A 56498-nucleotide genomic window follows, 5' to 3' on the forward strand; every position below is an offset into this window, starting at 1 on the left:
GGTGCCGGCCCGGCCGCACCCGCCGCTGCCGCCGACAAGGCTCCGGCCCAGACCGACGCAGCCGACAAGGCCGCGCCGGCCGCCACCGACTCGAACAAGCAGTAACGGGAACCTTCCGTCATGCCTAAATTTTTCATCGAACATCCAGTCTTCGCCTGGGTGGTAGCGATCCTGATCTCGCTCAGCGGCGTGATCGCGATCCTCAACCTGGGCGTGGAGTCCTATCCCAACATCGCTCCGCCACAGGTGACCGTCTCGGCCACCTATCCGGGCGCCAGCGCGGACACCACCGAAAAATCGGTCACCCAGGTGATCGAGCAGCAGCTGACCGGTATCGATCACCTGCTGTACTTCAGCTCTTCGTCCTCGTCCAATGGCCGCGCGCAGATCACCCTCACCTTCGAGACCGGTACCGATCCGGACATCGCCCAGGTGCAGGTGCAGAACAAGGTGTCGCTGGCGACGCCACGACTGCCGTCGGAGGTGACCCAGCAGGGCGTGGTGGTGGCCAAGGCCAATGCCGGCTTCCTGATGGTCGTGGCCCTGCAGTCGGATACGGCGGCGATCAACCGTGACGCGCTGAACGACATCGTCGGTTCGCGCGTGCTCGACCAGGTCTCGCGCATTCCCGGCGTCGGCAGCACCCAGCAGTTCGGTTCCGAGTACGCCATGAACATCTGGCTGAACCCGGAGAAGATGCAGGGTTATGGTCTCTCGGCCAGCCAGGTCCTGGCTGCCGTGCGTGCCCAGAACGTGCAGTTCGCCGCCGGTGCACTGGGCTCGGACCCGTCGCCGGAAGGCCAGCACTTCACCGCCACCGTGTCGGCTGAAGGACGTTTCAGCTCGCCGCAGGAGTTCGAGAACATCATCCTGCGCGCCAACGCCGATGGCTCGCGCGTGCTGCTCAAGGACATCGCCCGCGTCGCCTTCGGTGCCAACAACTACGGCTTCGACACCCAGTACAACGGCAAGCCGACCGGTGCCTTCGCCATCCAGCTGCTGCCGGGCGCCAACGCCCTGAACGTGGCCGATGCGGTGCGCGCCAAGATGGACGAACTGCAGCCCAGCTTCCCGGCCGGCGTGACCTGGTTCTCGCCGTACGACAGCACGACCTTCGTCAAGATCTCGATCCAGGAAGTGGTCAAGACGCTGTTCGAAGCGGTGCTGCTGGTGTTCCTGGTGATGCTGATCTTCCTGCAGAACTTCCGCGCCACCCTGATCCCGACCCTGGTCATCCCGGTCGCCCTGCTGGGTACCTTCCTGGGCATGTGGATGATCGGATTCACGATCAACCAGCTGACCCTGTTCGCGATGGTGCTGGCGATCGGCATCGTGGTCGACGACGCCATCGTGGTGATCGAGAACGTCGAACGCATCATGAGCGAGGAAGGCCTGGCACCGAAGCCGGCCACGCAGAAGGCGATGACCCAGATCACCGGCGCAGTGGTGGCGATCACCGTCGTGCTGGCAGCGGTGTTCATCCCGTCCGCACTGCAGGGCGGTGCCGCCGGCGAAATCTACAAGCAGTTCGCGCTGACCATCGCCATCTCGATGGCGTTCTCGGCCTTCCTCGCGCTGGGCTTCACCCCGGCGCTGTGCGCGACCTTCCTGAAGCCGACGCACAACGACAACCCGAACATCGTCTACCGCACCTTCAACAAGTACTACGACAAGATCAGCCACACCTACGTGGGCCACATCACCTCGGCGGTGCGCCATGCCCCGCGCTGGATGATCCTGTTCGTGGTACTGACCGCGCTGTGCGGCTTCCTGTTCACGCGCATGCCGGGCAGCTTCCTGCCGGAAGAAGACCAGGGCTATGCGCTGGCGATCGTGCAGCTGCCCCCGGGCTCGACCAAGGGCCAGACCAACGAGGTGTTCGCGCAGATGCGCGGCATTCTGGAAAAGCAGGATGGCTTTGAAGGCATGCTGCAGGTGGCCGGCTTCAGCTTCGTCGGTTCCGGCGAGAACGTGGGCATGGGCTTCATCCGCCTGAAGCCGTGGGAAGAACGCGAGTTCACCGCGCCGGAGTTCATCCAGAACATGAACGGCGCGTTCTACGGCATCAAGGAAGCGCAGATCTTCGTGGTCAACCTGCCGACAGTGCAGGGCCTGGGCCAGTTCGGTGGCTTCGACATGTGGCTGCAGGACCGCAGTGGTGCCGGCTACGAGCAGCTGACGCAGGCCCGCAACATCCTGCTTGGCCAGGCGGCGCAGAAGCCTGAAGCACTGGTTGGCGTGCGTCCGAACGGCCTGGAGAACGCTCCGCAGCTGCAGCTGCACGTGGATCGCGTGCAGGCGCAGTCGATGGGCATGTCGGTGTCGGACGTGTACAGCACCATCCAGCTGATGCTGGCGCCGGTGTACGTCAACGACTTCTTCTACGAAGGCCGCATCAAGCGCGTGACCATGCAGGCCGATGGCCCGTACCGCACCGGCCAGGAGTCGCTGAGGAGCTTCTACAGCCCCTCCAGCCTGACCACCAACGCCGACGGCACCAACGCGATGATCCCGCTGAGCACCGTGGTCAAGTCCGAATGGGTGTCCGCATCGCCGTCACTGAGCCGCTACAACGGCTATTCGGCGATCAACATCGTCGGCTCGCAGGCGCCGGGCACCAGCTCGGGTGAGGCGATGCAGACCATGGAGAGCATCGTCAACAACGACCTGCCGGCCGGCTTCGGCTACGACTGGTCGGGCATGTCCTACCAGGAAATCCTGGCCGGCAACGCAGCGACGCTGCTGCTGGTGCTGTCCATCGTGGTGGTGTTCCTGTGCCTGGCGGCGCTGTATGAAAGCTGGTCGATCCCGGTAGCGGTGCTGCTGGTGGTGCCACTGGGCGTGCTCGGTGCCATCGGCCTGTCGATGATGCGTGGCCTGCCGAACGACCTGTTCTTCAAGATCGGCCTCATCACCGTTATCGGCCTGGCGGCGAAGAATGCGATCCTGATCGTGGAGTTCGCGGTGGAGCAGCGTGCAGCGGGCAAGAACCTGCGCGATGCCACCATCGAGGCGGCACGCCTGCGCTTCCGCCCGATCCTGATGACGTCCTTCGCGTTCATCATGGGCGTGATCCCGATGGCGATCTCCAGCGGCGCCGGCGCCAACTCCCGTCACGCCATCGGTACCGGCGTGATCGGCGGCATGCTGTTCGCCACCCTGCTCGGCCTGCTGATGATCCCGGTCTTCTTCGTGGTCGTGCGGCGCATGCTCGGCGACAAGCTGGACGAGCCGTCGAAGGAATTCCTCAGCCGCCAGCGTGAGGGCGAAGCAGCGCATCGTCCGGATCGCTGATCCACCCTGCGCTGCAACGAAAAGGCCCCGGAGCGATCCGGGGCCTTTTTTGTTTATCGCGGGGGGATGCCAGAGCAGATCAGCGCAGCAGCGCGACCGCCACGCACACCGCCAGCAGAACCAGCGCGGCCCATTGCATGGGTACGAAGAAGAAGTGGTGGGGCGCAGTTTCCCCTTTCTGCCGGGGAGTACGGTTGAGCCACAAGCCCAGCAGCACGTTCACGGTTGCACCAATGCCTGCCCCCAGCAGCACCTGGGGCAGCGGGATGTTGCCCCGGGGGCCATCGTGCGGGAAGAGGTAAGCCAGCAGCAGGATCGCTGCGATCGGCGTCACCAGTGTCAGGATTCCCCAACCTCGATAGATCATCTCTGCAGAACCTGTAAAAAAGGCCCTGCATTGGAACAGATCGGCATCGCCCGACCAACAGGCCCGTGCATGCAGGGCATGGATCTACCGGCTGCGCCGCTGTTGCAGCGGCGCAGCCGTTTCGACTCAGCGCAGCCCGGTCTCGTTGCGGGCGATCACCAGGCGCTGGATCTCCGAGGTGCCCTCGTAGATCTCGGTGATCTTGGCATCGCGGAAGTAGCGCTCCAGCGGCATTTCCTTGGAGTAGCCCATGCCACCATGGATCTGCACGGCCTGGTGGGTGATCCACATCGCCGCTTCCGACGCCGTCAGCTTGGCGATGGCCGCTTCATTGCTGAAACGCTTGCCCTGGCCCTTCACCCATGCCGCGCGCAGCGTCAGCAGCAGGGCTGCGTCCAGCTTGCACTTCATGTCGGCGATCTTGGCCTGGGTCATCTGGAAAGTACCGATCGGCGCGCCAAACGCCTTGCGCTCCTTCACATACTCCAGCGTCGCTTCATAAGCGGCACGGGCGATGCCGATGGCCTGCGATGCGATGCCGATGCGCCCGGCATCGAGCACGCCCATGGCGATCTTGAAGCCCTCGCCCTCCTGGCCCAGCACGTCTTCCGGCTGGGCGACGTAATCGTTGAATTCGATCTCGCAGGTCGCCGAGGCACGGATGCCCAGCTTCGGCTCGGTCTTGCCACGGCCGAAGCCGGCCTTTTCGGTGTCGACCAGGAAAGCCGTGATGCCACGCGCGCCCTTGTCCGGCTCGCTCATCGCGAACAACACGATGTACCGGGCCACCGGGCCGGAGGTGATCCAGCTCTTCTTGCCATTGATGACGTAGGTGCCGTCGGCCTGCTTGACCGCGCGGCAACGCATGGCGGTCGCATCCGAACCGGACTGCGGCTCGGTCAGGGCGAATGCACCGATGGCCTCGCCCTCCGCGATGGCGCGCACGTACTTCTGCTTCTGCTCCTCGCTGCCGTGGGTCAGGATGCCGTTGCAGAACAGCGAATTGTTGACCGACATGATGGTCGAATGGGCCGCGTCGCCAGCGGCGACCTCCACCATCGCCAGCACATACGCGATCGGATCCATGCCGGCGCCGCCGTATTCGGTCGGTACCTCGATGCCCATCAGGCCGTTCTCGCCCAGCAGGCGGATGTTCTCCAGCGGGAACTCGCCGGTACGGTCATGATGCTCCGCGCTCGGGGCGATCTTCTCCTGCGCGATGCGCCGCGCCACGTCCTGCAGCATCAACTGCTCTTCAGTAAAGCTGAAATCCACAACACCCTCCCGGGTACATGAGGTTATGGCCGCGCAGCGCGCGCCCAGGTGTGCCGATTGTACCGGGGCCCGGGGAGTTTCCATACGCCACCGACTTGACCACGGCGGCCGATCCAGCGAATATATCTCTATATCGCGATAGGTAGATATTCATGGATCTGGAAGACTGGTCAACCCGCCTGAAGGTGTTCGCCGATGCGACGCGGGTGCGCCTGCTGGCGCTGCTGGAGCAGGAAGAGCTGACCGTGGCCGAGCTTTCGGCGATCACCCGGCTGGCCCAGCCGCGCGTGTCCACTCACCTGGCGCGCCTGAAGGAAGCGGGCCTGGTCCGCGACCGCCGCGCCGGCGTGTCGGCCTACTACCGCTTCGACGAAGCGCAGCTGGATCCGGCGCAGCGCGCATTGTGGCATGCCTTGAGCAACGGAAGCGACGATCCACTGCTGCGCCAGGACGCTGAACGGGTCGCCGCCGTGCTGGCTAGCCGCGCCGCGGACCAGAACTGGGCCGACAGCGTGGCCGGCGACATGGAACGTCACTATTCTCCGGGCCGCACCTGGGAGGCGCTGGCGCGTACCGCCCTGCCCCTGCTGGAAACCGGCGACGTGCTCGATATCGCGTCCGGCGACGGCGTGCTGGCCGAACTGGTGGCACCGCATGCCAAGCGCTACATCTGCATCGACACCAGCGCGCGCGTGGTGGCCGCTGCCAGTGAACGCCTGCGCCGCCTGCCCAATGTGGAAGTGCGCGAGGGTGACATGCATGCCCTGCCCTTCAAGGACCGCAGCTTCGACCTGGTGGTGCTGATGCACGCACTGACCTACGCCAGCAAGCCGGCGCAGGCCGTCACCGAAGCCGCGCGCGTGCTGCGCCCGGGCGGCCGCCTGCTGCTGTGCAGCCTGGCGCGCCACGAACACAAGGCAGCGGTGGAAGCCTATGGTCACGTCAACCTGGGTTTCAGCGACAAGGAACTGAAGAAGTTCGTCGACAAGGCCGGCCTGCAGGTTTCCAGCCTGGAGACGGTTACCCGCGAGAAGCGGCCGCCGCACTTCGAAGTGATCTCGCTGATCGCCAACAAGCCCTGAGTCCGGAATCATCATGCCCGTCCTGCCCTGGTTGCACCCCGAACGTGCCAATGCCCTGCTGGGCGCGCTGCGCGAGCGGATCCTGATCATCGACGGAGCGATGGGCACGATGATCCAGCGCCATGGCCTGCAGGAAGGCGACTACCGCGGTGAGCGTTTCGCCGATGGCTACGATCACCTGCACGGGCCGGGCTGCGACCACGCCGCGCCGCAGGGCCACGATCTGAAGGGCAACAACGACCTGTTGCTGCTCACCCGGCCGCAGGTCATCGCCGACATCCACACCGCCTACCTGGAAGCCGGCGCGGACCTGGTGGAAACCAATACCTTCAACGCCACCTCGGTCAGCCAGGCCGACTACCACCTCGAGCATCTGGTGTACGAACTGAACAAGGCCGGCGCCGCCGTGGCCCGCGCCTGCTGTGATGCCGTTGAAGCCACCACGCCCGGCAAGCCGCGCTTCGTGATCGGCGTGCTTGGCCCCACCAGCCGCACCGCATCGATCAGTCCCGACGTCAACGATCCGGGCTTCCGCAACACCAGTTTCGATGAGCTGCGCGACACCTACCGCGAAGCCATCGATGGCCTGATCGACGGCGGCGCGGACACCCTCATGGTCGAAACCATCTTCGACACGCTCAACGCCAAGGCGGCGCTGTATGCGGTGGAGGAAGCCTTCGATGCGCGCGGTGCGCGCCTGCCGGTGATGATCTCCGGCACGATCACCGATGCCTCCGGCCGCACCCTGTCCGGCCAGACCGCCGAAGCCTTCCACGCCTCGCTGGCACACGCGCGGCCCCTGTCGATCGGCCTGAACTGCGCGCTGGGTGCCGATGCGATGCGCCCGCATGTCGAAACGCTGTCGCAGGTTGCCGACTGCCATGTCAGCGCGCATCCCAATGCCGGCCTGCCCAATGCCTTCGGCGAGTATGACGAGACCCCCGAAGAAATGGCGGCGACCCTGCGCGGTTTCGCCCGCGATGGCCTGCTCAACCTGGTCGGCGGCTGCTGCGGGTCCACCCCCGACCACATCCGTGCCATCGCCCAGGCGGTGGCCGGCCTGCCACCGCGTGTCCTGCCGGACCGCCAGGACCAGGCGGCATGAACGTCGCCGCCACCGTTCCGCACTTCCCGCCCTGCCGTTGCTGAGCCACTGCCTGCCATGACGCCTGTCCGCCCCACCCGCCTGTCCGGCCTGGAACCGCTGGTCATCACCCCGGACCTGCTGTTCGTAAACGTCGGCGAGCGCACCAACGTCACCGGCAGCGCGCAGTTCCGCAAGCTGATCAAGGAAGGCCGCTACGAGGAGGCCGTGGACGTGGCCCGGCAACAAGTGGCCAGTGGCGCGCAGATCCTCGACGTCAACATGGACGAGGGCCTGATCGACTCCGAGGCGGCGATGACCCGCTACCTCAACCTGATCATGTCCGAGCCCGACATCGCCCGCATTCCGGTGATGGTCGACTCGTCCAAATGGAGCGTGATCGAAGCCGGCCTGAAATGCCTGCAGGGCAAGAGCGTGGTCAATTCGATCTCGCTGAAGGAAGGCGAGGCCCTGTTCCGCGAACACGCGCGCAAGGTGCTGCGTTACGGCGCGGCAGCGGTGGTGATGGCGTTCGACGAAAGCGGCCAGGCCGACACCTGTGCGCGCAAGGTCGAGATCTGTACGCGTGCCTACCGCATTCTGGTCGATGAGATCGGCTTCCCGCCACAGGACATCATCTTCGACCCGAACATCTTCGCTGTCGCCACCGGCATCGAGGAGCACGACAACTACGCAGTGGACTTCATCGAAGCCACGCGCATCATCAAGCAGACCCTGCCGCACTGCCACGTCTCCGGCGGCGTCTCCAACGTGTCGTTCTCGTTCCGTGGCAACGAAACGGTGCGCCAGGCGATCCATTCGGTCTTCCTGTACCACGCCATCGCCGCCGGCATGGACATGGGCATCGTCAACGCCGGTGCCATGCCGATCTATGACGAACTGGAGCCGGACCTGCGCGAGCGCGTGGAGGACGTGATCCTCAACCGCCGCCCTGACGCCACCGAGCGCCTGCTGGAGATTGCCGAACGCTACAAGGGCAGCAAGGGCAAGGTGAAGAGCGAAGACATGGCCTGGCGCGCCAAGCCGGTCGAGCAGCGCCTGGCCCACGCCCTGGTGCACGGGCTGGATGCGTTCGTGGAAGAGGACACCGAGCTGGCACGGCAGGCCTCCAGCCGTCCACTGGACGTGATCGAAGGGCCGTTGATGGATGGCATGAACGTCGTCGGCGACCTGTTCGGTGCCGGCAAGATGTTCCTGCCGCAGGTGGTGAAGTCGGCCCGCGTGATGAAAAAGGCGGTGGCCTACCTGCTGCCCTATATCGAGGCGGAGAAGGCCCGCAGCGGTGACACCGCCAAGAGCAACGGCCGCATCATCATGGCCACCGTGAAAGGCGATGTGCACGACATCGGCAAGAACATCGTCGGCGTGGTCCTTGCCTGCAACAACTTCGAAGTGGTCGATCTGGGCGTGATGGTGCCGGCACAGAAGATTCTCGATGCGGCCCGCGAGCACAAGGCCGATCTGATCGGCCTGTCCGGGCTGATCACGCCGTCACTGGAGGAAATGAGCCATGTCGCCCGCGAGATGCAGCGCCAGGGATTCGACCTGCCATTGCTGATCGGCGGTGCCACCACCTCGCGCGCGCACACGGCGTTGAAGATCGACCCGCACTACCATGCCCCTACGGTGTGGGTGAAGGATGCCTCGCGCGCGGTGGGCGTGGCCCAGTCGCTGATCTCGCGCGACCTGCGCGAGGGCTTCGTTGCTGCCAATGAAGCCGACTACGCCGAGATCCGCGCCCGTCACCGCAACCGTGGCGATGCCAAGCGGCTGGTCTCGCTGGAGCACGCGCGCGGCCAGAAATTCCAGGGCGGCTGGGACAGTTATGTGCCCCCGGTTCCGAACCAGCCCGGACTGCATGTGTTCGAAGACTATCCCCTGTCGGAACTGGTCGATTACATCGACTGGACGCCGTTCTTCCAGGCCTGGGAACTGGCTGGCAAGTTTCCGGCCATCCTCACTGACGAGATCGTCGGCACCCAGGCCAGCGAGCTGTACCGCGACGCCCGGGCGATGCTGGCGTGCATCGTCGCGGAGAAGTGGCTGACCGCCAAGGCGGTGTTCGGCCTGTGGCCGGCCAACAGTGTCGGTGACGATGTCCGCGTGCAGCATCCACAGGGCGAGACCACCCTGCGCTTCCTTCGCCAGCAGGTCGACAAGCCGGCCGAGCGCCCCGACTTCTGCCTGGCCGATTTCATCGCACCGGCCGACAGCGGGCGACAGGACTGGATCGGTGCGTTCGCGGTCACCGCCGGTATCGGTATCGATGCCCATGTCGCGCGCTTTGAAGCCGAGCACGACGATTACAACGCGATCCTGCTCAAGGCCCTGGCCGACCGCTTCGCCGAAGCACTGGCCGAACGCCTGCACCAGCGGGTGCGCACCGAGTTCTGGGGCTATGACCGCACCGAAGCGCTGGACAACGATGCGCTGATCGACGAGAAGTATCGCGGCATCCGGCCCGCCCCCGGCTATCCAGCGTGCCCGGAGCACAGCGAGAAGCGCCGCCTGTTCGATCTGCTGCAGGCGGAAGCCAACGCGGGCATGACGCTGACCGAGAGCTTCGCGATGCTGCCCACCGCGGCCGTCTCCGGCTACTACTTCAGCCATCCACAGAGCCAGTACTTCGTGGTCGGCCGCCTCAGCCGCGAACAGGTGGGCGACTACGCGCGGCGCAAGGGCGTGGATCGCGCCCAGGCCGAGCGCTGGCTCGCATCCAACCTCGACTACGATCCCGAATAGACCGCGCAGAAACAGCAACGCCGGGCATTGCCCGGCGTTTCCGATCACTGCGGTGCAGGCTTACCAGACCAGGTCATCCGGCACCTGGTACTGCGGATCGGCGTAGGGATCATCCTCGGCCGGGGCATCCGGATCGACCTTCAGCGCCACCGAGGCCGCGAACACGGCTTCGGCCTGGTTCAGCACCTCGGCGGTGACCAGCAGATAGCGGCCATTGAGCTGCACCACGCCCAGCTCGCCGGCATTGAGCGCGGTCAGCTGTGCCGCGGTGACATAGATCCGCTTGATCTTGCCGCCATACGGGAAGTGCCGCGCGATGTCGGCCGCCTCGTCATTCAGGCCCTTGTCCTTCAGCAGTTCTTCCAGCTTCGCCTTCGCCTCGCGGCGCTGGCGCGCTTCCTCCTGCTTCAGGCGCTCGGCTTCGATGCGCTCTTCCTTCTCCTTCTGGGCACGGATGGCATAGGCCTTGGCCAGATCCATCTCCTCGGCACTGCGCGGCCTGCGCGGGCCCTGTCCACGGTGCTGCCCCGGCTTGCCCGGCGCACCACCGGGACCGCGACGCTCACCGGGCGTGTGCTCGCCCTTGCCTGCGCCCTGTGGCTTTCCATTGCCGTTGCCGCCCTTGCCCTGCGGGCGGCCATCACGGCGGGGGCCATCATTCTTGCGCTCGGGCTTGGGCGCGGGCTTGAAGCCCAGGCCCAGCAACTGGTCGCGGAGGGTATCGCTCATAGATAAGGGTATGGATCAGTAGTGCGGCGGCGGCGGTTCGCTCGCCGGATCGGAGGAATTCAGTGCGTTGCGGACCTTGCCCAGGTCTTCCAGCAGCACGCGCAGCACATCGGCGTTGCGGGTGCCCTGCATCCGGGCATCGGCCAGTGCGTCGCTCAGTTCGGCCAGCGCGTGTTCCTGGAAGGACACACGCATCTCCAGCTCGACCAGGCGCGCTTCCAGCGCCTGCTCGCGTTCGGTCGGCAGCTCAGACATGCAGTGAACGCCCCCGGCCGATGCCGTAGTACGCCAGGCCCGCCGCTTCGACCTCGGCGGGGTCGTACAGGTTGCGGCCGTCGAACACGACCGCGTCCTTCAGCCGTTCGCGCAGCATCGAAAAATCAGGGCTGCGGAACTGCTTCCATTCGGTCACCACGATCAACGCATCGGCGCCCTGCAGCGCGTCATCGGCGCTGTCACAGAACACCAGATCATCGCGCTCACCGAAGATGCGCTGCGCTTCGTGCATGGCTTCGGGGTCGAACGCACGTACGGTCGCCCCACCCTCCCACAGCTGCGCCAGCAGGCGGCGGCTGGAGGCCTCGCGCATGTCGTCGGTATTCGGCTTGAAGGCCAGCCCCCACACGGCGAACGTCCTGCCGCGCACGCCCTCGTCCTCGCCCTTGTCGTAGTGGCGCTGGACCAGGGCGAACAGGTGGCCCTTCTGCGCATCGTTGACCGCTTCCACCGCGTTCAGCAGCTTCGGCTCCAGGCCGCTCTGCTGGGCGGTGCGGGCCAGCGCCTGCACATCCTTGGGGAAACACGAGCCACCGTAACCGGCGCCCGGATAGATGAAATGCCAGCCGATGCGCGGGTCCGAGCCGATCCCCTGGCGGACCTGCTCGACGTCGGCGCCGACACGCTCGGCAATGTTGGCAATCTCGTTCATGAACGAAATCTTGGTCGCCAGCATCGCGTTGGCGGCGTACTTGGTCAGCTCGGCCGAGCGTACGTCCATCTCCACCACGCGGTCGTGGTTGCGGTTGAACGGTGCATACAGGCGACGCATCACCGCCACCGACTCGTCGCTGGTGGCACCGATGATGATGCGGTCCGGTCGCATGCAGTCGGCGACCGCGTCGCCTTCCTTCAGGAACTCCGGGTTGGAGACCACATCGAAGGCGATGTCGGCGCCGCGCGCCGCGAGTTCGTCGGTGATCGCTGCACGGACCTTGTCGGCGGTGCCGACCGGCACCGTCGACTTGTTGACCACCACGGTCGGCACGCTCATGTGCCGGCCGATGGTGCGGGCCACGGCCAGCACGTACTGCAGGTCGGCGCTGCCATCCTCGTCCGGCGGTGTGCCCACGGCGATGAACACCACCTGGCCATGCGCGATCGCCGCGGCCGCATCAGTGGTGAACGCCAGCCGCGCCGCAGCGTGGTTGGCCTTCACCATCGGCTCCAGGCCCGGCTCATAGATCGGGATGATGCCCTGGTTCAGGCCATCGACCTTGCCCTGGTCGATATCGACGCAGATCACCTGGTGGCCGACATCGGCCAGGCAGGTGCCCGTCACCAGGCCGACGTAACCGGTACCGAAAATCGCAACGCGCATGTCCGTGCAGGCTCCGTGGTGGCTTACGGCAGGACGCCCAGCAGTTCGACGTCGAAGGTCAGCGTGGCGTTCGGACCGATCGGGCCGCCCGGGGTGCCGTTCTCACCGTAGGCCAGCTCGCCCGGGATCCAGAAGCGGTACTTGGAGCCGACCGGCATCAGCGCGACGCCTTCGGTCCAGCCCTTGATCACCTGGTCCAGGCCGAACTCGGCCGGGCCACGGCTGGCGGAGCTGTCAAAGACGGTGCCGTCGAGCAGCTTGCCTTCGTAGTTCACGCGCACCTTGCTGGTCGGCAGCGGACGCTCGCCGCTGCCCGGGCGGATCACCTGGTACTGCAGCCCAGAGGCCGTGGTCACCACGCCCGGCTGGGTCTTGTTCTTGGCCAGGAATGCATTGCCTTCCTGACGGTTGGTCTGTGCAGCCTGGGCGGCCTTGGCCTGCATTTCGGCCTGCTTGGTGCCCATGAACGCCTGGATGGTGGCCGTGGCGTCAGCCTCGGTCATCTTCGGCTGGCCCTTGCTCAGGCCAGTGCTGATTGCGTCAAACAGCGACGCAACGTCAATGTCGTCCTTCAGCTGTGCCAGCGACGGACCCACCGAGTAGGAACCGATCATCTGTGCGACCTTCACCCGATCGACCTTCGGCGGCTGCGAGCCCGGCGCAACGCCCGGCACCTGCTGGCCGCTGCGGGCCATCACGACCTGGCGCAGGGCGGCATCGGTGGCCTTGGCCTGCTCCTGGGTGATCTGCGGCTGCAGGCCTTCGAACGAACGCTCCACGGCCGTGCGCAGGGCAGCGACGTCGATTTCATCGGCGATCGGGGTGAACGACTTGGCGACATCCAGGCCGATGGCGTAACCGAGCTTCTGCTTGGGGGAATTCAAGGTTGCGGTCTCCTTGGCGGCTGCGGGGGCCGCCGGTTGTTGCGACAGAGCGACACCCGAAGTGCCCATCGCCAGAATCAGAACCGACGCCGCTGCGCCGCGCATTCCCATCTTCATTCGCTGCATTCCTGGAAGTGACTGGGCGCCGACGTCGGCGCGAAAAGAAGCATTGTCGCACGCATGCCGTCGATGTCGAGGCATCCGTGCCGGATATCAACGCGTGGCGGCGGGCGCGGCCAGTGCCTTGTCGATGGCCGCGATCAGCTGCGGATCATCCGGCGTGACCTTGCTGGCGAACTGGGCGATGACCCTGCCGTCGCGGCCGACCAGGTACTTGTGGAAGTTCCAGCCCGGCGCCACGCCGGTTGCCGCGGTCAGGCGCTGGTACAGCGGGGTGGCCTGCGCGCCGACCACGTGGACCTTCTCGAACATCGGGAACTTCACGCCATAGGTCAGCGTGCAGAATTCCTGGATCTGCGCTTCGTCACCGGGTTCCTGGCCCTTGAAATCGTTGGACGGGAAGCCGAGGACCGCGAACCCGCGGCGTGCATAGCGCTGCTGCAGCGCTTCCAGGCCTTCGTACTGCGGCGTGTACCCGCACTTGCTGGCGGTATTGACCACCAGCAGCACCTGGCCGTGATAGCGCTGCTGCAGGTTGACCTGCTGCTTGCCGGCCAGGGGCCGGTAGTCCACATCCAGCAGATCGGCGGCCAGGGTGAGGCCGGGAAGGGCCAGCCCAGCCAGCAGGGTCAGCAGGGAAAGACCGCGCAGGCGGCACGGGAAGACGGTCGGCAGGGGCATCGGAGCGGTCCGCGGTGGCCATTCACAGGGCCCGGCCGGGAGCGGCCGGGAATCGGCCGAACTATAGCACCGGCCCCGGGGGCACCCGGCCGCGCGACCGCCCCGGCGCTTTGCGCGGATTGGCGGCAACGCAGCCGGAGCCAGAAGCTGGCCGGTGCTTGACATAGCATGGACGCAGCTGAATGGAAGCGACGCGACGGCCTGCGCCCACCGAGCATCATTCCGCATTCAAATCAATGACTTGCAGAATTGCGTCTATGCCATGACACCCCCTGCCATCAGTTGGGTCATGTCGGGGGTTGCACGTCGGCGTGCCGGTGTTATAGTTGCATACAACACCAGTCACCTGAGACAGGGGGTATGCCATGAACACCCGGATGCATCGCAACGTCACCGCTCCCGCGATCACCGCCGTTTCGACCCTGCTGGTGATGGCGTGGCTGGCCTCGCCACGCGCGCCCACCGCCCCCTCTCTGTCCGATACCCCGCAGGACGCGCCCACTCCCACGGCCGGGACGCCGGAAGCTTCACCCTCCCCCCCGCGTCGGCTGCACAGCTCCCTGTCCATGCCGTATTTCTCGTTCGCACAGCCGCTGACCCCACGGAGCTGACCATGAGCGACATCCAGTGGAGCGACGGCGCTCCCATCTACCGCCAGCTGAAGGAGCGCGTGATCGCCATGATGCTCGACGGAATCCTCAAGCCGGGCGACGCCCTGCCTTCGGTGCGCCAGGTGGCCGCCGACTACCAGCTCAACCCCATCACCGTTTCGCGCGCCTACCAGGAACTGGCTGACGAAGGCCTGGTCGAGAAGCGCCGGGGCCTGGGCATGTTCATGACCGAGCAGGCGGCCACGCAGCTGCGCAGCAGCGAGCGCGAGCGCTTCCTCAATGAAGAATGGCCGGCCGTCCTGGAGCGCATCCAGCGCCTGGGGCTGAGCCTCGACGAATTGCTGACCCAGGGGAAAGTCTGATGAATGCCAGCCTCACCAGTACCGCTGCAAGCGACGCGGTCATCACCGCCCGCGGCCTGCGCAAGGCCTACAAGAGCACGGTCGCGCTCGACAATGCCAGCTTCACCATTCCGGCGGGCCGGATCATCGGCCTGATCGGACCCAACGGTGCCGGCAAGACTACCGCGTTGAAGGCCATCCTCGGCCTGACCACGGTGGAAGGCGACCTCAGCGTGCTCGGCCGCGACCCGCGCCTGCATCGGGATGAGCTGATGAAGGACATCTGCTTCATCGCCGACGTCGCGGTGCTGCCCCGCTGGCTGAAGGTGCGCGAGGCCATCGACTTCGTCGCCGGCGTGCATCCACGCTTCGATCGCGCCCGCTGCGAGCGCTTCCTGGCCAACACCAAGCTGCAGCCGAAGCAGCGCGTGCGCGAACTGTCCAAAGGCATGATCGTGCAGCTGCACCTGGCCCTGGTGATGGCCATCGACGCCCGCGTGCTGGTGCTCGACGAGCCGACCCTGGGCCTGGACATCCTGTACCGCAAGGAGTTCTACCAGCGCCTGCTGGAGGACTACTTCGACGAGCAGAAGACGATCATCGTCACCACCCACCAGGTCGAAGAGATCGAGCACATCCTCAGCGACGTCATGTTCATCCGCGACGGCCGCATCGTGCTCGACGCAGAGATGGACGATGTCGGCCAACGCTACACCGAGCTGCTGGTCAACGCCGAGCAGCTCGATACCGCGCGTGCGCTCAAGCCGATCGACGAGCGCGCCCTGGCTTTCGGCAAGACCGTGCTGCTGTATGACGGCGTGCCGCGTGACCAGCTCACCTCCCTTGGCGAGACCCGCAGCCCGGGCCTGGCTGATCTGTTCGTCGCTGTCATGAAGGGGACCTACGCATGAACGCCGTCAATCATCCCGTCGGCCCCGCCGGCACGCTGCGCTGGCTGCTCAAGCGTGAATACTGGGAGAACCGTGGCGGGTTCCTCTATGCGCCGGTGATCGCCGGCGTGGTGTCGCTGCTGATGAGCGGTGTGGGCATCGCCTTCGGCCTGTTCGCCCTGCATCGGGCTGCGCGCGACGGCAATCTGCACATCGATGGCGAGGACGTGAACATCAACGGCCTGGACCTGGCGCTGCTGACCCGCAACATCAGTGCCAAGGACATGGCCGACCTGGGCAACGGCCTCGACCTGACCCTGGTGCTCAGTTCGGCCTGGCCATTCCTGGTGCTGGCGTTCGTGATGTTCTTCTACTGCCTTGGCGCGCTGTATGACGACCGCCGCGACCGCAGCATCCTGTTCTGGAAATCGCTGCCACTGTCCGATACCCAGACCGTGCTTTCCAAGGTGATCAGCGCGCTGGTGATCGCCCCGCTGATCGCAGTGGTCGCGGGCATCCTGACCATGTTCGGCTTCCTCGCCATCATCAGCCTGGTGGCCGCGCTGCACGGTGGCAGCCCGATGAACCTGATCTGGGGACCGGCCAGCCCGCTGACCCTGGCCGCCGGCCACCTGTCCTGGGTTCCGGTCTACGTCCTGTGGGCGCTGCCTACCGCCGGCTGGCTGCTGCTGTGCTCGGCCTGGGCCAAGTCCAAGCCGTTCCTGTGGGCGGTGATGCTGCCGCTGTTCGCTGGGATCATCGTCTCCACCACCAAGGTCATGACCCTGTTCGGGCTCACCAGCGGCTGGTTCTGGCAGAACGTCGTCGGTCGCCTGCTGCTCAGTGGCGTGCCCGGCATGGACCTGATCTACCGCACCGGCCTGCAGGACTCGCGTGCGGACCTGGAATCGGTCACCGCGCTGATGGGCCCGGTCGCGCAGCTGAAGTCGCTGGCGATGCCGGGACTGTGGATCGGCGCTGCGTTCGGCGCGCTTTTCATCTTCCTTGCCATCCGCCTGCGCCGCCGCGCCGGCGAAATCTGACCCCTTACCGGAGCCACCACCCATGCGTTCCCTGCTCGCCTGTACCGCGTTGTTGCTGATGCCGCTGTCGGCCCTGGCCGCCGATGCACCCAACTGCAAGTTCACCGCTGCACGCACGTTGAAGCTGGACGCGGCCGGTGCCAAGGCGGTGGTGTTCGAGGTGAACCAGTTCGATCTGAAGGTGACCGCCCGCAGTGGAGGCGGTCAGCTCGACGGCCGTGCCTGCGCGTCCAGCCAGGATCTGCTGGACCAGCTGGTGCTGGACCAGCGCCGGGAAGGCGACAAGCTGGTGGTCAGCCTGCGCCGCGCAAGCCGTGCCGGCCTGAACCTGGGCAACTTCTACGCCTGGCTGGACATCCGCGGCAGCGTGCCGGACAACCTGCCGCTGCAGTTCAAGGTCGGCTCCGGCGATGCCAGCATCGACAACGCGCAGTCACTGAGTGTGGATGTCGGCTCCGGCGACGCCGTTGCGCGCGGCACCCGCGGCACCATCCATGCCTCCGTCGGCTCCGGCGACCTGGAGATCGACGGTGGCAGCGCACTGAACCTGCTGTCGCTCGGCTCGGGTGACGTCAAGGCGCGCAACATCGGGGGCGACGCGATCGTCGGCACGGTCGGCTCCGGCGACCTCACGATCAGCGACGTGCGTGGCAACGCACGCCTGGACACGGTCGGATCGGGCGACGTCGACTTCAAGCGCGTGCAGGGCAGCGTCCAGATCGGCGTGGTGGGCTCGGGGGGCATCGACCTGGGTGACATCGGCGGCGATGTGCACGTGCGCAGCCATGGCTCCGGCGACGTCGACGTCGATGGCGTGCGCGGCAACCTGACCGTCGATCACAGCGGCAGCGGCGACGTCGTGCACCGCAACGTCAGCGGCAGGGTCACCCTGCCCCGCAACAAGTAAATCCCAACCCACCGATTCGAGGGGAATGCCATGAACCTGATGCGCCTGCTGCCTGCCACCCTGCTGTGCCTGCCGCTGATCGCCTGCGGTGGCACGTCTTCCGCGCCCGACACCAGTGTCGGCAAGAGCGTCGCCGAAACCTCCAGCGGCGTTGGCAGAAAAGTCCAGGAAGCCATGGATGAGGCCCGCAGGGAGATCACTGAGGGCAACATCAAGATCTCCGCCGACAATCAGCCGCGCGCGGAGATCACGCCGGATGGACATCTGCTGATCGGCGGCAAGGATGTGCCGACCAACGACGCGCAGCGCCGCCAGCTGCTGGAGTACCGCGGTCACGTGGTCGCCATCGCGACGGACGGGATGAATGTCGGCCTGGCCGGTGCCAAGCTCGGTGCCAGCGCTGCCGGTGAAGCGCTCAAGGGTATCTTCAGCGGTGACAGCGAAGGCGTGGAGAAGCGGATCAACGCCGAGGCCGCCAAGATCGAAGCGCAGGCCAAGCGCATCTGCGACCGCCTGCCGGCGATGCTGGCCAGCCAGCAGGCGCTTGCCCGCGAACTGCCGGCCTTCAAGCCCTACGCCAGCATGGACCAGAGCGACGTCGACGACTGCGGGAAGGACAGCTCGGTCACCTTCTCCAACTGAGACACTTCAGCGCAGCCGGCCGGCAGCGGGTCCCCGCTGCCGCCACCGGGCTTACAATGGGCACCCCGGATGCCCCCGATCGAATCGTCATGAAGAAGCTGTTTCTGCTGCTGGCTGCCCTGTTCTGCCTGGGCCTGGCCGGCTGCGACCAGGATTACCGCAACCACCGCGCAGAGCGTGGCAAGCCCAAGATCTCCGTGAGCGAAGGCATGGTGACCGTGCGCCGTCCACCGGCACCGAACATCATCATCCTGGCCGACGGCACGATGAAGATGGACGAGATCCAGATTCCGCTGGACGATGCGCAGAAACAGATGCTGCAGACGATGTTCGGCAAGCTGCAGGTACTGCGCCAGAACACGCTGGTGGCCGCCCCGGCCGATCCGAACATGCAGCCGGTGAAGATCCAGCCGCCGGAGGGCATGGACGTCATTCCAGGCGACCTGATCCAGCGCATCCCCGAGTTCAAGGACTACACCGAGACCTTCGACAACATCGTCGCCGACCGTCGCTGAACGCAAACGCCGCCCGAGGGCGGCGTTTCTCATTGGCCCGGCAAGCCTGCTCGGCAGATCAACCGCCGCCACCGCCTCCCGCATGGATGCCGCCAGCGGTCAGCGCCGTCGGATCCAGCAGTCGCCGCAGTTCCGCTTCGCCCAGGCCGCTGTCCTCCAGCGCCACCTCCAGCACCGGCCGCTGTTCCTTGTAGGCGCGCTTGGCGATTGCCGCGGCCTTCTCATAGCCGATGATCGGGTTCAGCGCAGTGACCAGGATCGGGTTGCGCGCCAGCGCCTCCGCCACGCGATCCTCGCGCACCTTCAGGCCTGCGATGGCGCTGTCGGCCAGCAGCGTCGACACGTTGGCCAGCAGGCCGATGCCTTCGAGCAGGTTCACCGCGATCAGCGGCAGGGTCACATTGAGCTGGAAATTGCCGGTCTGCCCGGCCACCGTGATCGCCGTGTGGTGACCGATCACCTGCGCGCAGGCCATCACCGTCGCCTCCGGAATCACCGGATTGACCTTGCCCGGCATGATCGAGCTGCCCGGCTGCAGGGCCGGCAGTTCGATCTCGCCCAGCCCCGCCAGCGGCCCGGCATTCATCCAGCGCAGATCGTTGGCGATCTTGATCAGCGCCACCGCCAGCGCATTAAGCTGGCCGGACAGCTCCACCGCATCGTCCTGCGCGGCCAGGCCTTCAAACTTGTTGTCGGCACTGTCGAACTTGAAACCCGAGTGCTGCTTGAGGGCCTTGGCCACCTGAGCGCCGAAACGCGGATCGGCATTGATGCCGGTACCGATGGCGGTGCCGCCCAGCGGCAGCCGGCGGACGCGCTTGAGGCTGTCCTCGATGCGCGCCTGTGCCGATGCCAGCTGTGCCGACCAGGCACCGAACTCCTGCTCGAAGGTCAGCGGCATGGCGTCCATCAGGTGGGTACGGCCGGTCTTGACCACCTTGCGCAGGCTGCGGCCCTTCCTGTCGATGGTCCTGCGCAGATGCGCCAGCGCGGGCAGCAGCTGTTCGTGCGCCGCCAGCACCGCCGAGACGCGCAGCGCGGTCGGGATCACGTCATTGGAGCTCTGCCCCTGGTTGACGTGGTCGTTGGGATGGACCGTGGTCTTGCCGGCCTTGCCGGCGCGGTTGGCCAGGGTCGCGATGACCTCGTTGGCATTCATGTTCGAGGACGTACCCGAACCGGTCTGGTAGACATCGATGGGGAAATGCGCGTCCCAGTCGCCCGCCGCCACTTCCGCGGCGGCGGCCTGGATCGCCTTGGCCACGTTCCTGGGCAGGTGGCCCAGTTCGGCGTTGACGCCGGCAGCGGCGCCCTTGACCAGACCCAGCGCACGGATGAACCCGCGCGGCATGCGCTGGCCGGACACCGGGAAATTCTGCACGGCGCGCTGGGTCTGCGCGCCCCACAGGGCATCGGCAGGCACCTGCAGCTCGCCCATGCTGTCGTGTTCGATCCGGAACGCCCGGGAGGCACCCTTGCTTGCAGCTTTGCTCATTGCATCGACTCCGCACTACTTCAGTTGGGGAAAGGGAAGCGGCGGCTGGCAGGGTGTCGCTTCCCGGGCTGGCGGCGGCAATCACGATACTCTCTTGCCCGTTGCATGGCATGACGGAAGCGGGCCGGATCGTTTCATCTGCGGCACCGTTGCCCATCGGGAGCGCCGGGCCCGGCCGGGCGAGGACAGCGCGCAGCCTCCCTGCGCCCGGCGTGGCCCGGTGCTGCCAAGCATGCGAAGGCCACGCGTCGTAGAATATCGGCCCCGCCGCTCGCTCCCGCCCTGCCGACATGTCCGATTCCGCCCTGCTCGCCCTGTCCCCGCTCGATGGCCGCTACGCCGGCAAGGTCGATGCCCTGCGCCCGATCTTCTCCGAGTACGGCCTGATCAAGGCCCGCGTCACGGTCGAGGTGGAGTGGCTGCTGGCGCTGGCCGCCGAGCCAGGCATCGTCGAGCTTGCAGCGTTCTCCGAAGCCGCCACCGCCCGTCTGCGCGCGCTGGCCAGCGGTTTCAGCCCCGCCCATGCCGCCCGGGTGAAGGAGATCGAGCGCACCACCAACCATGACGTCAAGGCGGTGGAGTACTTCATCAAGGAGCAGCTGAAGGACGACGCCGAGCTGGCGCCGGCACTGGAGTTCGTGCATTTCGCCTGCACCAGTGAGGACATCAACAACCTCAGCTACGGCCTGATGCTCGAGCAGGCGCGCCGCGAGGTGCTGCTGCCGACGCTCGACGGCATCGCCGCCACCCTGCGTGGCCTGGCCCACGCCCAGGCCGCGCAGCCGATGCTGTCGCGTACGCACGGCCAGACCGCTTCGCCGACCACCCTGGGCAAGGAGCTGGCGAACGTGGTGGCGCGCCTGGAGCGTCAGCGCCGCCAGATCGCCGCGGTCGAGCTGACCGGCAAGATCAACGGTGCGGTCGGCAACTACAACGCGCACGTCGCCAGCTACCCGGACGTGGACTGGCCGGCCTTCGCCGAACGCTTCGTGACCGGGCTGGGCCTGGTGTTCAACCCGTACACCACGCAGATCGAGCCGCACGACAACGTCGCCGAAATCGGCGATGCCGCCCGCCGCGCCAACATCATCCTGATCGACCTGGCCCGCGACATCTGGGGCTACATCTCGCTGGGCTACTTCAAGCAGCGCCTGAAGGAAGGCGAAGTCGGCTCGTCGACCATGCCGCACAAGGTCAACCCGATCGATTTCGAAAATGCCGAAGGCAACTTCGGCATCGCCAACGCGCTGTTCGAGCATTTCAGCGCGAAGCTGCCGATCAGCCGCTGGCAGCGCGACCTGACCGACTCCACCGTGTTGCGGGCGCTGGGTACCGCCTTCGGCCACAGCCAGGTGGCGCTGGACTCGCTGGCCAAGGGACTGGGCAAGCTGGAGGTGAATCCGCAGCGCCTGGATGCCGACCTGGATGCGGCGTGGGAAGTGCTGGCCGAAGCGGTGCAGACGGTGATGCGCCGCCACGGCCTGCCGAACCCGTACGAGCAGCTGAAGGCACTGACCCGCGGCCAGGGCATCACCGCCGAGTCGATGCGGGCGTTCGTACAGGGGCTGGAGCTGCCGGCGGATGCGAAGCAGCGGCTGCTTGAGATGACCCCGGGCAGCTATACCGGTCTGGCCGAGGCGCTGGCGAAGAAGATCTGAGGGGTTTTCTTTGCGGCGGCGGCCGCGGCGCTGCCTGCGGCAGGCGTGTACTGCCAAGGCAACAGCAACAGCAACAGCGGTCCAGGCTCTGGATTGCTGGGAGTTGGGCGGGGCGGGTTGGGTTCGCGGGGGACGCCGTGAACCCGTCCCTGGGGGCTTGGCCGCGGCATCCATGCCGCGGACACCCCCGCGAACCCAATCCGCCCCACCTCTGACAGCATCCCGGTGACGGATCGAAGCGCATTTGTTGTCGGGACGGAATGTGAAGGAGGGACGCGGCTTTGCCGCGTCCCTCTTTGGTTTTTTGGATTCTGCAGGGCCGAGCAAGCGCAGCGCGCGACCCGCTGTCGCCTTTGATTTTCTTCTTCCATTCCGTGGCGGACCCCGCAGGAAACTGTCAGGGGCCGGGCGGGTGGGCTGCGCGGGGGTGTCCGCCGCATGGATGCGGCGGCCAAGCTTACAGGAACGTACTTGCAGCGTCCCCCGCGCAGCCCACCCGTCCGGCCAAGCACGGCGTTGGCTTTCAGCGACCAACCCGGACCCCACCACGAGGGGCTCCGCCGTTGGCCGGACACCCCGCGACAAACCACCGCACGTGCGCAATCCCAACGAACGTCGGACAATGGACGCCTTGGCGGCACGCCGCGCCGCCCTCCCGCTTTCCGCTGCAAGGATTCCCCCATGGCCGCCCGCAAGTCCTCCGCCCCGCTCATCGAAGTCACCGCCCGTCCCGGCCAGCCGCTGGGCATGTCCCCGGCCGTGTTCCTGCGCGATTTCTGGCAGAAGCGTCCGCTGCTGATCCGCAACGCCTTCGCTGATTTCCAGTCTCCGGTGCAGCCGGAAGACCTGGCCGGGCTGGCCTGCGAAGAAGGCGTGCTGGCACGCCTGATCGAGCACGACAAGCGCCAGGACGGCTGGCGCGTACGTACCGGCCCGTTCCAGGAAGACGTATTCCCCGCCCTGCCCGACCACGACTGGACCCTGCTGGTGCAGGACGTGGACAAGTGGGACCCGGACGTGCGCGCGCTGATCGAGCACTTCCGCTTCCTCCCGCGCTGGCGCATGGACGACGTCATGATCAGCTTCGCCGCCACCGGCGGCTCGGTCGGTGCCCACGTCGACCAGTACGACGTGTTCCTGCTGCAGGCCCAGGGCCATCGTCGCTGGCAGATCGACGCCAGCGAGTCGATCAAGGGCCGGCGCCCGCCGCTGGGGTTCCGTCCGGACGTGGAACTGAAGCTGCTGGAGGTGTTCAAGCCCACCCACGACTGGGTGCTGGCGCCGGGCGACATGCTGTACCTGCCGCCGAACGTGCCGCACCATGGCGTCGCCGAAGACCCCTGCCTGACGTTCTCCTTCGGCATGCGCGCGCCGTCCTCGGCCGAACTCATCAGTGACTACCTGGACACCCTGATCGCCGATGCCGACGAGAACATCCGCTACCAGGACCCCGACCTGAAGCTGCCGGCCGATCCGAACGAGATCGACACGGTGGCGATGGCACGGGTGATCACCGCCCTCAACGCCATCCGCATGAACGACCCGGACAAGCTGGGCGACTGGTTCGGCCGCTTCATCACCACCTACCGCGCCGCCGGCGAAGTGATGGCCCACCAGGCCGCGCCGGAACAGGAAGAGGTGGTCGCCGCCCTGCAGTCCGGCCTTCTGCTGCAACGCCACCCCTGGGCCCGCCTGGCCTGGCGCCGGGCCAAGCGGGGCGCCAGCCTGTACGTCAGCGGCCAGGACTTCGCGCTGCCGGTGAAGGATGCGCAGCGCCTGGCCGGTGCCGAGCAGCTCGACGCGGCCGCCTATCGCGGACTGTCGGACAAGGGCCGCGCGGTGGTCCAGCAGCTGCTGGTCGGCGGCGTGTTCCAGCTGATCGACCCCAGCGAGCTGTATGGCGCCGACGACGAGGGCGAGGATGAAGGCGTCCTCGGTGAGGTGGTCGAAGGCCGCGACCAGGTGGAGGTGATCGATGACGACGCCGTGTCCGACGATGTCCACGTGGTGACCGTGCATGACGATGGCATCGAGGTCATCGTCAACTTCGAAGACGACGAAGAAGACGACGCCGGTCGCGCCTGAGTCATGCCCTCGATCCGCGTCCATCAGGTAGGTCATGCCGATGCGCATGGCGCCATCCACGCTGTGCGCCAGCAGGTGTTCGTGCAGGAGCAGGGCATTGCCAGCGAACTGGAGCGCGACGCGATGGACCCGGTCAGCGCCCATGTACTGGCGCTGGATGCCGACGGCACGCCGGTCGGCACTGGCCGGCTCACACCTGATGGCCGCGTCGGCCGCATGGCGGTGCTGGCGAGCCACCGCAGCCAGGGCATCGGTGAAGCCCTGCTCGAGGCCCTGGTCGAGGCCGGCCATGGCCTCGGCCTGGCCGAGCTGCATCTGCACGCACAGCTGCCCGCCCGCGACTTCTACGCGCGGCAGGGCTTCCTGCCTGAGGGCGAGGTCTTCGAGGAGGCCGGCCTGGGGCACCAGCAGATGCGCCGCCGGCTGGACGCGGCCAGCGCGATCAACAGCCACGCCGAGGCCGTGGCCGCCACCACCGCCCTCCTCCACCGTGCCCGTCGCCAGGTGTGGCTGCACAGCCACCTGCTGGACCCGGGCCTGCTCGCTGCCGGCCCGGTACAGGCCGCCCTGCGCCGCTTCGCCAGTGCCCGCCACGACAAGCAGCTGCGGGTGATCGTGCATGACGCGGCAGCCATTGGCCGTGCCGGCGCGCCGCTGCTGGCGATGGCACAGCGGCTGCCCAGCGTGATCCTGTTCCGCGAGGTGGCCGATCCGGTCGACCGGGCACTGGCGTCCGCCTGCCTGATCAATGACAGGGGCGACTTCTACTTTCGTCTGATCGGCCATCGCCTCGACGGCGAGGCCGGCACCGCGCTGCCGGCACGTTCGCGGCAGTTCGAGCAGCAATTGCAGCGCGTCTGGGACCGTTCGCGCGATTGCAGCGAACTCCGCGCGCTCGGCCTCTGAGCGCGACGGTCGGGTTCAACCTGTCTGGAAGCGGCACCGGGGGACGCACGATGGCCTCCGCGATGCCCCTTCGTGTCCGGATGGGGGTACAATTTGGCTGTTTGAACGCGCCTGCGCAGGGCTATTCATCTTCCTGCCGGGTCCTTCTTAAGCCATACCCCACAAAGCGAATCAACACCCTCCATCGTGGACAATCTACTGAAGCAGTTTGCGCAATCTTCGCAACTCGCCGGCGGCAACGCCTCCTATGTCGAGGACCTGTACGAGCAGTACCTCGTCTCCCCGGACAGTGTCGATCCCAAATGGAAGACCTACTTCGACGGCTTCAAGGGCCGCGAAGCAGGTGACATTCCGCACTCGGCCGTCATTTCCCACATCGCGGACGCGGCCAAGGATGCGCTGAAGGCCGGCACCGGCGCAGGTGCGGGCGACGAGCGTGAGCGCAATGTCGGTCGTCTGATCACCGCCTACCGCTCGCGCGGCCACCTGGACGCCCGCCTGGACCCGCTGGGCCTGGCTGCGCCGGTCAATACGCCGGACCTGGGCCTGCCGTTCCACAGCCTGTCCGATGCCGACCTCAACAGCGAGTTCAGCACCGGTGGCGTCGGCGGCCAGCCGCGCATGAAGCTGCGCGATCTGCTGGCGCGCCTTAAGGCGACCTACACCGGTTCGATCGGTGCGGAGTTCATGCACATCGCCGAGGTCGAGCAGCGCCAGTGGATCTACAAGAAGCTGGAACTGGCCGGCGGCAACTACCAGCTGGACGCTGACACCCAGCGCCGCACCCTGGAGCGCCTGACCGCGGCCGAAGGCCTGGAGCGCTACCTGCACACCAAGTACGTCGGCCAGAAGCGCTTCTCGCTGGAAGGCGGCGATGCGCTGATCCCGATGATGGACACCATCATCCGCAGCGCCGGCAAGGACGGCGTCAAGGACGTGGTGATCGGCATGGCCCACCGCGGCCGCCTGAACGTGCTGGTCAACACCCTGGGCAAGAACCCGCGCAAGCTGTTCGACGAGTTCGAAGGCAAGTTCGAGCACGACGAGCACGCCTCGGCCGGCGACGTGAAGTACCACATGGGCTTCTCCGCCGATGTGGCCACCGAGGGTGGCCCGGTCCACCTGGCGCTGGCGTTCAACCCGTCGCACCTTGAAATCGCCGACCCGGTCGTGGCCGGTTCCGTGCGTTCGCGCCAGGAGCGCCGCAAGGACACCGCCCGCAAGCAGGTCATGCCGATCCTGATCCACGGCGACGCGGCCTTCTCCGGCCAGGGCGTGGTCATGGAACTGTTCCAGATGTCGCAGGCCCGCGGCTTCGCCGTCGGCGGCACCGTGCACATCGTGGTCAACAACCAGGTCGGCTTCACCACCTCCAATCCGCTGGATACGCGCTCCACGCGCTATGCCACCGACGTGGCGAAGATGATTGCCGCACCGGTGCTGCACGTGAACGGAGATGACCCGGAAGCGGTGGTGTTCGCTGCGCAGCTGGCGTTCGAGTTCCGCCAGAAGTTCGCCAAGGACGTGGTCATCGACCTGATGTGCTACCGCCGTTGGGGCCACAACGAGGCCGACGAGCCGGCGATCACCCAGCCGCTGATGTACCAGGTGATCCGCAAGCACCCGACCACCCGCGAGATGTATGCCGAGCAGCTGGAAAAGGCGGGCGTGATCGCCGCCGGCGCCGGCAAGGCGATGGTCGATGCCTACCGCGAGAAGCTGGACGCCGGCGAAGTGACCACCGAACTGGCCAAGGTCGAGAAGACTCCGCCAAGCAGCCCGCTGTTCGTCGATTGGCCGAAGCTGCTGGAAGGCAAGCTGTCCGACCCGGTCTCGACCAAGGTCGAGAAGAACAAGCTGGTCGAGCTGGCCAAGCTGATCAACACCATCCCGGACGAAGTGCAGCTGCACTCGCGCGTGGCCAAGGTCTACGACGACCGCCGCAAGATGGCCGCTGGCGAGATTCCGGGCGACTGGGGCTTTGCCGAAAACCTGGCCTACGCCACCCTGCTGGACGAAGGCCATGCACTGCGCCTGGTCGGCCAGGACGTCGGCCGCGGTACGTTCACGCACCGCCACGCGATCCTGCACGACCAGAAGACCGACAACTACTACATGCCGCTGCGGCAGCTGGTGGATTCGCCGGAGAAGGCCACCGTCATCGATTCGCTGCTGAGCGAAGAAGCGGTGATGGCCTACGAGTACGGCTTCTCCACCACCGATCCGAACACGCTGTGCATCTGGGAAGGCCAGTTCGGCGACTTCGCCAACGGCGCCCAGGTGGTGATCGATCAGTTCATCGCCGCCGGTGAAGCCAAGTGGGGCCGCATTTCCGGCCTGACCCTGCTGCTGCCGCATGGCTATGAAGGGCAAGGCCCGGAACACAGCTCGGCGCGCCTGGAGCGCTTCCTGCAGCTGTGCGCGCTGGAGAACATGCTGGTGGTCGTGCCGTCGACCCCGGCCCAGGCCTTCCACATGCTGCGTCGCCAGCTGCACATGACCACCCGCAAGCCGCTGGTGGTGATGTCGCCGAAGTCGCTGCTGCGCCACAAGCTGGCGGTGTCGACCCTGGACGAGCTGGCCAACGGCGAGTTCCAGCACCTGATCGGCGATGCCAATGCCGACGCCAAGAAGGTCAAGCGCGTGGTGCTGTGCTCGGGCAAGGTCTACTACGACCTGCTGGAAGACCAGACCAAGCGTGGCCAGGACGACGTGGCGATCATCCGCGTGGAGCAGCTGTATCCGTTCCCGCGTGCGCTGCTGGCTGCCGAACTGAAGAAGTATGGCAAGGCCACCGACGTGGTGTGGACGCAGGAAGAACCGCAGAACCAGGGCGCGTGGTACCAGATCCGCCACCACCTGCAGTTCTGCCTGGCCGAGGGCCAGAACCTGCATTACGCCGGTCGCGCACGTTCGGCGTCGCCGGCTGCCGGTCACATGGCTGACCATGTCCGCGAGCAGCAGCAGCTGATTGCCGACGCACTGGTCAACCCGTTCAACGACCAGGTCGCTGAATAACTCTCCTCCCCCTTATTTAGAAGACAAACCAGGAAGCTCCCGCATGGCCACCGAAGTCAAAGCCCCGGTACTGCCCGAATCCGTCGCCGACGGCACCATCGCCACCTGGCACAAGAAGGTGGGCGACGCCGTCAAGCGCGACGAAAACCTGCTTGACCTGGAAACCGACAAGGTCGTCCTGGAAGTGCCGTCGCCGGTCGATGGCGTGCTGAAGGAGATCAAGTTCGACGTGGGCGCCACCGTGACCTCCAGCCAGGTCGTGGCGATCATCGAGGAAGGCGCCGTGGCGGCTGCCCCGGCTCCGGCCGCTGAAGAGAAGAAGGCCGATGCCCCGGCTCCGGCCGCAGCCGCTGCTCCGGCTCCCGCCGCGGCTCCGGCCCCGGCAGCCAAGTCGGCCGCCGATGCGCTGCCGCCGGGTGCCCGCTTCACCGCCATCACCGAGGGCGTGAACCCGGCCGACGTGGACGGCACCGGCCGTCGCGGCGCGGTGACCAAGGAAGACATCGTCAACTTCGCCCGCAACGGCGGCGCCGGCAAGGCCGGTGGCGCACGTCCGGAAGAACGCGTGCCGATGACCCGCATCCGCAAGCGCATCGCCGAACGCCTGATGGAGTCCAAGAACTCCACCGCCATGCTGACCACCTTCAACGAAGTCGACCTGTCCAAGGTGTCGGCCGCGCGCAAGGAACTGCAGGACGAGTTCGTCAAGGCCCACGGCATCAAGCTGGGCTTCATGAGCTTCTTCGTGAAGGCCGCCGCCAACGCGCTGCAGCGCTTCCCGCTGGTCAACGCGTCGATCGATGGTGACGACATCATCTACCACGGCTACTCGGACATCTCCATCGCCGTGTCGACCGAGAAGGGCCTGGTGACCCCGGTGCTGCGCAACGTCGAGCGCATGTCGTTCGCTGACATCGAGAAGACCATCGCCGACTACGCCAAGAAGGCCCGTGACGGCAAGCTGAGCCTGGAAGAACTGCAGGGCGGCACCTTCACCGTGACCAACGGCGGCACCTTCGGATCGCTGCTGTCCACGCCGATCATCAACCCGCCGCAGAGCGCCATCCTGGGCATGCACGCCATCAAGGAGCGTCCGATCGCCCAGAACGGCCAGGTCGTGATCGCGCCGATGATGTACCTGGCGCTGTCCTACGACCACCGCATCATCGACGGCAAGGACTCGGTGCAGTTCCTGGTGGACATCAAGAACCAGCTGGAAAACCCGGGCCGCATGCTGTTCGGCCTGTAAGACCTCCCGCCCTCTTCCGCGCCCGCGCGGAAGGGGGTTCCGGTAAAGCATCAAGGACTAATTCAATGGCTGAACAATTCGACGTCGTCGTCATCGGTGCGGGCCCGGCCGGTTACCACGCTGCCATCCGCGCGGCCCAGCTGGGCCTGAAGACCGCCTGCATCGACGCAGCGCTGGGCAAGGATGGCAAGCCGGCGCTGGGCGGCACCTGCCTGCGCGTGGGCTGCATCCCGTCCAAGGCGCTGCTGGATTCCTCGCGCCAGTTCTGGAACATGAGCCACATCTTTGGCGACCACGGCATCAGCTTCAAGGACGCCAAGATGGACGTCGAGGCGATGGTTGGCCGCAAGGACAAGATCGTCAAGCAGTTCACCGGCGGCATCGCCATGCTGTTCAAGGCCAACAAGGTCGCCACCTACTACGGCTTCGGCGAACTGCAGCCGGGCAACGTGGTCAAGGTGAAGCAGCACGACGGCTCGGAAGTCGAGCTGAAGGGCACCAACGTCATCATCGCCGCCGGTTCGGATTCGATCGAACTGCCGTTCGCCAAGTTCGACGGCGAGACCATCGTCGACAACGTCGGCGGCCTGGACTTCACCGAAGTGCCGAACCGCCTGGCGGTGATCGGCGCCGGCGTGATCGGTCTGGAGCTGGGCAGCGTGTGGAAGCGCCTGGGTGCTGAAGTCACCATCCTCGAGGCGCTGCCGGAGTTCCTGGCCGTCGCCGACGCCGAAGTCGCCAAGACCGCGGCCAAGGAATTCAAGAAGCAGGGCCTGGACATCCGCCTGGGCGCCAAGGTCTCCAAGACCGAGATCACCGGCAAGGGCAAGAAGAAGGAAGTCGTTGTCACCTACACCGACAGCGAAGGCGAGAAGACCCTGACCGTGGACAAGCTGCTGGTGGCCGTCGGCCGTCGCGCTGCCACCAAGGGCCTGCTGGCCGAAGGCACCGGCGTGAAGGTCAACGAGCGTGGCCAGATCGAAGTTGATGCGCATTGCCACACCGGCGTCGATGGCGTCTGGGCGGTGGGCGACTGCGTGCGCGGCCCGATGCTGGCGCACAAGGGCTTCGAGGAAGGCATCGCCGTGGCCGAACTGATCGCCGGCCTGCCGGGTCACGTCAACTTCGACACGATTCCGTGGGTCATCTACACCGAGCCGGAACTGGCCTGGGTGGGCAAGACCGAAGCACAGCTGAAGGCCGAAGGCATCCCGTACAAGGCTGGCAGCTTCCCGTTCGCCGCCAACGGCCGTGCCGTGGCAATGATCGAGCCGGCAGGTTTCGTGAAGATCCTGGCGCATGCCGAGACTGATCGCATCCTCGGCATGCACCTGGTCGGCGCCAACGTGTCCGAGCTGGTGCACGAAGGCGTGCTGACCATGGAGTTCAGCGGTTCGGCCGATGATCTGGCCCGTATCTGCCACGCCCACCCGTCGCTGTCGGAAGTGGTCCACGACGCGGCGATGGCGGTCAGCAAGCGCGCCATCCACAAGGCCAATTGATCGGCCCGGTGGCATGACAGGAAAACCCCGCCTCGGCGGGGTTTTTTTGTTTGGCCTTCTGATGTGGAGCCGAGCATGGGCCCGGCGCTACACCTTTCCAGTAGGCGGCTCCGGTGCATCGTCACAGATGCGATGCTGCACCACGGTTTCACCCACCTTCCATTCCTTCACCACCCTGCAGCGTTCCTTGAGCCTGTCAGGCTTGGCGAGCTTGGCCGCCGCAGCATCCGCTTCGTCGGCAGCGGCGGTCTGCTGGCGTTCCAGCCAGGCGGAGGGCGGTGTCGCGGGCGTGGCAGGGGCCGGCGCCGCGAGCGCCAATGCCAGTACCGCGATGGCCGGCGTCATCACGCAGCCACCGGACCGCGGCCGCCACCCAGCAGGCGTGCCGGCAGCATGAACAGCGCGCGCAGGAACGCGAACAGCGCCGAGAACGTGATGCCGACCAGGCGGAACGGCAGGCTCAGCAGCCACACGAACGGCCAGGCGATCAGGGCAAGGATCGCCAACGGCCAGCACAGCACGAACAGCAGGCACCACACGCCCAGCGCGAACAGGGTCTTCATCACGGTCTCCTTGCAGCGGCCCCTTGCCGCCTGCGACCACAGTGCCGCCCTGCCCCGGAGGGAGCAAACGGTTTGCGACGAAACCCGGCAGGGCGCGATGAAACCCGGAACGCAGCCGCTATACCTGCACCGCCCCCGGGCGGCCGTGGGCGACCTGGAAACGCGCGGCGGTCCGCACCGCGGCATCGGTACGCAGCACGCTGTCGGCCAAGCGCAGTTCCGCATCCACGGCCTGCCGGTTGAGCTGCAGCTTCCACCAGCCACGGCGGTCGCCGTCGAAATAGCGGATGTGCGGATTCAGGGGAATCGACGGTCCGTAGTAAGGGCCATACGGTGTGTCGTCTCCGCCACTGCTGATGGCGGGGGCGATGAACTCGGTGGCCACCACGGGAGCATCGGCCGCATCGAAGTCCAGCTTCAGATCGTTGACGAACGTGGAATGCCAGTCGCCTCCCAGCACGATCGCATTGCCCTGCCCGCCTGCCTGCAGCGCCTGCAGCAACCGGTTGCGCGCGGCAGGATACCCATCCCAGGCATCGTTCCAGAACCGCTCGCGCGGGGTGCCGCCGTCCAGCCGCAGCTGCGCCATCAGCAGCTGCTGCACCACCACATTCCAGCGCGTGCCCCGCGCGGCCGCCATCGACTGTGCGAACCACGCCTCCTGGCCGGACCCGAGCATGCTCATGCGCGGGTCCAGTGCCGCCTCGCAGCGCGGTGACTCGCCCACGCCGCAGGGGTTGGCCGGACGGAACTGGCGGCAATCGAGCAGGCTCAGCTGCGCGAGGTCGCCGTAGCGCAGGCGCCGGTGCACCCGCAGGCCACCATTGCCGGCCGGAGCGCTGCGCATGGGCAGGTGCTCGTAGAAGGCGCGATAGGCAGCGGCCCGCCGGACGATGAAGTCCTCCACCGGCACGCTGTCCTTTTCAGGATGGACGCCGGAATAGTCGTTCTGCACCTCATGGTCATCCCAGATCACCGCAAAGGCGTGCGCGGCGTGCGCTGCCTGAAGGTCCGGATCGAGCTTGTACAGCGCGTACTGGTCGCGATAACGCTGCAGACTGACGGTCTCGCCGCTGAATCGCTCCGCATCCAGTGTGCGGCCGCGTACGTTCTGCAGTGGACTGTACTCGTACAGATAGTCGCCGGCATGCAGCACCAGGTCGACATCGCTCCGCGCGATATCACGCAGTACCGGGTAGTAGCCGCTGTTCCAGGCCTGGCAGGTGCACAGGGCCAGGCGCAGCTGCTGCAGCTGCGCGTCCGGCAGCGGCGCGGTGCGGAAGTGGCCGACCGTGCTTTCCTCATCAGCGTCGCAGGCAAAACGGTAGTAATAGTCACGGCCGGGACGAAGGCCATTGATCTCCACGTGCACCGAATGCGCCAGCTCGGGCACCGCTGCGGCGACGCCACGCTGCACCGGACGGCGCATGCCGGGATCTTCAGCCACGAACCAGCGCACCGGCACCGCCCGCGACGGCATGCCACCGCCGTTGAGCGGATCGGGGGCGAGCCGTGTCCACAGCACCGCCCCCTGCGGATCCGGATCGCCGGCGGCGACGCCGAGGGTGAACGGATCGCGGCCCAGACGTGGCCGTGGGCCTGCCGCAGCCAGCCCCGGCATCGCCGCCAGTGCGATCGCCGCCCCCGTACCCTGCCACGCCATGCGCAGCAGGCGACGACGGTGCTCCGGATCCATGGGCCGCTGCATCAGAAGCGCACGGTCGCCGTCGCCATCACCTGCCGCGGCGCCCCCACCTGCATGGTCGCCAGGCTGCGCGTGGGATCTGCGGCATAGGTGCCGTTGGTGTTGATCGAAGACAGGTAACGCTTGTCCGCCAGGTTGGTCAGGTTCACTGCCACTGTCAGGTTCTGCGCGGGCCCCAGGGAGCCGAAATCGTAAGCCACCGAGGCGTTGACCAGCCAGTAACTGGGAACCGACAGGTCATTGGTATAGGTCACGTAACGCTTGCCGACATGGTTGGCGGAAAGGCGCATGTCCCACCGGCCCGGCGTCCAGGCCAGGGTGCTGGCGAACATCCATTCCGGCGTATCCACGGTCTTCCTGCCGCGGGTCGGTACCACCCCGTTGTTGACGTAGTCGTCGTCGTAGGTGCTGTCGTTCCACGACAGCGCGTTGGACCAGGTGACGTCCTGCACCGGCTTCAGCTGCAGGGTCGCCTCGGCACCGCGGCTGGTCACCGAACCGACGTTGGAGAACAACGCAGGGCAGCCGAGGATGCCCACGCACTGGGCGATGGCAAGCAGGCGGTTGTCGAACTTCACGTCGTACACCGCGACCGACGCCTCATACCCCTGCCCGTAGCCGCGCCAGCCCAGTTCGATCGTGCGCGACTGCTCCGGCTTGAGGTTGCGTGCACTGGCATCGAAGGCCTGCTGCGGCACGTTGAACGGACTGCCCACGCCCAGCGCATAGGCGGCGATGTTCCTGGCGAACGAACCGAAGATTTCATTGCCTTCGTTGAGCTTGAAATTGAAGCCGGCCTGCGGCAGCAGTCCCTTGCTGGAGGTCAGGCTGCTGTTGTTGGCATAGCTGCCCAGCGGCGTGCGGACGCGGGTGCGGGTGTGCGGCGACTTCGCGCCGATGTCCACCGTCAGGCGGTCGTCGAACAGGCGGAAGCGGTCCTGCACATAGAACTGGCGGGTGATGGTGGTGTAGAGCTGGCGCCACACGCGCTGGTCCGGATTGCGCAGGAAGAAGTCATCGGTGATCGGGCCATCGATGTAGTAGAAGTTGCGCTGCACGCTGTGGCCGTTGTCCTCGTACCACAGGCCGGCTTCCAGCTCGTGCCCGCCGACGTTCCAGGTGAATGCGGAGGTCACGCCGGTACGGTCGATCGCGTACTCGGTGGTGCGGATCGAGATCGGGATCTCGCGCGCGGTGCCCGGATTGGAGGGATTGGACGGACTGAACCAGTGGCCCTGCCCGCGGTTGCTGTGATTGTAGCCATTGACCTTCAGGCGCATCGCTTCGTTGAGGCCGAAGTCGCCGGCGACGCTGGAGATATCGTCGTTGCGCAGGCCATGACCGGAGTAGTACGCATCCCAGGGGCTGTTGACGCCGCCACTGAACTGCCCGCGTGCCGCGGCCAGCGCGCGGTCCCAGTCCGGCGCGTAGTTGTCCCAGGTCCAGCCGAGGCGGTCGATCATCTCCAGCGACAGATCCTGGTAGTCCGCCTCGACCCGGCGTGATGCGTTGAACAGCGCGGTGATCCTGCTGTCCACGCCGAAGTTGTAAACGGCCTTGCCGTTGAACTGCTTGAGCTCCTGCGAGCCCTTCCCCTTCCACTTGTCGCCTTCGGAGTACACGCCGGACAGGTACGCGGCAAACCCCTGGTGCTCGCCGGTCTCCAGGCGGGCATAGCTGCGCCGCGCGTTGTCGCTGCCGAAGCCCTGCGCCAGCACCACGCCGTACTCGGTAGAAGGATCGATCGAATAGAACTGGAACACGCCCCCCAGGTTGCTGGTGGACGGCGTCCCCAGCGCGCCGATGCCGGTGGAGACTTCCGCACCGCCCAGGTTCTCGCTGATGACCGCGCGGCTGACATGAAGGCCGTTGCTGTTGCCGTAGCTCATGTTGCCCAGCGGAATGCCGTCCAGCGTGTAGCCAAGCCGGTTCTGGTTGAAGCCGCGCAGGCTGATGCTGGTCGACCACTCGTAGGCACCGGTGGCGTCACCCGACTCGAAATGCACGCCCGGCTTGCTGGCCAGCAGCTTGAGCGGATTCGCGCCCGGCGGCAGCACCTTCATGTCCTCGGCGGTGACACGCTGCACCTGGCGCGCTTCGCCGCGGCCGATCACCGAGATCGAATCGAGGGTGGTCGCCGACGGTGCATCGGAGGTGGGGGCGGTTTCAGCGGCCGCCAGCGACGGCAGCGAGGCACAGACCAGCAGAGCCAGCAGATTGCGGCGGAGCGGAGCGTGGGACGGCATGGGAGGCGGATTCCTTGGACGCGCTGGACGCCAGCGACGGGCGTCGGAAGTGGGAGGACAGCGGCGGCATGGTAGGAAGGCCCAGTTACATGTCAGTTACACGTCATGTGACCATCGCCCGGCAAGGTACGCGCCTTGCGCTCGCACCAACGCAAAGAGCCGGGCACGCGCCCGGCTCTTGCAGAACAGAAGGAGATCGCCGGCCCGCGGCCGGCAGCCCTACTCGAACGAACCGACCGAATCGTGGGCCAGATTGTCGAAACGCGTGTACTCGCCGAAGAACTTCAGTTTGCACGAACCGGTCGGGCCGCCACGGTGCTTGCCGATGATGATTTCGGCCAGGCCCTTGTCCGGTGAGTTTTCCTTGTTGTAGTAGTCGTCGCGGTAGATGAACACGATCATGTCCGCGTCCTGCTCGATGGCGCCCGATTCACGCAGGTCAGCCATCACCGGGCGCTTGTCGGTACGCGTTTCCAGCGAGCGGTTGAGCTGGGAAAGTGCGATCACCGGCACGTTCAGCTCCTTGGCCAAGCCCTTCAGCGAACGCGAGATCTCCGAGATTTCTGTCGCGCGGTTCTCGCTGTTGCCGGGCACGCTCATCAGCTGCAGGTAATCGATCACGATCAGGCCCAGGTCGTGCTCGCGCTTGAGGCGGCGGCACTTGGAGCGCAGCACTTCCGGCGATACGCCCGGCGTGTCGTCGATGAAGATCTTGGTTTCCTTCAGCATCTTGATCGCGCTGGTGACGCGGCTCCAGTCCTCATCTTCCAGCTGGCCGGTACGCAGGCGCTGCGCGTTGATCCGGCCATTGGAGGAGATCAGTCGCATCGCCAGCTGTGATGCGGACATTTCCATCGAGAACACCGCCACGCCCTTCTTCGACTTGATCGCCGCATACTCGGCGATGTTCAGCGCGAAGGTGGTCTTGCCCATCGCCGGGCGCGCGGCCAGGATGATCAGGTCGGTCGGCTGCAGGCCGGCCGTCATCGCGTCGAAATCGTTGTAGCCGGTTGGCAGGCCGGTGATGTTGCCGCCGTTCTCGAAGCGGTTGCGCAGTTCCTCGAAGGCATCCTTCAGCGCGCCGGGCATGGCGACGAAATCCGTACGCCCGCGTGCGCCCTGCTCGGCAATGGCGAACACGCTCTTTTCCGCCGACGCCAGCAGCTCGCTGCTGTCGCGGCCTTCCGGCTGGAAACCATCGTTGACGATGTCGGTACCGACCTGGATCAGCTGCCGCAGCACCGCCTTGTCACGTACGATCTCGGCGTAGGCCGCGATGTTCGCCGCCGACGGCGTGGTGCTGGCCAGTTCGATCAGATAAGCGCCATCCCCTACCAGCTCCAGCTTGCCCTGCGATTCGAACCATTCGCCCAGCGTCACCGCATCGAAGGGTCGGTCACGCTCGGACAGCTCTCGGATCGCGCGGTAGATCATCTGATGATCGCGGCGATAGAAGTCGGTCTCCGTCAGCTGGTCGTTGACCCGGTCGAACGCTTCGGGTGCCAGCATCAGGCCACCCAGCACCGCCTGCTCGGCCTCCACCGAATGCGGTGGCACCCGCAGCTGGTCGATGCGCGAATCATCGCGTTCGAAGCCATCACCGCGGTCTCTGCGGTTGGAACGGAAGCCGGGACGGGCGGACATGCGGCGGTGTTTCCTGCAAAAGTGGGGCCAGACGAGTGTAGGCATGCGCCGACCCTGGCGGCCATGGACAAGCCTGTGGATAAGCCGTGGAAGAACGGGGGATATCCGCCGGAGCCTGGCCAGAATGGCGCGGAGGCGTCGCACTGCCTGCGACGGGCGCCCGTGCGACGCCCGAGTGCGTCATTATCGCAGATCAGCCGGCCAGGGTCGGATTCCGTGCAGCGTACGGGCTCTGGCCCGCTCAGCTGCAAGTGGGGTCAGAGCCCGCCGCTGCGCGCCGGGATCCGACCCCGGATGTGGCTGGGGTCGGATCCCTCTGCAACGCAGAGGGCTCTGACCCCATACGTCTCAATCGCCCTTCGCGTGCACCGCGATCAGCGCCAGGAACCGGTCCACATACCCCTGCAGGAATTCCCGCGTGGCGTCGTTGTGGATCGTACCGTCGGCGTCGATCAGGCCGTCCTTGAAATGAATGAACGCCTCCGGCTGGCCGAGCACATGCATGTCGAGGAAGGCCAGGCTGTTGCGCAGGTGCTGCTGGGCCACCGCGGTGCCGATCTGGCCGATGGACGCACCGATCACCGCAGCGGGCTTGCCTGCGAATGCGCTGTCGCCATAGGGGCGCGAGCCGATGTCGATGGCGTTCTTCAGCACGCCCGGCACCGAACGGTTGTATTCGGGTGTCACGAACAGCACGGCGTCGGCGGCACGCACCTGCTCCTTCAGGCGGACACACGATGGCGGGTAATCGGCGTCGAAATCCTGGTCATACAGGGGAAGGTCGCGGATCTGCACGTACTGGAACCGGGCCCGGTCGCCGGCAAGCTTTTCAAGTGCATGGGCCAGCCGGCGGTTGCATGACTCCCGGCGCAGGCTTCCGACGAACACGGCGATGGTGGGAACGGACATCGGACGGACTCCTCATGGTGCGGGAAACCCATCCTATTCACCGTCCCCTTTCCAGGCAGTGAAGGTCAGCCGCTGATGCTGGCCCGGACCTGGCGCCAGTGGGCCTGCCATGCCTGGAACATCAGCACGTTCCACAGATGCGTGTGCCACTTGCGCTGGCCGCCAAGGAACTGCTGCCACAGCGGCTGCACCGCGGCCGCCGACAGCACGCCTTCGCGTTCCAGCCGCGAAGGCTGCAGCAGATCGTCGGCCCACGGCCGCAGGTCGCCCTTCAGCCAGTCGCTGACAGGCGCACCGAAACCACGCTTGGGCCGGTGCACCATCGCCTGCGGGACGTATCGGCCCAGCACGCGCTTGAGCAGGACCTTGCTGGTCGTTTCACTGCGCTTGAAGCCCAGCGGCAGCGACCAGGCGAACTCGGCAACCCGCCAGTCCAGCAACGGCGCACGCGCCTCCAGGCTGACCGCCATCGAAGTACGGTCGACCTTGCACAGCAGGTCATCAGGCAGGTAGGTCACGAAATCGGCCAGCATCATCGCGTCTGCCGGCGTGCCCGCACCGTGCAGCGGATCGGCCAGGTCATAGAAGCTGCCAGCCGGCTGCGCACCGGGCACCACCGCCGCCGGGTCACGCCAGCGCGAAATGCGGTTGCGGTACACATCGCCGATGCCGCGGGCGCCGGTTTCGGCCAGCAGCGCCGCCAGGCCTCCCGTGCGCGACGCCTCGCCCTGCTGCTGCGCGCGGGCCCCCATCCACCGCCGCAGCGGGCCCGGCACGCGACCCAGCATCTGCCAGTTGCGCAGCGCGCGCACGTAGCGGGTGTAGCCGAAGAACAGCTCATCGCCACCATCGCCGGACAAGGCCACGGTCACCCCCTGCCTTGCCAGCCGGGCCACCAGCGCGGTCGGCACCTGCGAGGCATCGGCAAAAGGCTCGTCGAACATCGTCGGCAACTGCGGCACCACCGCCAGTGCGTCGGCCCCGCTGACGTAGAGTTCGGTGTGGTCGCAGCCCAGATGCGCGGCCAGTTCCCTGGCCAGCGGTGCCTCATCGTGGCTTGAATCCTGGAAGCCGATGCTGAAGCTGTGCACCGGCTGCCTGCTCTGCGCCTGCATCAGCGTCGCCACCAGCGACGAATCGGTCCCCCCTGACAGGAACACGCCGACGGGCACGTCCGCGACCATGCGCAACGCCACGGCGTCGCGCAGCAGGGCATCAAGCTGCTCCTCGGCCTCCTCGATGCGGCCCTGGAAGGGTGCGGCCAGTGCGGCCTGCATGCGCGCACGCGCGTCCCAGTACGGACGCTGCGCCTGCTCCGGCCGGTGCGCGCCGGCTCCGGCGGCAACCATCGCCGCATCCACCCGCAGCACCCGGCCGGGCATCAGCTTGTAGCAGCGCTGATGGATGCTGTGCGGCGCCGGGATGTAATCCAGCCGCAACAGCAGCGTCAACGCATCCCGATCGATATCGTTGTCGAACGCTGGATGCTGCCACAGTGCCTTCAGCTCGGAACCGAACACCAGCGCGTCACCGGCCCAGCCGTAGTACAGCGGCTTCTTGCCGACCCGGTCGCGGGCCAGCCAGAGGCACTGCTCGCTGCGGTCCCACAGAGCGATGGCGAACATGCCGTTGCAGCGCTGCAGGGTGTCTTCCAGGCCCCACTGCAGGATCGCAGCCAGCAGCACCTCGGTATCGGAGTGGCCACGGAACGCATGGCCCAGCGGCTCCAGTTCGGCGCGCAGGGCCGCGAAGTTGTAGACCTCGCCGTTGTAGGCCATCACATAGCGGCCGTCGGACGATGCCATCGGCTGGTGGCCCAGCGGGGACAGATCGAGGATGCTCAGCCGGCGGTGCGCCAGTGCGATCCCGGCAGCGGCATCGACCCAGGTGCCACCATCATCCGGCCCGCGATGGTGCAGCGCCTGGCCCATGGCCAGGGCCTGTGCCTGCAGTTCCTCGGCCGGCACCATCGGTGCCGGCAACAGCATTCCCGCCAATCCACACATGCATCAGGGTTCCTGCGCCAGGTCGAGGGCGGCGCCAATCACCGCATTGTCGCTTGGAAGGCCGAACATTGCTGCCCCCGCCAGCGGCGTATAGGTATCGGCGCCGCAGACCCGACGCAGCGGCAGGTGACCGAAGCCGGCCTCGACCAGGGCCGTGACCACCCCCTCGCCCACGCCACCGCTGTGACGTCCCTCGTCCAGCACCAGCACGCGCCGCGCCGTGGCCGCCTGGGTGGCAATGAATCCGCCGTCCAGCGGCACCAGCCAGCGCAGGTCAACCACCCTCACCTGCCACCCGAGCTGCTGGTCGATCACCCGCGCGGCACGCAGCGCCATCGGCACGCCATTGCCATAGGTGTAGATCACCAGATCCTGCGCCTCGGGGGCATACACCCGGCCCTCCCCCGGCAGCAGCGCCTGGCCCTGTTGCGGGTAGTCGAACAGCCACTGGCCGTCACCCGGCTCGTGCAGGTCCTTGCTCATGTACAGCGCGATCGGCTCCAGGAACACCGCCACGCGGCCATCCACCCGGGCCAGCGCCGCCAACGTGCGCAGCATCATCACAGCGTCGTCGCCACGCGAGGGACAGCCCACCACCAGGCCGGGAATGTCGCGCAGGGCGGTGATCGAATTGTCGTTGTGGAAATGGCCACCGAATCCCTTCTGGTAGCCCAGCCCTGCCACCCGCACCAGCATCGGGTTGCGGAACTGGTCATTGGAGAAGAACTGCAGCGAACACGCCTCGCCACGTATCTGGTCGATGGCATTGTGCAGGTAGGCCAGGTACTGGATCTCGGGGATCGGCAGCATGCCCATGTTGGCCAGCCCCTGCGCCATGCCCAGGATCATGGTCTCGTCCAGCAGCGTGTTGAACACCCGACGCGGGCCGAAACGACGCAGCAGGTCGCGGGTCAAGGTGTACACGCCTCCCTTCTGCGCCACATCCTCGCCGAACAACAGGCTTTGCGGATACTTGCACAGCAGTTCCTGCAGTCCGTGATTGATCTGGATGGCCAGATGACGCGGCGGTTGTCGCTCCGGCAATGCGTCGGCGCCGCCATACAGCGACAGTCGCGCCTCGTCCGCGACCGCGCGCCGGGCCTCGGCGTGCACCGCTGCAGGTGTATAGGGCGCCAGCGGTGCCATCACCTGCTCAAGGGACTGCAGCTTCGGCTGGCGCTCGGCGTCGGCGGCGGCCGCCATGCAGCGCACACGCATCGCTTCATAGGCCGCCTCGACGGCCGCGGCATCCATCCAGCCCGACTCCATCGCGATCTGCGCCGAGCGCAGCAGCGGATCCTGCGCCTCCGCCGCACACAGCTCCGGCAACGCGCGCCACTCCACCTCGAAATCGGTACCGGCATGCCCCATCAGCCGCGTGGTACGCAGGTGCAGGAAGGTCGGCCTGCGGGTTGTCCGGCAATGCTCGACCGCGGCCTGCACCTGCGCATGGCCGCTGGCCAGATCCAGCCCATCAGCGAAGAAGTAGTCCAGTCCCGGCTGGCCGCCAAAGCGCTCGGCGATCCATCCTTCTGGTGTTTTCACCGAAATGCCCAGGCCATTGTCCTCGCAGACGAACAGGATGGGCGCCGGCAGTTTCTGGTAGGCCGACCACATGGCGGTGTTGAACGCCGTCTGTGCGGTGGCGTGATTGGCCGAGGCGTCGCCGAAGGAACAGACCACGATGCTGTCGGCCGGAATCGGCAACGGCTGGCCCAGGCGCTTGCCGCTCTCGATGGCCAACGCAGTGCCCAGCGCCTTGGGCAGGTGCGAGGCGATCGTCGAGGTCTGTGGCAACACCCACAGTGGCCGGCTGCCCCACACCTTGTGCCGGCCTCCGCTGGCAGGATCGTCGGCGCTGGCGGCGAACGACAGTGCCGCGTCGCGCACTGGATCCATGCCCGGCACCTGCCGCGCGCGCTCGGCCATGAAGGCGCCGGAGCGGTAGTGCAGGAACGCAGGATCGGTGTGCCGGCAGGCCCGCGCCAACAGCGCATTGCCCTCGTGTCCGGACGAGCCGATGGTGTAGAAGACCTTGTTCTGCACGCGCAGCACGCGTGCCATCAGGTCCAGCTGGCGGCTGGCCAGCTGCGAATCGAACAGGTCGGCAAAGGCCGCCGCGCTGAGCGTGCTGCCTGGCAGGATCGGCGCGTGCGGCGCGGGCCGTGGCCGTGGCGTGCCCCGCCAGCCGCGCACCGCCTCCAGGAAATTGACGTCGCACACTTCGGCGCGGTTGAGCCCGCGCATGCGCGCGGGAATGGGATCTGGAACCACAGCGAACATCGAACACCCTCCGTGTCGTTGTTGCGTAGCGTGGCGCGGGCCCGCCCGGCGTCCCCCGCAGTCGGCCTGCCCGACGCTCCCCTTGGAATCAGGCCACCGCGTTGAATCGCGCCAGCACCTCCGCGCCCACGGCCGGCATCGGCACGAACCGCGGCTGCGCCCGGACCCGCTGCAGCCAGGCCTGCACCTGCGGGAACGGATCAAGGCGGATGCCACCATCGCTGGCAACGTCGGTGTAGGCAAACAGCGCGATATCGGCGATGCCATAACTGCGGCCGGTGAACCAGGGCGACTGCCGCAGGTGCTGTTCCATCACCGCCAATGCGGTGCTGGCGCGCTCCTGCAGGCGCGGCAGTTCGGCGCGCCGCGGGGAATCGGCCGGCGTCCAGCCACGGATGAAACGGGCCACCGCCACGCAGGGTTCATGCGTGTACTGCTCGAAGAACATCCAGCTCAACGCCTGCGCCCGCTCCCAGCCATCGCCGGGCAGGTAGGGCGTGCCCTCGGCCAGCCAGAACAGGATCGCGTTCGATTCGGTCAACACGCGGCCGTCCTCGCGCACGATCAACGGCACCTTCGCATTGGGATTCAATGCCAGGAACTCCGGCGTGTGGGTCTGGCCATGGGCGCTGTCCACCTCCACCCAGCGATAGCGGCTGCCGAGGTGTTCCAGCAGCATGCGCACCTTGTGGCAATTGCCTGAAACGGACATGCCATGCACCGTCAACGGAACGCGTTCTTCCACCATTGCCTGCTCCAGGAGACCCGGCCGACGACCGGTTGCGCGCAGTCTGGCAAGCGCGTCCGCCGATGCCAAGCGCGGGTGCAGCATGCCCACCGCGCAGCCCGCCGCTGGATGCAGCCCGTCGGGCCCCTCAGCGCACGCGCTGCTGCCACTGCTGGCGCGACTGCCCCCAGATCTGCATCGGTTTGCCCTGGTACGGCGGCGGCAGCTCGCCCATGCGCAGCAGCGTACTGCCCAGCTTGCGGGCCACGACACGGGAATTCTCGTTGTCCTCGGCAATGGTATGGATCACCTCCTCCCACCCGAGTGCGTTGAAGGCCCAGTCGATCGCAGCGGTCGCCGCCTCCGGCGCGTAGCCCTTGCCCCAGCTGGCACGCCGGATGCTCCAGCCGACCTCGGTGCCCGGCCAGTCCTGTGGCTGCCAGGGCCCCATGCGACCGACCCACTCACCACTGGATTTCTCGATCACGCTGAACATCGAAAAGCCGAACAACTGCCACGCGCCAGCCAGGCTGCAGAATCCACGCCATGCCACTGACGGTGGCTGTACTCCGCCCAGCGTGCGCATCACCTCTTCATCCGCGCAGAACGCCAGATAGGGCTCGAAATCCTCGCGATGCGGTGGGCGCAGGATCAGGCGCTCGGTTTCCAGGCGCAGGTCGAAGATGCTCATGCCGACTCCAGGGCGATGACGGAGCGCCATCATCGCAAATGTCACCCGGCCACAAAAACAGACAGGCCGGCAGAAGCCGGCCTGTCGCCTGTCCGCTGCAGCGGCGGGATTACTGGCGGGTCGGTGCCGTGGCGCCGGCTGCCGCTGTCTGCGTGACCAGCTGGCCATCGACCACCGGCAGGCGATCGCTGGCTGGCTTGTTGTCCATGCGCACGGTCTTCTCGGCACCATCATAGCGGTAGGTCACGTTGTAACCCTTGACCACGTCGTTGGTGCCCATGGCGATGCGGTTGCCGGGCTTGCTGGCCATGCGCATGGTGCCGGTGGTGCCGTCCTCGTTGCGATAGGTGACGTTGTAGCCGGTGACACGGCTCGACTCGGAGGTGGCGGTCTCGGTGTGGCACTGGCGCTCGGTGCGGTTGACCACACGGCCACCGACGTGGCGCTTGTCCACCTGGTTGCCGATCAGGCCGCCGGCCACGGCACCGGCTGCGGTCGCCGCCTTCCTGCCATTGCCGCCGCCAACCTGATTACCCAGCAGGCCACCGATCACCGCGCCGGCGACGGTGCCACCGACGTTGCCATCACGCTCGGGCAGGCGTTCCTGCACGACCACATCCTGGCAGACCTCGTGCGGCGTCTGGGTGGTGGAGGTCTCGCGCACCGCGTCGGTGCCGATGACCGTGGCGTACGCCTTCTGCTTTTCGGTGATCGGGTCGACCTTCAGCACATCGGCATACTCCAGGCCGCGCGGCGCGGTGGCATCGAGCTGGTTGCCACGCGCACCATCGTCGGTGCCGCTGCCATCGGCCAGGCGCGATTCGCCGTTGGGGGCGCCGGCGCTGATGGAATCCGGCGACGGGTTGCCGCTCTTCATGAAGGCGGCCGTGGCGATACCACCCACCAGCAGCGCGCCCGCTGCGACCAGGACAGTTGTAGTTGTGCTTTTCATGACCTGCTCCTTGCGGACCGTCCGCAACGTTCTCGGCACAGATTGCAGCACGGCCTCCCTGAACGGAATCTCCACATTTCCTGCTCGTCGCCGTAACCCATTCAGCATCGGGAAATGCTGGGCCCGTGGTAGCGTTTGCATATTCACCAAGAGGATCCCGCCATGGCCAACCCGATGCTGCTGCCGGTACTGCAATGGGCGCGCCGGCTGCGCTACCCCACGCTGTTCAAGCTCACGGCAGGGCTGTTCGCGCTGACCCTGTTCATTCCCGATCCGCTTCCCTTCGTCGATGAGCTGGTGCTGGGCCTGGGCACACTGCTGCTGGCCAACTGGAAGAGCCGCGGCACCCGCACGCCGCCACCGCTGGAGCAGCGCTGAGCGTGCTGGTCGACAGCCATTGCCATCTCGATGCAGGCGAGTTCGACCCCGACCGTGCCGCCGTGATCGAGCGCGCGCGCGCGGCCGGGGTGCAGTTCCAGGTCGTGCCGGCCGTCACCGCCGCCAGCTGGCCGAAGCTGCGCGAGGTCTGCCAGCAGGCACCCGGCCTGTACCCCGCGTACGGGCTGCATCCGATGTTTCTTGCCGAGCATCGTGCCGGGCACCTTCCGCTGCTGCGGGAATGGATCGAGCGTGAGCGTCCGCGGGCGATCGGCGAATGCGGCCTGGATTATTTCGTGGAAGGCCTGGATGCGGAGGCGCAGCAGACCTATTTCACCGGCCAGCTGCGCTTGGCGCGCGACTTCGACCTGCCGGTGATCGTGCATGCGCGTCGGGCCGTAGATGCGGTGATCGCAGCGATCCGCCGCATCGGTGGCCTGCGCGGCGTGGTGCACAGTTTCTCCGGCAGCCCGGAGCAGGCGGCACAGCTGCATCGGCAGGGCTTCCTGCTGGGTCTGGGCGGCCCCCTGACCTACGAACGGGCACAGCGCCTGCAACGGCTGGTCCGGGAGATGCCGCTGGAGCAGCTGCTGCTGGAAACGGACGCGCCCGATCAGCCCGACGCGGCCATCCGTGGGCAGCGCAATGAGCCGGCACGCCTCTCGATCATCGCGCGCCACGTCGCGGCGTTGCGGCAGACCGACCTGGAGACGGTAGCGAGGACCACGACCGACAACGCGCGGCGGCTGTTCGCGCTGCCGGCCGTCTGATCGCCGTTTCGCCGGGCATGGCCCGGCGCTACCGGTCAAGCCTCAACGGATTGGGACTTGACCCTCTTCGGCTCCAGCAGCATTTCCAGCGCCTTGCCGACGGCGGCAAAGGCGAAGGCACCGGTGATATGGGTGGCTGCCCCCAGCCCTGCGCCGCAATCAAGCTTGAGCGCAGCGTCCGCCCCCAGGTTGGGACGGAGGCCGCAGACACTGCCATCGGCCTGCGGATACTTCACGTTCTCCAGCGAGTACACCGCCGGCACGCCGAAGTAACGCTTGGCGTTCTTGGGGAAGTTGAACTCGCTGCGCAGCTTCTTGCGGATCAGCGCCAGCATCGCGTCGTGCTCGGTGCGCGAGACATCGCGGATGCGTACCAGGGTCGGATCGGTGCGGCCACCCGCGGCGCCGACCGTCAGCAGTGGCAGCTTGCGGCGGCGGCACCAGGCGATGGTCTCCACCTTGACCCGGAAGCTGTCGCAGGCATCGATCACCAGATCGAAGCGACGATCAAGCAGTTCCGCCATGTTGGCGGTGGTCAGGAACGCCTGCACCGCGTCGACATCGAGTTCCGGGTTGATCGCCCGGCAGCGCTCGGCCATGGCTTCGGCCTTGTTGCGCCCGTAATTGCCCTCCAGCGCCGGCAGCTGCCGGTTGGTGTTGGACACGCAGATGTCGTCCGCATCGATCAGGGTGAGATGGCCGACCGCCGAGCGCGCCAGCGCCTCGACCACCCACGAGCCGACCCCGCCCATGCCGACCACCGCTACGCGGCTGCCCTGCAGGCGCTCGAGCGCACCCACGCCATACAGCCGTTCGATGCCGGCGAAGCGTTGTTTGACCTGTTCGTTCATCGGTCTATTTTAACGTGCAGCGGCCGGCGTCCACAGCACGCCGGGTCGAACCTACCGTTGCACACCCGGAGAGCCCGCCATGAACGCCAGCCCCCCTCGCCCGCCGTCTTCCGCCTATCGCTACCTGTTCGTGCTCGCGCTGGGTCTGCTGATCGGCCTGATCGCCACGGTGATGGTCGGCCGCGCCCTGCAGGCCCGCCGTGACCCCTTCCCGGACAGCCTGATGCAGGTGATGCAGCGGCAATCCCAGTTGCTGCAGCAGGCTCAACAGCAGAACCGCTGCAGCCTGGCCGACAGCGTGCCGCGCCTGCAGACGCTGCGCCTGCTCTCCAACGACCTGGACCTGGCCTTCCCCGGCCTGAAGGACAGCGCGCAGTTCCAGCAGCATGCCAGCCAGTACCGCGCCGGCCTCAATGCCGCCCTGGCGACGCCACCGGCAGACTGCACCGCGCTGGCCCAGGTGGTGCAGACGCTGCAGGCGGACTGCCGCGCCTGCCATCAGGATTTCCGTTGAACAGCGTTCATCCCGCAGCCGGTCATGGCGGCGTTGATTGGCGTCTTGTTCACGTTGGAAAGGAGACGATTCGCGCACCCTGCTGCATGACGCAGTACCACCCAACACATCCGCCTTCACGGCCAGGAGACGCCCCATGAAGATCCAGCTCATCGCCGCCAGTGCCATCGCCACCCTCGCCCTGGCCGGCTGCGCCACCTCGCCGGGTTACGGCGGCGGCGGCTACAACAATGGGTACAACAACGGCGGCTACGGCAACAACTCCGGCTACAACCAGGGCCGTTGCGCCGACTGCGGCATCGTCACCCGCATCAACACCGTGCAGTCCGGCCGCACTGCGCCCAGCGCGACCGGCGCGATCCTCGGCGGCATTGTGGGTGCGGTTGCCGGCCATGAGATCTCCGACCACACCGGCGGCAGCCGCGGCAACAAGAACATCGCCGCAGCGGCGGGTGCCGTGGGTGGCGCGCTGGCCGGCAACCAGATCCAGAAGAACGTGACCAGCGATACGTATGACATCAGCGTGCGCATGGATGACGGACGCACCATCGTCGTCAACCAGCGCGATCTGGGCGGCATCCGCGAAAACACCTACGTTCGCGTGGTCAACGGCCGGGTGATCCTGCGCTGATCCGCTGCCGGCCCCGGACAAAGAAAAAGGCCCGCTTGCGCGGGCCTTTTTCATGTGACGGCTGCAGACCGGTCAGATCGGCTGCACGGCGTCGGCCTGCAGGCCCTTCTGGCCCTGCACGACGGTGAAGGTGACCTTCTGGCCTTCCTTCAGGCTCTTGAAGCCCTGGGTCTGGATGGCGCGGAAGTGCACGAACACGTCTTCGCCGTTTTCACGGCTGATGAAGCCGAAGCCCTTTGCATCGTTGAACCACTTGACAGTACCGTTCTCGCGTTCGGACATCTCACTAACTCCCTGATGACTCTCTCTTGTTGTTGGAAACGCCTTGTGGGCGGCTGACAAGCAAGGGGGAAGCGAGGTGCATCGATGCAGCGGATCGGGAAGATCTTGCTTCATCAGGCCACGATCCACGGTGACCTTGCCAAGCTCAGCGACTGCAACTTAACCCGGCCAAAACGAAAAAGCAACTGGCAAAATCTTTCACTGTCAACCCCAAAAAGACAACCATACGGGACAGCATGGGCCTCTCATTCATCTTGTATCTGCTAGCGGTCATTTTTGTCCTCGTTGGTATTGCCGGCATCGTCCTGCCGGCACTTCCCGGCATCCCGCTGGTGTTCGTCGGCCTGCTGCTGGCAGCGTGGGCCGACGGCTTCACCCATGTCGGCTGGCCGACCCTGCTGGTACTGGGCGTGCTGACCCTGCTTTCACTGCTGGCCGATGTGCTGGCCACGGTGGTCGGGGCCCAGCGTGTCGGGGCCAGCCGCAAGGCGCTGTGGGGCACCTTCATCGGCAGCATCGCCGGTCTGTTCTTCATGCCCATCGGCCTGTTCGCCGGCCCGCTGGTCGGCGCTCTGCTGGGCGAGTACTGGCACACGCGCGAGCTGGGCCGCTCTACCAAGGTTGGCCTCGCCACCTGGCTGGGCATCCTGCTGGGCCTGGCGCTGAAACTGGCGATGGTCATCGCGATGCTGGGCCTGTTCGCGTTCGCCTGGTTCCTGTAACGCACGATCTTCACGCCACGCGCACACCTGCGCCGGGCATAACTCCATGGGGCTGGCCGTTGCTGCGGGTAGCCGCCACACTGTGCGTCTTCCCGTAGTCATCCCGAAGGGCCTGCTGCAATGACCCTCCCGCCGTTGTTCCCCCGTCTGGCGCCGTTGGCGCTTGCCCTGGCCAGCGCGCCGCTGGCCGCGCAGGAAATCGCGCCTGCCACGACCACCACGCCGGCCGGTTGCGCTGCCATTGAAACCGACGCCGCCCGGCTGTCGTGCTACGACCGCCTGTTCGGCCGTAACGCTCCGGCCACTGCCGAAGCCGATGCCGCCGCGCAGCAGGCCGCGCAGGCGCTGCGCGAACAGCGTCGCGCCGCCCGCCTGAGCCAGGGCGAAGAGACCTGCGGGCGCGGGTCGGCGATGTGCTGCGCCCCGCCCCCGACGACAGCGCCCTGGCCAATGCAGGCCGCGGTTCCCTGCTGGACAGCCGCTGGGAACTGGCGGAAGACTCGAAGCTGGGACCGTTCCAGCTGCGGGCCTACAAGCCGGTGTACCTGCTGCCGGCGTTCTGGACCAGCGACAAGAACCAGATGCCGCAGTCGCCGAATCCGGCCAACAGCGTGACCGAGCCGCAGGCGCTGGACAGTGCCGAGCTGAAGTTCCAGATCAGCTTCAAGACCAAGATCGCCGAGAATCTGTTCGGCGACAACGGCGACATCTGGGCCGGCTATACCCAGAGCTCGCGCTGGCAGGCCTACAACGCCGAGAATTCGCGCCCGTTCCGCGAGACCAATTACGAGCCGGAAGTGATGATGGTGTTCCGCAACGGCTACTCCATTGGTGGCTGGCGCGGACGCATGACCGGCATCAGCCTCAACCATCAGTCCAACGGCCGCGCCGATCCCCTTTCGCGCAGCTGGAACCGGGTGATGCTCAACGTCGGGCTGGACCGCGAGAACTGGGCGCTGGTGCTGCGGCCCTGGTACCGCATTCCCGAAACGCGCAGCGATGACAACAACCCGGACATCGAGGATTACATGGGCCGCGGCGACGCGACCCTGATCTGGAACCGCAATGGCCACGAAGTGTCCCTGATGGCGCGCCATTCGCTGCGTACCGGCGACCGTTCGCATGGCGCCCTGCAGCTCGACTACGGTTTCCCGATCAGCAACCTGCTGCGCGGCCACATCCAGGTCTTCGACGGATACGGCGAAAGCCTGATCGACTACAACCACAAGGCCACCTACGTGGGCGTGGGCGTGTCGCTGCTGGAATGGTTCTGATGGGCGTGACGATCTGGCACAACCCGGCGTGCAGCAATTCGCGCGGCGCACTGAAGCTCATCCGCGACGCCGGCATCGAGCCGGAGGTGATCGAGTACCTGCAGGCATCGCCCGACGTGGCGACCCTGCGCCAGCTGCTTGCCGAATCCGGGCTGGCCGCCGCCGACCTGGTGCGCAGCAAGGAACCAGAGTTTGCCGGTCTGGCGCTGGCCGGGGCCGATGAGGCGACCCTGCTGGCGGCCATGGCGACGCACCCGCGCCTGATCAACCGGCCCGTGGTGCGCACGGCCAAGGGCACGCGCCTGTGCCGCCCGCCGGAAACGGTGCTGGAGATCCTGTAGCCCGGACGCACCACCCGGCAGCGCCGGGCCATGCCCGGCGGCACGCGCTCGGCTCAACGCCGGCGATCACCGCCAGTCGCTGATGCCTTCGCGTCGATAGACTTCCGCGAAGGCGGGGCGCGCCTTCAGCGCGGTTGCGTGCGCCTTCAGCACCGGCCAGGTGTCAGTGGGCCGGGGCATGTTGCGCGACCAGCGCATCAGCATCACCAGCATGAAATCGACCACGCTGGGCGCGTCGCCCAGCAGGTAAGGCCCGTGCGCCTGCAGGTGCGCCGCCACATGCTGCCAGGCCGCCTCCAGCTGCTGCCGGGCCATCGCACGCGTTGCCTCCACGCAGGCCTCGCCCGCCGCTTCGTGCGGATAGAACCATGCACGATAGGCAGGCTGCAGGGTGTTGGCGCACCAGAACATCCAGCGATAGGCCTCGCCCCGCGCGGGCGTGCCCACGGCCGGCAGCAACCCCGCTTCGGGATGGCGGTCGGCCAGGTACAGCGCGATGGCCGCTGCTTCGGTCAACAGCAGGCCATCGATCTCCAGGGTCGGCACCCTCCCGGCCGGATTCAACGCCAGGTAGTCCGCCGCCTTGTGCTCGCGCCTGTCGAAATCCAGCAGCACCAGTTCGTGCTCGATGCCCAGTTCGATCAGCAGCCAGTGCACGACCAGCGAAGCGGTACTCGACGAACCATACAGGGTGGTGCTCATGCGCGGGATCCGTTGCGGGTGGAGCCGGCGATTATGCGCCCGCCCGGCGACCACTGCTCAACCGCAGCTGCTCATGCAGGTATCGCGACGTTCGCCGCAGCTCATCATCGGCTGCCGCAGCGTGCAGTCATGCGCCTTCAGTTCGCACGAGCGGCGCAGATCGGCATTGGCGATGTCCTTGCAGCGCTTGTCGGCAGCCGGAGCCATCTGCTGTTCGCAGCTGCTCTGCCGACTGCCCAGGCTGTCCGCCTGCGCCATGCAGCTGCGATGGCTGGCCTGGCACTGCATGCGGCATTGCGCCGATGCGCTGAAATCCGCTCCTTCATACGAGGAGGAGGTGCTGCTGCAGCCGGCCAGTGCGAACAGCCCGGCAAGCGCGAAGTTCCGTAACAGCGGCATGAACGTTCCCGGTTCGAGTCGCATGGAAACTAGCAGAAGTTCCGTGCCGGCTCGTTAAACGACAAACGGCGCCAACACGCGCCGTTTGCCATCAAGCGTGTGCCGCGCTTACTCCACCACCACCGGAATCTTGCCGATGCGGGCCTGCCATTCGCGCGGGCCGGTCTTGTGCACCGATTCACCGGTGGAGTCGACCGCCACCGTCACCGGCATGTCCTGCACGGTGAACTCGTAGATCGCTTCCATGCCGAGATCGGCGAACCCGACCACCTTGGCCGCCTTGATCGCCTTGGACACCAGGTAGGCCGAGCCACCGACCGCCATCAGGTACGCCGACTTGTTGTCACGGATCGCCTCGATCGCAGCCGGGCCGCGCTCGGCCTTGCCGACCATGCCCAGCAGACCGGTCTGTTCCAGCACCTGGCGGGTGAACTTGTCCATGCGCGTTGCCGTGGTCGGCCCGGCCGGACCGACCACTTCATCGCGCACCGGATCGACCGGGCCGACGTAGTAGATGAAGCGTCCCTTCAGATCGACCGGCAGTTCCTCGCCCTTGTTGAGCATGTCAACCATGCGCTTGTGCGCGGCGTCGCGGCCGGTCAGCAGCTTGCCGTTGAGCAGAAGCGTCTGGCCCGGCTTCCAGCTGGCCACCTCCTCCGGGGTGATCGTATCCAGGTCCACCCGGGTGCCCTTGGAGGCGTCGTAGGTCAGCTTCGGCCAGTCCTCCAGCGACGGCGGATCCAGCATCACCGGACCGCTGCCATCCAGGGTGAAGTGCGCGTGGCGGGTCGCGGCGCAGTTCGGGATCATCGCCACCGGCAGGTTGGCCGCGTGGGTCGGGTAATCGTTGATCTTGATGTCCAGCACCGTGGTCAGGCCACCCAGGCCCTGGGCGCCGATGCCCAGCGCATTGACCTTCTCGTACAGCTCCAGGCGCAGCTCTTCGATCCGGTTGGACGCTCCACGGGCCTGCAGCTCGGTGATGTCGATCGGCTCCATCAGCGCTTCCTTGGCCAGCAGCATGGCCTTCTCCGCAGTGCCGCCGATGCCGATGCCCAGCATGCCCGGCGGGCACCAGCCGGCCCCCATCGTCGGCACGGTCTTGAGCACCCAGTCGACGATGGAGTCGGACGGATTGAGCATGGCGAACTTGGTCTTGGCTTCCGAGCCGCCGCCCTTTGCGGCCACGATCACATCCACCTTGTTGCCCGGCACGACCTTGACGTTGACCACGCCCGGGGTGTTGTCCTTCGTGTTGATGCGCTTGCCGGCCGGATCCGCCAGCACCGAAGCACGCAGCTTGTTGTCCGGATGCAGATAGGCGCGGCGCACGCCTTCATTGGCCATGTCTTCCACGCCCATGGTGGCGTCGTCCCAGCGCACATCCATGCCGATTTCCAGGAACACGGTGACGATGCCGGTGTCCTGGCAGATCGGACGATGGCCTTCGGCGCACATCCGCGAATTGATCAGGATCTGGGCCATCGCCTCCTTCGCGGCCGGCGACTCCTCGCGCTCGTAGGCAGCGGCGAGATTCTTGATGTAGTCGACCGGGTGGTAGTACGAGATGTACTGCAGCGCGTCGGCGATGGACTGGATGAGGTCTTCCTGCTTGATCGATGTCACGGCTTGCTCGCTTGCTCGAGGCTGGCGGGGGTAATCCGCCCATTTTACCCCCTCCCCGGCTGCGGGTAGAGTCTGTGGGGTCACAACCCTTTCCCGGGGAAAGGGATCTGACCCCAAGCCCTTGTCACGCCCCCGCCCGCTGCGGCGTCCTTGCCCGCATGAACGCCGAAACCGCCTTCCAGACCCACCGTCCGCGCCTGATGGCCCTCGCCTACCGCCTGCTGGGCAGCCGCGCCGACGCCGAGGACGTCGTCCAGGACGCCTGGCTGCGCTGGTCCGGCGCCGACCCGGCCAGCGTCCGCGATGCCGAGGCATGGCTGGTCACCACCACCACGCGCCTGGGACTGGACCGTCTGCGTGCGGCCAAGCGCGAGCGCGCGCATTACGTGGGCCCGTGGCTGGCTGAACCGATGGCGGTCACCCTGGAGCCCGACCCCGCGCCCGGCCCGGCCCAGTTGCATGCCCTGGCTGATGATGTATCGGTGGCTTTCCTGACCCTGCTTGAACAGCTCGGCCCGGAGGAACGCGCCGCGTTCCTGCTGAAGGAAGCGTTCGACCACGACTATCGCGAGATCGCCGACCTGATCGGCCACAGCGAGGCCAACTGCCGGCAACTGGTGCACCGGGCCCGGCAGCGGCTGCAAGCCGGCCGGCCGCGCTTCAATGCCGACGCCGGCCAGCACCGGCAGTTGCTGGCACGCTTCATGGATGCGTCGCAGCGTGGCGACAGCGAGGCGATCCAGGCCCTGCTGCATGCCAACGCGCTGATGGTCTCCGATGGAGGCGGCGTGGTCACCGCAGCGGTGCGCCCGCTGCGGGGTGCCGAACGCATCGGCCGCCTGTTCTGGGCCATTGCCCGCCGCGGCGGCACGCACCCGGCCCGGCTGGGCTACGTCAACGGCGAGCCGGCGATCCTGGGCTTCGACGGCGATCGCCTGCATTCGGTCACCACCATCGAGGTGATCGATGGCCGCATCGCGCGCCTCTACAGCGTGCTCAATCCGGAAAAACTGCCCGCGGTTGTCACGCACGCAGACGCGGCGGCGTCCTGGTAAGGGAAGGCGGCCATCGGGGCCGCCGTGGAGCCCACGATGTCCAACCCCGCCTCACCCCGCGTTCCCTATACCCGCTTGGCCGCCAAGGCTTTCAAGGGCCTGCTCGATACCAGCCAGGCAGTGCATGACAGTTCGATCGATCCGACCCTGATGGAACTGGTGTTCCTGCGCGTGTCGCAGCTCAACGGCTGCGGCTACTGCATGGACATGCACGGGACGGCGCTGCGCAAGAGTGGCATCGAGCCGCGCAAGCTGGACACCCTGCCCGCCTGGCACGAAAGCCGCTTCTTCGATGCGCGTGAGCGCGCTGCGCTGGGCTGGGCCGAGGCCCTGACCCGGCTCATCGACGCCGCGCCATCGCAGGCAGCGTTCGATGCGCTGGCACCGCACTTCGATGAGAAGGGCATCAGCGACCTGAGCATGGGCATCGCGGTGATCAACGCCTGGAACCGCCTCGGCGCCGGCCTGCTGCCGCCGCTGCCCTGATCCACAAGAGTGCGGGGCCTCGCGCAGCGCGGCTCCGCACCGGTGGCGCGCTGACGCGCGCTCCCTGCGAGCGTCGCATTCATGCCTTCGCCACGGCTCCGGCGCGCACAATGGCGACATGCCTTCAGCCGAAAAGAAACCCAGCCTGCGCCAGCGCTTCAATGCGATGCGCAACGTGCCACCGTTCCTGCGGCTGGTGTGGAAGACCAGCCCCGCACTGACCCTGGTCAGCCTGGGGCTGCGCCTGATCCGTGCCCTGCTGCCGGTCGCCATGCTGTATGTGGGCAAGCTGATCATCGACAGCGCGCTGCAGCTGAGCCGGCACGACGCCGGCTTTCCGCCGCTGGGCGAGGCCCTGGCCAGCGGCCTGCTCAATCCGCTGCTCGGGTTGCTGGCCCTGGAGCTGGGCCTGGCCATCGTCTCCGACCTGCTGGGCCGGATGGTGGCCTACGCCGATGCCCTGCTGTCGGAGCTGTTCGCCAACGCCACCAGCATCCGGCTGATGGAGCACGCCGCAACGCTGGATCTGGAGGACTTCGAGGATCCGGACCTGCAGGACAAGCTGGACCGCGCACGACGCCAGACGATGGGCCGGATGAACCTGATGAGCCAGCTGTTCGGCCAGGTGCAGGACGCCATCACGGTGGTCAGCCTGGCGGTGGGCCTGCTGGTCTACGCGCCGTGGCTGATCCTGCTGCTGGCGCTGGCCCTGGTGCCTGCCTTCATCGGCGAATCGCACTTCAACGCCGCCGGCTACAGCCTGAATTTCCAATGGACGCCCGAGCGCCGCCAGCTCGACTACCTGCGCCAGCTCGGCGCCAGCGTGGAGACGGCCAAGGAAGTGAAGATCTTCAACCTGCACCGCTTCCTGGTGGAGCGTTACAGGAGCCTGTCGGTGGCGCTGTTCAAGGCCAACCGGGCGTTGGCCCGGCGCCGTGCCTTGTGGGGCACCCTGCTGGCCGCGCTGGGCACGCTGGGTTATTACACCGCCTACGCCTACATTGCCTGGCGCACGGTGCGCGGCGATTTCTCGATCGGCGACCTGACCTTCCTCGCCGGCAGCTTCCTGCGCCTGCGCCAGCTGCTGGAGGGCCTGCTGATCGGCTTCTCGCAGGTGGCCAGCCAGGCCCTGTACCTGGACGATCTGTTCTCGTTTTTCCAGATCCAGCCGGAGATCCATTCGCGCGAGGGCGCCGTAGCCGTGCCGCGGCCCATCCGCCAGGGCTTCGTGTTCGAGAACGTCGGCTTCCGCTATCCCGATGCCGAGCAATGGGCCGTCCGCCACCTCGATTTCCAGCTGCATGCCGGCGAAGTGCTGGCACTGGTCGGCGAGAACGGTGCCGGCAAGACCACGCTGGTCAAACTGCTGGCACGGCTGTACGAGCCTGACGAGGGCCGCATCCTGCTCGACGGCCGGGACCTGCGCGACTATGACCTGGATGACCTGCGCGCCAATCTCGGGGTGATCTTCCAGGACTTCGTGCGCTACAACCTGAGCGCCGGGGAGAACATCGGCGTTGGCCAGGTCGAGGCGATGGCGGACCGGGAACGGGTTGCCGATGCCGCGCGCCGGGGCATGGCCCAGGAAGTGATCGAGTCGCTGCCACGCGGCTACGACCAGCTGATCGGGCGTCGCTTCAAGGAGGGCGTGGACCTCTCCGGCGGGCAGTGGCAGAAGATCGCCATCGCCCGCGCGTGGATGCGCAATGCGCAGGTGATGATCCTGGACGAGCCGACCGCAGCGCTGGATGCGCGCAGCGAGTTCGAGGTATTCCAGCGGTTCAGGGAACTGGCGGACAATCGCACTGCCGTACTCATCTCCCATCGCTTCTCGTCGGTGCGCATGGCCGACCGCATCCTGGTGCTGGCCGATGGCCGGATCGAGGCCAGCGGCACCCACGAGCAGCTGATGGCCCAGGGCGGCCGCTACGCCGAGCTGTTCGAGCTGCAGGCCGCCGGCTACCGCTGAGAACGCCTCTCGTTCCGCCTAATGAGAACCTGTC

At 66.7% G+C, this 56498-nt stretch carries 50 protein-coding genes and 1 pseudogene; 27 read left to right on the top strand and 24 right to left on the bottom strand.

Features of this window, described 5'->3' with window-relative positions; translation table 11 throughout:
- Positions 1-120 precede the first annotated feature (120 nt).
- The gene (locus tag QMZ25_RS05945) at positions 121-3294 is read left to right on the top strand and encodes a multidrug efflux RND transporter permease subunit (RefSeq protein ID WP_283219268.1); all 3174 of its coding nucleotides are present in this window, start codon (positions 121-123) and stop codon (positions 3292-3294) included.
- Positions 3295-3373: 79 nt separating this feature from the next.
- Here the strand turns inward: QMZ25_RS05945 and QMZ25_RS05950 are convergent, their stop codons facing one another.
- Positions 3374-3661: a hypothetical protein gene (locus tag QMZ25_RS05950; RefSeq protein ID WP_053515414.1), complete on the bottom strand. Its 288-nt coding sequence runs from the start codon at positions 3659-3661 to the stop codon at positions 3374-3376.
- A 126-nt stretch (positions 3662-3787) separates the two neighbouring features.
- Positions 3788-4936, bottom strand: coding sequence for an acyl-CoA dehydrogenase family protein (locus QMZ25_RS05955; RefSeq protein ID WP_053515412.1), 1149 nt, complete (start codon positions 4934-4936; stop codon positions 3788-3790).
- A 152-nt stretch (positions 4937-5088) separates the two neighbouring features.
- On the opposite strand from QMZ25_RS05955, the gene QMZ25_RS05960 reads away from it, so the two are divergent.
- The 3 genes from QMZ25_RS05960 to metH are packed head-to-tail and all read left to right on the top strand — an operon-like array spanning position 5089 to position 9865.
- Positions 5089-6018, top strand: coding sequence for a metalloregulator ArsR/SmtB family transcription factor (locus QMZ25_RS05960; protein WP_053515410.1), 930 nt, complete (start codon positions 5089-5091; stop codon positions 6016-6018).
- Between the two features lie 13 nt (positions 6019-6031).
- Positions 6032-7123 (top strand): homocysteine S-methyltransferase family protein, encoded by a 1092-nt coding sequence (locus QMZ25_RS05965; RefSeq protein WP_065176054.1) that lies wholly within the window; start codon positions 6032-6034, stop codon positions 7121-7123.
- A 57-nt stretch (positions 7124-7180) separates the two neighbouring features.
- Positions 7181-9865 (top strand): methionine synthase, encoded by a 2685-nt coding sequence (gene metH, locus QMZ25_RS05970; RefSeq protein WP_283219269.1) that lies wholly within the window; start codon positions 7181-7183, stop codon positions 9863-9865.
- 60 nt (positions 9866-9925) lie between these two features.
- Here the strand turns inward: metH and QMZ25_RS05975 are convergent, their stop codons facing one another.
- From QMZ25_RS05975 to QMZ25_RS05995, 5 genes are all read right to left on the bottom strand, one after another.
- On the bottom strand, positions 9926-10594 hold the full coding sequence (locus QMZ25_RS05975) for a DUF2058 family protein (protein ID WP_053515404.1): 669 nt from the start codon (positions 10592-10594) through the stop codon (positions 9926-9928).
- Positions 10595-10609: 15 nt separating this feature from the next.
- Entirely contained in the window at positions 10610-10849 is a 240-nt protein-coding gene (locus tag QMZ25_RS05980) for a SlyX family protein (protein ID WP_053515402.1), read from the bottom strand.
- Positions 10842-12191, bottom strand: coding sequence for a UDP-glucose/GDP-mannose dehydrogenase family protein (locus QMZ25_RS05985; protein ID WP_053515400.1), 1350 nt, complete (start codon positions 12189-12191; stop codon positions 10842-10844). The genes QMZ25_RS05980 and QMZ25_RS05985 overlap by 8 nt, the downstream gene beginning before the upstream one ends.
- A gap of 23 nt (positions 12192-12214) precedes the next feature.
- Positions 12215-13192 (bottom strand): FKBP-type peptidyl-prolyl cis-trans isomerase, encoded by a 978-nt coding sequence (locus QMZ25_RS05990; RefSeq protein ID WP_065182910.1) that lies wholly within the window; start codon positions 13190-13192, stop codon positions 12215-12217.
- A gap of 96 nt (positions 13193-13288) precedes the next feature.
- Complete coding sequence (locus QMZ25_RS05995) at positions 13289-13876, bottom strand: glutathione peroxidase (protein WP_128987762.1); 588 nt, start codon at positions 13874-13876, stop codon at positions 13289-13291.
- A gap of 365 nt (positions 13877-14241) precedes the next feature.
- Between QMZ25_RS05995 and QMZ25_RS06000 the strand changes: the two genes are divergently transcribed.
- The 7 genes from QMZ25_RS06000 to QMZ25_RS06030 all read left to right on the top strand — a co-directional run bounded on the left by QMZ25_RS06000 (position 14242) and on the right by QMZ25_RS06030 (position 18825).
- Positions 14242-14487 carry a hypothetical protein gene (locus QMZ25_RS06000; RefSeq protein WP_065176058.1) on the top strand — a complete coding sequence of 82 codons (246 nt, stop codon included), beginning with the start codon at positions 14242-14244 and terminating at the stop codon, positions 14485-14487.
- 2 nt (positions 14488-14489) lie between these two features.
- Positions 14490-14849, top strand: coding sequence for a GntR family transcriptional regulator (locus QMZ25_RS06005; RefSeq protein ID WP_053515392.1), 360 nt, complete (start codon positions 14490-14492; stop codon positions 14847-14849).
- Positions 14849-15739, top strand: a complete 891-nt coding sequence (locus tag QMZ25_RS06010; protein WP_065176059.1) for an ABC transporter ATP-binding protein — start codon at positions 14849-14851, stop codon at positions 15737-15739. The genes QMZ25_RS06005 and QMZ25_RS06010 overlap by 1 nt, the downstream gene beginning before the upstream one ends.
- Positions 15736-16761, top strand: a complete 1026-nt coding sequence (locus QMZ25_RS06015) for an ABC-2 transporter permease (RefSeq protein WP_283219270.1) — start codon at positions 15736-15738, stop codon at positions 16759-16761. Before QMZ25_RS06010 ends, QMZ25_RS06015 begins: the two co-directional genes overlap by 4 nt.
- 22 nt (positions 16762-16783) lie before the next feature.
- Positions 16784-17668, top strand: coding sequence for a DUF2807 domain-containing protein (locus QMZ25_RS06020; protein WP_053515386.1), 885 nt, complete (start codon positions 16784-16786; stop codon positions 17666-17668).
- 30 nt (positions 17669-17698) lie between these two features.
- On the top strand, positions 17699-18310 hold the full coding sequence (locus tag QMZ25_RS06025) for a hypothetical protein (protein ID WP_053515384.1): 612 nt from the start codon (positions 17699-17701) through the stop codon (positions 18308-18310).
- Positions 18311-18399: 89 nt separating this feature from the next.
- Positions 18400-18825, top strand: coding sequence for a hypothetical protein (locus tag QMZ25_RS06030; RefSeq protein WP_065182913.1), 426 nt, complete (start codon positions 18400-18402; stop codon positions 18823-18825).
- Positions 18826-18883: 58 nt separating this feature from the next.
- Here QMZ25_RS06030 and QMZ25_RS06035 read toward each other — a convergent pair whose 3' ends face one another.
- Positions 18884-20320, bottom strand: a complete 1437-nt coding sequence (locus QMZ25_RS06035; protein ID WP_065182914.1) for a class II fumarate hydratase — start codon at positions 20318-20320, stop codon at positions 18884-18886.
- 290 nt (positions 20321-20610) lie between these two features.
- On the opposite strand from QMZ25_RS06035, the gene purB reads away from it, so the two are divergent.
- The 6 genes from purB to lpdA all read left to right on the top strand — a co-directional run bounded on the left by purB (position 20611) and on the right by lpdA (position 30738).
- Entirely contained in the window at positions 20611-21978 is a 1368-nt protein-coding gene (purB, locus tag QMZ25_RS06040; RefSeq protein ID WP_128987758.1) for an adenylosuccinate lyase, read from the top strand.
- 681 nt (positions 21979-22659) lie between these two features.
- Positions 22660-24063 (top strand): cupin domain-containing protein, encoded by a 1404-nt coding sequence (locus QMZ25_RS06045; RefSeq protein WP_283219271.1) that lies wholly within the window; start codon positions 22660-22662, stop codon positions 24061-24063.
- Between the two features lie 3 nt (positions 24064-24066).
- A complete protein-coding gene (locus QMZ25_RS06050) occupies positions 24067-24969 on the top strand; it encodes a GNAT family N-acetyltransferase (protein ID WP_283219272.1) in 903 nt (300 codons plus the stop codon).
- 186 nt (positions 24970-25155) lie between these two features.
- Positions 25156-27987 (top strand): 2-oxoglutarate dehydrogenase E1 component, encoded by a 2832-nt coding sequence (locus QMZ25_RS06055; RefSeq protein WP_053515372.1) that lies wholly within the window; start codon positions 25156-25158, stop codon positions 27985-27987.
- 43 nt (positions 27988-28030) lie between these two features.
- Positions 28031-29236 carry a dihydrolipoyllysine-residue succinyltransferase gene (gene sucB, locus QMZ25_RS06060; RefSeq protein ID WP_065175459.1) on the top strand — a complete coding sequence of 402 codons (1206 nt, stop codon included), beginning with the start codon at positions 28031-28033 and terminating at the stop codon, positions 29234-29236.
- A gap of 65 nt (positions 29237-29301) precedes the next feature.
- Entirely contained in the window at positions 29302-30738 is a 1437-nt protein-coding gene (gene lpdA, locus QMZ25_RS06065) for a dihydrolipoyl dehydrogenase (RefSeq protein WP_053515369.1), read from the top strand.
- Positions 30739-30825: 87 nt separating this feature from the next.
- Here the strand turns inward: lpdA and QMZ25_RS06070 are convergent, their stop codons facing one another.
- The 11 genes from QMZ25_RS06070 to QMZ25_RS06120 all read right to left on the bottom strand — a co-directional run bounded on the left by QMZ25_RS06070 (position 30826) and on the right by QMZ25_RS06120 (position 44464).
- Positions 30826-31083 carry a hypothetical protein gene (locus tag QMZ25_RS06070; protein WP_283219273.1) on the bottom strand — a complete coding sequence of 86 codons (258 nt, stop codon included), beginning with the start codon at positions 31081-31083 and terminating at the stop codon, positions 30826-30828.
- Entirely contained in the window at positions 31083-31301 is a 219-nt protein-coding gene (locus tag QMZ25_RS06075) for a hypothetical protein (RefSeq protein ID WP_053515365.1), read from the bottom strand. Before QMZ25_RS06075 ends, QMZ25_RS06070 begins: the two co-directional genes overlap by 1 nt.
- Positions 31302-31419: 118 nt before the next feature.
- A complete protein-coding gene (locus QMZ25_RS06080; protein WP_345781759.1) occupies positions 31420-33009 on the bottom strand; it encodes an alkaline phosphatase D family protein in 1590 nt (529 codons plus the stop codon).
- A complete protein-coding gene (locus QMZ25_RS06085) occupies positions 33009-35252 on the bottom strand; it encodes a TonB-dependent receptor (protein ID WP_283219274.1) in 2244 nt (747 codons plus the stop codon). The genes QMZ25_RS06080 and QMZ25_RS06085 overlap by 1 nt, the downstream gene beginning before the upstream one ends.
- Before the next feature lie 219 nt (positions 35253-35471).
- Positions 35472-36896: a replicative DNA helicase gene (locus QMZ25_RS06090; protein WP_053515359.1), complete on the bottom strand. Its 1425-nt coding sequence runs from the start codon at positions 36894-36896 to the stop codon at positions 35472-35474.
- Between the two features lie 348 nt (positions 36897-37244).
- The gene (locus tag QMZ25_RS06095; protein ID WP_128987946.1) at positions 37245-37805 is read right to left on the bottom strand and encodes an NAD(P)H-dependent oxidoreductase; all 561 of its coding nucleotides are present in this window, start codon (positions 37803-37805) and stop codon (positions 37245-37247) included.
- A gap of 65 nt (positions 37806-37870) precedes the next feature.
- Positions 37871-39811: an asparagine synthase (glutamine-hydrolyzing) gene (gene asnB / locus QMZ25_RS06100; protein ID WP_283219275.1), complete on the bottom strand. Its 1941-nt coding sequence runs from the start codon at positions 39809-39811 to the stop codon at positions 37871-37873.
- A 3-nt stretch (positions 39812-39814) separates the two neighbouring features.
- Positions 39815-42094: a thiamine pyrophosphate-dependent enzyme gene (locus QMZ25_RS06105; RefSeq protein WP_197600296.1), complete on the bottom strand. Its 2280-nt coding sequence runs from the start codon at positions 42092-42094 to the stop codon at positions 39815-39817.
- 88 nt (positions 42095-42182) lie between these two features.
- Positions 42183-42842 (bottom strand): glutathione S-transferase family protein, encoded by a 660-nt coding sequence (locus tag QMZ25_RS06110; protein WP_053515351.1) that lies wholly within the window; start codon positions 42840-42842, stop codon positions 42183-42185.
- Positions 42843-42969: 127 nt separating this feature from the next.
- A complete protein-coding gene (locus tag QMZ25_RS06115; RefSeq protein WP_053515349.1) occupies positions 42970-43512 on the bottom strand; it encodes a GNAT family N-acetyltransferase in 543 nt (180 codons plus the stop codon).
- A 109-nt stretch (positions 43513-43621) separates the two neighbouring features.
- Positions 43622-44464 (bottom strand): glycine zipper 2TM domain-containing protein, encoded by an 843-nt coding sequence (locus QMZ25_RS06120; protein WP_053515348.1) that lies wholly within the window; start codon positions 44462-44464, stop codon positions 43622-43624.
- Between the two features lie 162 nt (positions 44465-44626).
- Between QMZ25_RS06120 and QMZ25_RS06125 the strand changes: the two genes are divergently transcribed.
- Positions 44627-44842, top strand: coding sequence for a DUF6116 family protein (locus QMZ25_RS06125; protein ID WP_053515346.1), 216 nt, complete (start codon positions 44627-44629; stop codon positions 44840-44842).
- On the top strand, positions 44839-45612 hold the full coding sequence (locus QMZ25_RS06130; protein ID WP_262218796.1) for a TatD family hydrolase: 774 nt from the start codon (positions 44839-44841) through the stop codon (positions 45610-45612). Before QMZ25_RS06125 ends, QMZ25_RS06130 begins: the two co-directional genes overlap by 4 nt.
- Before the next feature lie 35 nt (positions 45613-45647).
- Here QMZ25_RS06130 and QMZ25_RS06135 read toward each other — a convergent pair whose 3' ends face one another.
- Complete coding sequence (locus QMZ25_RS06135) at positions 45648-46463, bottom strand: tRNA threonylcarbamoyladenosine dehydratase (protein ID WP_277380876.1); 816 nt, start codon at positions 46461-46463, stop codon at positions 45648-45650.
- A gap of 79 nt (positions 46464-46542) precedes the next feature.
- Between QMZ25_RS06135 and QMZ25_RS06140 the strand changes: the two genes are divergently transcribed.
- Positions 46543-46977 (top strand): hypothetical protein, encoded by a 435-nt coding sequence (locus QMZ25_RS06140; protein WP_065175471.1) that lies wholly within the window; start codon positions 46543-46545, stop codon positions 46975-46977.
- A 136-nt stretch (positions 46978-47113) separates the two neighbouring features.
- Positions 47114-47608 (top strand): glycine zipper 2TM domain-containing protein, encoded by a 495-nt coding sequence (locus QMZ25_RS06145; RefSeq protein WP_053516924.1) that lies wholly within the window; start codon positions 47114-47116, stop codon positions 47606-47608.
- 72 nt (positions 47609-47680) lie between these two features.
- Here QMZ25_RS06145 and QMZ25_RS06150 read toward each other — a convergent pair whose 3' ends face one another.
- Positions 47681-47890 (bottom strand): cold-shock protein, encoded by a 210-nt coding sequence (locus tag QMZ25_RS06150; protein WP_053516923.1) that lies wholly within the window; start codon positions 47888-47890, stop codon positions 47681-47683.
- Positions 47891-48126: 236 nt separating this feature from the next.
- Here QMZ25_RS06150 and QMZ25_RS06155 point away from each other — a divergent pair, with 236 nt between their 5' ends.
- The 3 genes and pseudogenes from QMZ25_RS06155 (at position 48127) to arsC (ending at position 50227) form a co-directional block, all read left to right on the top strand.
- Positions 48127-48612 (top strand): DUF456 domain-containing protein, encoded by a 486-nt coding sequence (locus tag QMZ25_RS06155; protein ID WP_053516922.1) that lies wholly within the window; start codon positions 48127-48129, stop codon positions 48610-48612.
- Between the two features lie 120 nt (positions 48613-48732).
- Positions 48733-49886: pseudogene (locus tag QMZ25_RS06160) on the top strand (phospholipase A).
- Positions 49886-50227 (top strand): arsenate reductase (glutaredoxin), encoded by a 342-nt coding sequence (arsC, locus tag QMZ25_RS06165; protein ID WP_164152665.1) that lies wholly within the window; start codon positions 49886-49888, stop codon positions 50225-50227. Before QMZ25_RS06160 ends, arsC begins: the two are co-directional and overlap by 1 nt.
- A 66-nt stretch (positions 50228-50293) precedes the next feature.
- Here arsC and QMZ25_RS06170 read toward each other — a convergent pair whose 3' ends face one another.
- The 3 genes from QMZ25_RS06170 to QMZ25_RS06180 form a co-directional block, all read right to left on the bottom strand.
- Positions 50294-50929, bottom strand: coding sequence for a glutathione S-transferase family protein (locus tag QMZ25_RS06170; protein WP_128987939.1), 636 nt, complete (start codon positions 50927-50929; stop codon positions 50294-50296).
- Positions 50930-50986: 57 nt separating this feature from the next.
- Complete coding sequence (locus QMZ25_RS06175; protein ID WP_053516936.1) at positions 50987-51328, bottom strand: hypothetical protein; 342 nt, start codon at positions 51326-51328, stop codon at positions 50987-50989.
- Between the two features lie 108 nt (positions 51329-51436).
- On the bottom strand, positions 51437-52954 hold the full coding sequence (locus tag QMZ25_RS06180; protein WP_065181962.1) for a fumarate hydratase: 1518 nt from the start codon (positions 52952-52954) through the stop codon (positions 51437-51439).
- A 158-nt stretch (positions 52955-53112) separates the two neighbouring features.
- On the opposite strand from QMZ25_RS06180, the gene QMZ25_RS06185 reads away from it, so the two are divergent.
- From QMZ25_RS06185 to QMZ25_RS06195, 3 genes are all read left to right on the top strand, one after another.
- Positions 53113-54009 carry an RNA polymerase sigma-70 factor gene (locus tag QMZ25_RS06185; protein ID WP_053516916.1) on the top strand — a complete coding sequence of 299 codons (897 nt, stop codon included), beginning with the start codon at positions 53113-53115 and terminating at the stop codon, positions 54007-54009.
- A gap of 36 nt (positions 54010-54045) precedes the next feature.
- The gene (locus QMZ25_RS06190; RefSeq protein WP_053516915.1) at positions 54046-54495 is read left to right on the top strand and encodes a carboxymuconolactone decarboxylase family protein; all 450 of its coding nucleotides are present in this window, start codon (positions 54046-54048) and stop codon (positions 54493-54495) included.
- A 118-nt stretch (positions 54496-54613) separates the two neighbouring features.
- Positions 54614-56464 carry an ABC transporter ATP-binding protein gene (locus QMZ25_RS06195; RefSeq protein ID WP_283219276.1) on the top strand — a complete coding sequence of 617 codons (1851 nt, stop codon included), beginning with the start codon at positions 54614-54616 and terminating at the stop codon, positions 56462-56464.
- The last annotated feature ends 34 nt before the right edge of the window (positions 56465-56498 follow it).

This window comes from Stenotrophomonas sp. RS-48 (genome assembly GCF_030053245.1).
GTDB lineage: Bacteria > Pseudomonadota > Gammaproteobacteria > Xanthomonadales > Xanthomonadaceae > Stenotrophomonas > Stenotrophomonas maltophilia_P.

Excerpts from the sequence above, each read along its gene's own strand:
- QMZ25_RS06000 (WP_065176058.1), top strand. The coding sequence starts at position 14,242 with ATGAACACCCGGATGCATCGCAACGTCACCGCTCCCGCGATCACCGCC.
- lpdA (WP_053515369.1), top strand. The coding sequence starts at position 29,302 with ATGGCTGAACAATTCGACGTCGTCGTCATCGGTGCGGGCCCGGCCGGT.
- QMZ25_RS05980 (WP_053515402.1), bottom strand. The coding sequence starts at position 10,849 with ATGTCTGAGCTGCCGACCGAACGCGAGCAGGCGCTGGAAGCGCGCCTG.
- QMZ25_RS05985 (WP_053515400.1), bottom strand. The coding sequence starts at position 12,191 with ATGCGCGTTGCGATTTTCGGTACCGGTTACGTCGGCCTGGTGACGGGC.
- QMZ25_RS05995 (WP_128987762.1), bottom strand. The coding sequence starts at position 13,876 with ATGCCCCTGCCGACCGTCTTCCCGTGCCGCCTGCGCGGTCTTTCCCTG.
- QMZ25_RS06105 (WP_197600296.1), bottom strand. The coding sequence starts at position 42,094 with ATGTTCGCTGTGGTTCCAGATCCCATTCCCGCGCGCATGCGCGGGCTC.
- QMZ25_RS06080 (WP_345781759.1), bottom strand. The coding sequence starts at position 33,009 with ATGCAGCGGCCCATGGATCCGGAGCACCGTCGTCGCCTGCTGCGCATG.
- QMZ25_RS06045 (WP_283219271.1), top strand. The coding sequence starts at position 22,660 with ATGGCCGCCCGCAAGTCCTCCGCCCCGCTCATCGAAGTCACCGCCCGT.
- QMZ25_RS06075 (WP_053515365.1), bottom strand. The coding sequence starts at position 31,301 with ATGAAGACCCTGTTCGCGCTGGGCGTGTGGTGCCTGCTGTTCGTGCTG.
- QMZ25_RS06050 (WP_283219272.1), top strand. The coding sequence starts at position 24,067 with ATGCCCTCGATCCGCGTCCATCAGGTAGGTCATGCCGATGCGCATGGC.
- QMZ25_RS06185 (WP_053516916.1), top strand. The coding sequence starts at position 53,113 with ATGAACGCCGAAACCGCCTTCCAGACCCACCGTCCGCGCCTGATGGCC.
- QMZ25_RS05965 (WP_065176054.1), top strand. The coding sequence starts at position 6,032 with ATGCCCGTCCTGCCCTGGTTGCACCCCGAACGTGCCAATGCCCTGCTG.
- QMZ25_RS06025 (WP_053515384.1), top strand. The coding sequence starts at position 17,699 with ATGAACCTGATGCGCCTGCTGCCTGCCACCCTGCTGTGCCTGCCGCTG.
- QMZ25_RS06010 (WP_065176059.1), top strand. The coding sequence starts at position 14,849 with ATGAATGCCAGCCTCACCAGTACCGCTGCAAGCGACGCGGTCATCACC.
- QMZ25_RS06090 (WP_053515359.1), bottom strand. The coding sequence starts at position 36,896 with ATGTCCGCCCGTCCCGGCTTCCGTTCCAACCGCAGAGACCGCGGTGAT.
- QMZ25_RS06170 (WP_128987939.1), bottom strand. The coding sequence starts at position 50,929 with ATGAGCACCACCCTGTATGGTTCGTCGAGTACCGCTTCGCTGGTCGTG.
- QMZ25_RS06005 (WP_053515392.1), top strand. The coding sequence starts at position 14,490 with ATGAGCGACATCCAGTGGAGCGACGGCGCTCCCATCTACCGCCAGCTG.
- QMZ25_RS06135 (WP_277380876.1), bottom strand. The coding sequence starts at position 46,463 with ATGAACGAACAGGTCAAACAACGCTTCGCCGGCATCGAACGGCTGTAT.
- sucB (WP_065175459.1), top strand. The coding sequence starts at position 28,031 with ATGGCCACCGAAGTCAAAGCCCCGGTACTGCCCGAATCCGTCGCCGAC.
- QMZ25_RS05990 (WP_065182910.1), bottom strand. The coding sequence starts at position 13,192 with ATGAAGATGGGAATGCGCGGCGCAGCGGCGTCGGTTCTGATTCTGGCG.
- QMZ25_RS06175 (WP_053516936.1), bottom strand. The coding sequence starts at position 51,328 with ATGCCGCTGTTACGGAACTTCGCGCTTGCCGGGCTGTTCGCACTGGCC.
- QMZ25_RS06115 (WP_053515349.1), bottom strand. The coding sequence starts at position 43,512 with ATGAGCATCTTCGACCTGCGCCTGGAAACCGAGCGCCTGATCCTGCGC.
- QMZ25_RS06070 (WP_283219273.1), bottom strand. The coding sequence starts at position 31,083 with ATGACGCCGGCCATCGCGGTACTGGCATTGGCGCTCGCGGCGCCGGCC.
- QMZ25_RS06190 (WP_053516915.1), top strand. The coding sequence starts at position 54,046 with ATGTCCAACCCCGCCTCACCCCGCGTTCCCTATACCCGCTTGGCCGCC.
- QMZ25_RS06035 (WP_065182914.1), bottom strand. The coding sequence starts at position 20,320 with ATGAGCAAAGCTGCAAGCAAGGGTGCCTCCCGGGCGTTCCGGATCGAA.
- QMZ25_RS06155 (WP_053516922.1), top strand. The coding sequence starts at position 48,127 with ATGGGCCTCTCATTCATCTTGTATCTGCTAGCGGTCATTTTTGTCCTC.
- QMZ25_RS06085 (WP_283219274.1), bottom strand. The coding sequence starts at position 35,252 with ATGCCGTCCCACGCTCCGCTCCGCCGCAATCTGCTGGCTCTGCTGGTC.
- metH (WP_283219269.1), top strand. The coding sequence starts at position 7,181 with ATGACGCCTGTCCGCCCCACCCGCCTGTCCGGCCTGGAACCGCTGGTC.
- QMZ25_RS06015 (WP_283219270.1), top strand. The coding sequence starts at position 15,736 with ATGAACGCCGTCAATCATCCCGTCGGCCCCGCCGGCACGCTGCGCTGG.
- QMZ25_RS06030 (WP_065182913.1), top strand. The coding sequence starts at position 18,400 with ATGAAGAAGCTGTTTCTGCTGCTGGCTGCCCTGTTCTGCCTGGGCCTG.
- QMZ25_RS06120 (WP_053515348.1), bottom strand. The coding sequence starts at position 44,464 with ATGAAAAGCACAACTACAACTGTCCTGGTCGCAGCGGGCGCGCTGCTG.
- QMZ25_RS06195 (WP_283219276.1), top strand. The coding sequence starts at position 54,614 with ATGCCTTCAGCCGAAAAGAAACCCAGCCTGCGCCAGCGCTTCAATGCG.
- QMZ25_RS06140 (WP_065175471.1), top strand. The coding sequence starts at position 46,543 with ATGAACGCCAGCCCCCCTCGCCCGCCGTCTTCCGCCTATCGCTACCTG.
- QMZ25_RS05960 (WP_053515410.1), top strand. The coding sequence starts at position 5,089 with ATGGATCTGGAAGACTGGTCAACCCGCCTGAAGGTGTTCGCCGATGCG.
- QMZ25_RS05950 (WP_053515414.1), bottom strand. The coding sequence starts at position 3,661 with ATGATCTATCGAGGTTGGGGAATCCTGACACTGGTGACGCCGATCGCA.
- QMZ25_RS06095 (WP_128987946.1), bottom strand. The coding sequence starts at position 37,805 with ATGTCCGTTCCCACCATCGCCGTGTTCGTCGGAAGCCTGCGCCGGGAG.
- arsC (WP_164152665.1), top strand. The coding sequence starts at position 49,886 with ATGGGCGTGACGATCTGGCACAACCCGGCGTGCAGCAATTCGCGCGGC.
- asnB (WP_283219275.1), bottom strand. The coding sequence starts at position 39,811 with ATGTGTGGATTGGCGGGAATGCTGTTGCCGGCACCGATGGTGCCGGCC.
- purB (WP_128987758.1), top strand. The coding sequence starts at position 20,611 with ATGTCCGATTCCGCCCTGCTCGCCCTGTCCCCGCTCGATGGCCGCTAC.
- QMZ25_RS06020 (WP_053515386.1), top strand. The coding sequence starts at position 16,784 with ATGCGTTCCCTGCTCGCCTGTACCGCGTTGTTGCTGATGCCGCTGTCG.
- QMZ25_RS05945 (WP_283219268.1), top strand. The coding sequence starts at position 121 with ATGCCTAAATTTTTCATCGAACATCCAGTCTTCGCCTGGGTGGTAGCG.
- QMZ25_RS06150 (WP_053516923.1), bottom strand. The coding sequence starts at position 47,890 with ATGTCCGAACGCGAGAACGGTACTGTCAAGTGGTTCAACGATGCAAAG.
- QMZ25_RS06125 (WP_053515346.1), top strand. The coding sequence starts at position 44,627 with ATGGCCAACCCGATGCTGCTGCCGGTACTGCAATGGGCGCGCCGGCTG.
- QMZ25_RS06145 (WP_053516924.1), top strand. The coding sequence starts at position 47,114 with ATGAAGATCCAGCTCATCGCCGCCAGTGCCATCGCCACCCTCGCCCTG.
- QMZ25_RS06110 (WP_053515351.1), bottom strand. The coding sequence starts at position 42,842 with ATGGTGGAAGAACGCGTTCCGTTGACGGTGCATGGCATGTCCGTTTCA.
- QMZ25_RS05975 (WP_053515404.1), bottom strand. The coding sequence starts at position 10,594 with ATGAGCGATACCCTCCGCGACCAGTTGCTGGGCCTGGGCTTCAAGCCC.